The sequence below is a fragment of the Chryseobacterium sp. ZHDP1 genome, from assembly GCF_018603435.1.
Classification (GTDB): domain Bacteria; phylum Bacteroidota; class Bacteroidia; order Flavobacteriales; family Weeksellaceae; genus Chryseobacterium; species Chryseobacterium indicum.
Genome location: NZ_CP075682.1, coordinates 1 through 57,671, shown reverse-complemented (window position 1 = coordinate 57,671; position 57,671 = coordinate 1). Strand labels below are relative to the sequence as shown.

Sequence of the window (57,671 nt, the reverse complement as noted above, 5' to 3'; positions counted from 1 at the left end):
AGAATCTACCCGAAACCTTCCGATTTTTAAAAAAGCACAGGAAATCTACGAAACTCTAAAAGTGATAACAGATTTATTTCCTGAGGATAATGATTATCTCCAGACACTGAAATCGCATCTTCTTGAAGACAGCATGATTATTCAGGCAAAAATATCCGGTGCGGAAGCCGTAAAACTGTATGACATTAAGATGGAAAATGCAGCGATCATAAGAAAAGCAGCAAGAAGCATTATGGTAAGCGGAAATACACTGGAAATGATGGGATTTACAGATGCAAAATATTACACAATTATAAGAAATCTTACCGAAGAATTCAGGCTTTTATTCGTCGACTGGGTTTCAGGATTTAATCCTAAACATTTTATTGTGGACAATTGGGGATTGTTTAATCCTCCGGGAATTTCGCATGATTATGTTCAGCGGGATGATGAACTGAATTTTCTTGATGAGGATGAAGAATAAAAAATGAGCTGTTTTAGTATTGAAGCAGCTTTTTTGTTGATAAATTAATTTAAACTTATAGCTGGAATATGGGTTTATTTAAAGTATTCAAACGTCTGCAAAGAAAAAAAACTTTGATTTTTTTTAAACTTATGTGCTCTTTTTTTCCACTTAAGTATTAAGCTTAAATAACTAATGTGTTAAAATCTTTTGCATCTTTTTGCGGTTAAAAAGCTTAAACAAACTCGATGATTATTTTATTGAAAGATTTTTTTTGTGTGAAAAGTTTTTTTCCTTTTCTTTGCAGCCTTAAAAATTAGTTTAAACCATGAAAAAAATCTTATTTCTTGCTGTTTCGGCAGGTTTTCTTTTCACAGCCTGCAAAAGTGATGATGACGATGTATATGCATCTGTTGTAGGAGTCTGGAAGCCTTCCAGAGAAATGGCAGTTTCCGGAAAAAACGGAAGTACTATTTATAATGATCCTTCTTCAAGCTGCTACAAAAAAAGTACGTTTGATTTTAAATCGAACAACACAATGGTAAGCAACATTTTTGATGAAGGAATGAGCGGAAATTGTGAAAATCTGGGAACAGATACTTCTTCTTATTCTTATGACCCGCTAAACAAGCAGATCGTTATAGACGGTGAATCCAGTGAAGTTCTAAAGCTTACCAATTATGAAATGCATATTGTTTCAGATTACAGTGATGAAGACGGAGACGGAATTGACGACAAAATAGTTCTTGTCCTGATCCGATAAAAATGCAAACTCCCGAAAAATTTCGGGAGTTTTTTTATTTCTTCTTTTTAGATTTAGAGATTGATTTCTGCTGTGCTCTGTTGGCTCCAAATTTTTTGGGTGCTTTTCTTTTGGAAGGTCCGCCCCAGTTTTCTTTGGTATTTTTCGCTTTCTTTTCATGAAAAGCTCCTCCTCCTTCATTTAGTTTTACCTTCACAGGATTTTTCATGATTACCGTTTCTTCCTCTGAAGCAATCTTTTTAGGATTTATTTTTACTTCTTGCGGGAAATCGATGTATTTCAGTTCCTTATCCATTAATAATTCTATGTCAAGAGCTAAAGTTTCTTCTTTTTTGGTGACGAAAGTTATGGCTTTACCATCTTTGTCCGCTCTACCCGTTCTACCGATTCTGTGAATATACTGTTCAGGAATATCCGGCGTTTCAAAATTGATAACATGGGTAATATCCGAAATATCAAGACCTCTTGCCATGACATCTGTCGTAATCAACCCTTTGATCTCTTCATTTTCAAAGCTTTTCATTGCTTTCAGTCTGTAATTCTGCGATTTATTGGAGTGGATCACATCAAACTGCTCAGGAAAAAGTTCATCAATTTTTGTAAATAAAAGATCTGCATTTCTTTTATTATTGGTGAAAATCAATACTTTGGACATATCGGTATCGGTTTTCAGCAAATGCTCCAATAGATTGATCTTGGTGTTGAAATTCTCTACTTTGTAAGCAGTCTGCTCAATTTTTTCAAGCGGCGTTCCGGATTTTGCCAGTGAAATTTCGACAGGGCTTGCAAAATATTCATCCAGCATTTCATCAACAGCTTCCGTCATGGTTGCAGAAAAAAGAATATTCTGTTTTTTCTCTTTCATCATTTCGAAAATATGCGTCAGCTGTGGTCTGAAACCAAGGTTCAGCATTTCGTCAAACTCATCAATAATCAGTTTCTGAACTTCCTTTAAAGAAATGGCATTATCGATCGCCAAATCCATTACTCTTCCGGGAGTTCCTACCAGAATATCACATCCGTTATCAAATAACAATTTCTGGGTATTGATGTTTTTTCCTCCGTAAATCCCGATTACTCTTGCAGTGGTATTTTCCGTCAGTTTTTCTACAATCTCTGCAACCTGTACCACCAATTCTCTCGTAGGAACAAGCACCAAAACCGTAGGATTCCCCGATCTATTGTATTTCCATGTTTTAAGAACAGGTAAAAGATACGCCAGAGTTTTTCCTGTTCCCGTCTGTGCAATTCCCATTACATCACGTCCGGAAAGTATGGGTTTTAAGCTCTTTTCCTGAATAGGAGTAGGTTCAAATAAATTAAGATCTGCTAAAACATCAAGAATTTTAACCGGAAGGTCAAAATCTGCAAAAGTGAGTTTTTCCATTTTGCAAAGATAGACAATTAATTTTTGAAGCCCTTATTTTGCATTCCTGCTTTCATTAATAATTTTCTCGCGGTGTTTTTTGCCCCAATCCTGAATATGAACCAATACAGGTTTTAATGTAAGACCATACTCCGTCATTTCATATTCTACCGTCACAGGAACAGTTGCAATAGCCGTTCTGGTTATCAGCCCGTTTATTTCCAAATCTTTTAGTTCAAGACTAAGCATTTTGGGCGTAATCTTTCCGATATCTCCCAATAAGTCTTTAAATCTCTTTTTTCCGCTGCATAAACTATATAAAATGGGAAACTTCCATTTTCCGCCAATAACTTCCAGTGCATCCATTACCGGCTGAATTTCTATTTTCTCTTGCATTGCCTATTATTTAAATAACTATATTAAAGTATACTAATATACATTTTATACACTTATTGCAAAAGTATAGTAAGCATTTTAATTTTGCAATACATATTTAAAATAACAAAACAAATGAATACAACAAAATTCACATCAGACAACACCGCTTTATTGCTTATAGATCACCAAGTGGGAACAATGAAACTCATCAAAAATATTCCTCTGGAAGAAGTTGAAAAGAAAACACTGGCTTTGGCAAAAATGGCAAAAGTTCTTAATATTCCTGTTATATTTACAGGCAGTCAGGAATATGCCGCACAAGGACCTTTAATGCCCGCATTAGCAGAAATTCTTCCTGAGGCATTCGAAAAAAGAATAAAAAGAGAAGGAATTGTAAACTGTTGGGAGCATACAGATTTTCGGGATGCAGTCTTGGCAACGGGAAAGAAAAATTTAATTATGGCAGGAGTAACAACGGATGTCTGTCTTGTTTATCCGGCTATCAGTGCTGTTGAAGAAGGTTTTAATGTACAGGCTGTAATGGATGCATCCGGTTCTCCGTTTGATTTAAGTGAAAAACTAAGCCAGCAGAGAATGGCAAAAGCAGGAGTTGTTTTAACTGCCACTAATACGCTTATGGCAGAAATTGCTGAAGACTGGGCAAGACCGGAAGGCGGAGAATTATTAGGTATCTTGTTTTCTGATGTTTTACCATCTATGGCATAAATTAAGAATAAATGGGTTCTCAATTTAAGGATTCATTTATTTTTTTTTTAATAACTTTTTTATGTTCACAATAAATAAAGCTTCTGAAAGACAAAAAGCCGGACACGGAGATTTTCATATTAATATTGTAATTCCCGGAAGAAATACGGCTGATCATGATCTTGGATTTTATAATTTAGGCAGATTTGATGATGCTCATCTTAAACCGGGCGCATTTGTAGGGATGCATCCTCACAAAAATGACGAAATACTTACGCTGATGCGAAGCGGTACAATGCTCCACAAAGACAGCACGGGTAAGGAAATCGCAGTAACACCGGAGAATTTAATGCTGATGAATGCAGGAAGCGGTATTTATCACGAAGAAAGTATTCCTGCTGAGAGATTTACAGAAGATGTACGGCTTTTGCAGATTTTTATAAGACCTGAGAACGAAGACGATCTGCCACAGGTACAGTTTGCCAATGCCGGAAAATTAAGCAAGAATGAATGGCGGCTCGTAGCAGGTGTAAAAGGCAGTAATGCATCGCTTGAAATCAAAAGCAATATTTTGGTGTATGATATGGAAGCGGAAAAAAACAACATCAGATTACCCGATTCGTATTTTGAAAACTCTGTATATTTTATTTATATTTTCGACGGAAAAGTGAATGTAAATGAAACTTTCTTGCAGCAAGGTGACAGCGTCATTCTTGATAATAAGTCCCAAATTTTATCTGTAGATGAAACCTGCATACTTGTTTGTTTTGAAATTGATAAAAACTCAAAGTTTACAAGAAACGGAATGTATAGCGGAATGAAAAGATAAACAAAAAGGCTGAAATTTTAAACTTCAGCCTTTTTTATAATTTATCTTTTCAAAATCTTAAAAGCCATATCTCTTCCGTAACCTTGCATAATGGCGAGATTGATCCACGAAAGTGCAAATTTTTCCAGCAGTTCTACTTTATCCGCTTTTCCAAAGTCTGTACAGGAAGCAAAACCACAATCCAAAGCAAGCCTTTTAGCGACTTCTTTTGCTTTTTCGCTGTCTCCTGCCATAAACATATCGATTCCTTCACCATTGTATATCGGATCGAGCATATTTTCAAAACCTGTTGTGTTAAAACATTTTACGATTTCTGCGTTGGTTTTATCTGCCAAAGCGTGATACACTGTTTTGTAAGGTTCCGGAGACTTCATTACTGCATTGGTAGCATCAATAATTACTTTTCCCGAAACATCGCCTAACTGTTCAATCACTTCAAAAATCGCCGTTGGAGGTGTTGCGATAAGAATTACTTCACACTGCTTCACCGCATTTTCGATCACCGCAAAGCGATCTTCCCCGATTTTTGTTGCAAGGGAAATATTTTTTTCACTTAAAGGAAATTGCGCGCCTATTAAAACAGTATGACCCGCTTTTATCCATTGTTGAGCCAAAGCTCCGCCAACATTTCCGGAGCCGATGATTGCTATATTCATACTTTTAGTTTAACGTGAAATTTACGGTAATTTTTGCATTCAGCAGTTTAGAAACCGGACAATTGGCTTCAGCATCTTTTACAAGCTCCTCAAATTTCTCAGCTTCAATTCCGGAAACTTTTGCTGCCAAAGTAATGTTAGACTGAGTAATGCTTCCATCTTCCAGAACGATTTCACAATCAGTTTTCAATTCATCTGCCGAAAAACCTGCAGCCTGTAAATTAAACGCCAGTTTCATACTGAAGCAACCGGCGTGAGCTGCAGCAATCAGTTCTTCAGGATTCGTTCCTATTCCGTCAGCAAAACGAGAATTAAAACCATATTGGGTTTCGTTTAAAACTGTACTTTGTGTTGTAAGATTTCCTTTTCCGTCTTTCCCGGTTCCGCTCCACACTGCGGTTGATTTTCTTTTGATCTGCATATATTTTATTTAATCCATCTTAAACCGTAATACATTATTTACTTAAAAGCGCTACAACTAATTCTGCAGCAGCCGCTCCCGAATTCTGCTGTTGTCCGGTAATTAAATTCCCGTCCTGAATAGCGTATGAACTAAACGGAGCCGCAACTTTAAATGTTGTTTCCTGTAATTTTCTAGCTTCTTCTTCAATTCTGTAAGGCTGAATTTTCATTCCGACCGCCTGATCTGCAAACTCTTCTTCTGCGTCAGCAAAACCGGTCCAGGTTTTTCCTTTTACTAATAATTCACCATTTGATTTTTTAGCTTCCAATAATAATGTTGTTGAATGGCAAACCGCTGCGCTTGGCTTTCCGCTTTCATAGAAACTCACAAATAATTGTTCCAGATCTTTATTTCCTCTGAAAGTGTACATCGGTCCCTGTCCGCCAACCAGAAAAACCGCATCATAATCTTTTGCATTAACTTCAGTCAGTTTTCTTGTATTTTCAAGCATCTCGTTAAAGTCAGTTTTCTGTATGTACCCTAAAGAAATTACATCATGTGTAGAATAACCGCTTTCGTCCAAAGGATTGGAATAGCCGTCCATTTCCAGTTTTCCTCCTTCTGTTGAAACCAGTTCCACTTCGTAACCTGCTTCCTGAAAGACTCTTAAAGGATGAGTTAATTCTGCTGCCCAGAAACCGATTGGCCAATTGGTCTGTTTACTCACACTCGGCGAGCTTGCCACCATCAGAATTTTACCTTTTACGGGAGCTCCGTGAAAATGAACATAACTATTTACTTCTTTTACTTTTTCCATTTTTTGTTTTTTTGATTTTAAAATCTCTAATTTTGATGAAACAAAGATAATTCTGAGTAGGAAAGAAAATCAATAATGGCTATCTTTGTAAGAAACACACAAAAATGTAAGTATGCCTGATTTTGTTTCGGATAAGCACCTTTTTCACAATCCTGTTGAATTTGCCATGAGCAAAATAGGCGGAACCTATAAAATGCCTATTCTCTGGCGTCTGAAAGACAAAGCATGGCGTTACTCGGAATTGGCTAACAGCATTCCTCATATTTCAGACAGGATGCTTTCTAAGAGTTTAAAAGAATTGCTGGAAGACGGCTTTATTTCCAAAGAAATATTTCCGGAAGTTCCTCCAAGAACTGAATACAATATTACAGAACGCGGTAAAAAAGCTGTAGAAATTATTTCAACTTTAAGAAATTACGGATTTGAGCTGATGAAAGATTTCGGAATTGAAGAAAAATAATTTAAGTCTATTACTTCATTTAAAGCAGCGCTATAATTTTATCAGCTTCCCGAATTCCGCTTAAGTAAGCACCGTGAGCGGTTGAAAAATAATCTGCTTCCGTGTGTTCTCCGGCAAAGAAAAGTCTATCGTTTACCTCTTCTGCCAAATCATCGAAATGAGACATTTCTGTACCGACTGCCGTATAGGAATAGGAACCGAAAGAATTTTCATTATTCTGCCATTTGGTACGCAGCAAATTTACCGGATTCGGAATGCTGTTTCCATAAATATCTTTCAGATGACTCATGATTTCTGAGATAACCTGAGAATCTGACATCGTCTCTGTCTGTCTTGCATAATCTGCGTAGGCAAAAGTCATTAAAGCATTTGCATTTGGACTGAATTTCTTTACATTCACAAAATAATTAAACTTATCTCTAATTTCAGGTGTGTAAGAAATATACTGTACATCATCCCAAAAAGCAGTGTTCCATATTAAAAGAAATTTATTTACACAGTTCATTCCCACTTTTTGGATAGCGTTTTGCTTTGCAGCAGGAAGTGAGGGAAGAAATTCAATTTTATTGGCTTTTAAAACCCCCAACGGAACACTTACAATTACATAATCTGCCTCTGAAATACTTCCGTTATGAGTTATCTTTATTTTGGCATTGCTGTAATCTATTTTGCTAACTCTTTCATTGAGTCTGATATTTAATCCGGAAGATAAAAAACTGGCAATCGTATCATAACCATTGGTTGCTATTTTTTCTACTCCTCCAAATTCTTCTCCTTCATCATAAAGCACGGAAGAAACCTTATCCAGATCTCCCCTGTCGAAAGTGAAGTAGGTAGAAAGAAAAAATTTCCATAGCCTGTTGTTGAATTTATCCGGATATAAATTTTGAAAAACGGTCTGAAAGCTTTGCGCCGGATTTCCGCTGTTTTTTAAAGTGGAAAGAATATTGTAATATTCGGTTTCCGTATTATCAAATACGGTATTACTCCGCAGAATTCCTCCAATATCGTAAGATTTTCTGCTGTCATCAACCGTTTCAAAAGTCTGCATTCCTGCCTGCTGCGCAAGATTTGTTATCGGATTGCCATTAATTCCGTGAATCCAGCTTGCTCCTTCATCAAAAGGAATTCCCAGACTTCTGTTGGTCTTTAATCTTCCTCCAACTTTCTCCTGAGCTTCTAAAACTGTAACCTCAAAGCCTTTTTCTTTCAATTTTTTGGCTGCAGCAAGACCGGAAATTCCAGCTCCAATAACGATGACAGATTTTCCGTTAGGAGTTTCAGTTTCATCTTCCGAAGAACATGAGTTTGCCAGCAAAGAAGGTGCTAAAAATATAAGGGGAAGACCTGCTAAAGTATTCTTAATAAATTTTCTGCGTTGCATTTGTATTTTTTGAAAAACAAATATATTCAATTTTAAATCTGTTTTTCACGGCACGTCAAAAATTTAATAAGCTCTGAATAGTTTTTCAGTTTTAAATTACTTTCTCGTAACCCTCAGTAAAATAACAATTACTAAAAATACAGAAAATATAAATCCTAAAACAGCTACCAAAGACAACTCCCCGATTCTCGGACCCGATTCTGAAGTAAATACAATTGCCGTTGCAATGATATTTGCGCCTAAAATCATTGCCAGAATAAGATTGATAATGCTTGATTTTATCAGCTGGTTTGTTTTTTCAATATTCTTTATTTCGCTGGAAACGGTGAATTTATTTTCGTCTAATTTCTGTAAAACAGAACGCAGTTCTTTGGGAATTTCATCTACACTGTCTGTAAACATGAGCATTCTGTCCATTCCTGTTTTTACAATATTTTTCGGACTTATTTTTTTAGTAAATATTTTTTTGGTGTAAGGATGAAGACTTTTTACCACATCCAAGTCCGGATTTATAGTTCTTCCCACTCCTTCAATAAGACTGATCCCTTTGAATAAAAGATAAAAGTAATCCGGCATATGAAGACGGTTGTCTTTCAGAACATCTTTCATTTTATTGATGATGACCTGTGCATTAATTTCTTTTAAGGATGAGCTGTGAACGAAATTCAGAATATCTTCCACATCATTTTCAAATCTTCTTTCATCCGGAATCTCATAACTGATAGCCATTTTCTTCAGATAACGTACAATTTTATGCGGATTTTTGGCTACAAAACTTACAATAAGATTTTCAAGGACTTCCTTGTCATTCGGAGGGATTTTTCCAACTGCACCGAAATCAATAAAAACTACTTTTCCGTCTTTTTTTACTAAAATATTTCCTGCGTGAGGATCTGCATGGAAAAATCCATAGTCTAAAATCTGAGAGACAAAAAGTCTGAGACCTGTTTCGGAAATGTTTACAGGATCAATATCGTATTGTAAAAGAGATGCAGTATCCGTCACTTTAATCCCATCAATAAATTCCATACAGAGAACATTATTGTTGGAAAATTCTTCATAAACCTTTGGAACGTAGGTTTCTTTGCTGTTTTTAAAATTTCTTCTGAACTGCAGGATGTTTTCCTTTTCATTAATCAGAGAAACTTCTTCCAGTAAAGATTTTTCAAAGGTGGAAATCGCCTGTTTCAGATTGAGCTTCTCTCCTATTTCGGAATAAGAAGAGACCAGCTTTTCCAGATCTTTGATGAGCAGTAAATCGTCTTCAATCACAGACTGAACATCTGATTTTCTAATTTTCAGAATAACCTCTGTTGCATCAATTAATGTTGCTTTATAAACCTGCGCAATCGATGCTGTTGCCAAAGGCTGTTTCTGAATATCCGCAAAATGATCTTTCACCGACATACTGAATTCGTTTTCCAGTATTTCTTCCACATTCATTTCAACCGTTTCCACTTTATCCTGAAGTTTCTGCAGTTCCTGAAGAAGTTCCGGCGGAAGAAGATCTTCTCTGTTGCTGAAAGACTGTCCGAGCTTTACAAAAGTTGGTCCCAGTTCTTCCAAAACGAGCCGGATTCTTTCGTAAACAGTTCCTTTTGATACGACTTCATCGGAATTGGCGGGAATTTCCTCTTTATTTCCCCCGTTCATTCTTGCCAACAGATCTTTGAAGCCGTATTTGCTTAACACGGAAATTAACCGGGCAGATCTTTTTAATTTTCTTTGCTGTTTATCGAACATAGTCTGAAATGTAGTTGCAATTTAATTCAAAAATTGTTCCTATTGATAATAATTAATTTTCTATTTTAAATCGCTTTTTTATAATTTCCCTTTCAGTTTGTTCTGATCGAGGCGCAACGCAGTGAATAATCTATTTCCTAAAACAAAGATCGCAAAGATTTTATTTAAAAAGGTTGAAAATATTTTTCGTTCGCAATGGCGTTCTGCTCAGCAAATGATAGCAGTGTAATGCAAGTTTTTATTATAGCAAATTTTTGAAGTAAATTTAATTAAATACGATATGTCATCCTGAAAGAAGCGCAGCAGATTGAAGAATCTATTTTCTAAAACAAAGATCACGAGGATTTTATTTAAAATGATTGAAAATATTTTTCGTTCGCAATGGCGTTTTACTCAGCAAATGATAGCAGTGTAATGCAAGTTTTTCTTATCGCAAATTTTTGAAGTAAATTTAATTAAATACGATATATCATCCTGAAAGAGGCGTAGCAGATTGAAGAATCTATTTTCTAAAACAAAGATCACGAGGATTTTATTTAAAAGGATTGAAAATATTTTTCGTTTGCAACGGCGTTTTACTACTTCGGATCTTCGATTTCACTCAGCAAATGATAATAAAGCTGTTCAATCTTTTCAATTTAGTTTGTCTTTTCACAGGAATCTAAACTTAGTATTAGAGAAATATAAGACTGAAAGATTTGCGCTTAGATTTCTAAGGATTGACAAACTCTGTGGTTATTTCCTAATGTTAATAAAGCAACTTCCAACCATAGCCCCGATAGAAACGACATCCTTTTTTGTTGCGGGCTAAGCGAAGCGGAGCCAGTAACAAAAAAGATACAGTGGATAGCGGGAAAAAGCTCTAAATGAATATTCTATCATTTTTTTCTTTAACTTTACCATGACAAAATATTTAAAACCAACGCTAAAAAATTATTAAAATGAAAAATTTAAAGAAAGTTTCAAGAGAACAAATGAAAAGTATCGCAGGAAGCGGATTTATCAGAAACTGCTCTAATAAGTGCTGTCCTGATGATGGAAGACCAAGATGTCCCGGATTAATCTGTCCGGCTGTTTTGTGCCCGAATTAGGATCTTTTTTGAAAGAATAAAAACGGAATGCAGAAATGCATTCCGTTTTTCTATTTTAGGTATGTTTCGTACAAATCTTTTCTTCTGTCTTTCATGACCTGAACTGAACCGTGATGATGCAGATCTTTCAGTAAATTTAAATCAACATCTACAATTAATGTCATTTCTGTGTTCGGGGTTGCCTCTCCTTTCACTGCATTGGACGGAAACGCAAAATCCGAAGGGGTAAAAACCGCCGCCTGACCAAACTGAATATCCATATTATTAACTCCGGGAAGGTTTCCTACGCAACCTGCAATTGCCACATAACATTCGTTCTCAATCGCTCTTGCCGCTGCGCAATGGCGAACACGCATATACGCATTCTGGGTATCTGTAAGGTAAGGCACAAAAAGAATTTTCATTCCCTGATCGGCTAAAATTCTTGGAAGCTCCGGAAATTCAACATCGTAACAGATCACTAAACCTATTTTTCCGCAGTCGGTATCGAAAACACGGATTTCGTTTCCACCTTTCATTCCGTAATATTTTTTCTCATTGGGCGTGATGTGGATCTTCCTGTATTCATCCACTCTGCCATCTCTGTGAAGAAGGTAACTTACATTATACAAATCATTATTTTCGAAAACCGGCATGCTTCCGGAAATGATATTGACATTATAACTGATCGCCAAATCTGAGATTTTCATCTTGATCTCTTCGGTTAATTTCGCCAGCTCAATCATACTGTCTCTTTCCGAAAGTTTATTGAAAGGAGCCAGCAAAGGGGTATTGAATAATTCCGGAAACAGAACGAAATCTGCTTTGTAATCTCCCATCACATCTACGAAAAATTCCACCTGTTCATAAAAAGCATCAATATCCTTAAAATGTCTCATCTGCCACTGAACCAATCCCAAACGAATGATACTGTCCTGCATCGTATTTGGTTTTTTGCTGTAGTAAATGTTGTTCCATTGGAGCAAAACCGCATTTTCTTTGGATGATTCGTCCTCCGGCAAATATTTCTTTAAAACTCTGATGGGTAAAAAGTTATTGGAAAGCTGAAAAGACAAAACCGGATCATAAATTTCTTTATCGCGAACTCTGCGGATGTATTCTCTGGGCGATAAATCACTATGCTTGTGATAATTAGGTATTCTTCCGCCTAAAACAATTGATCTTAGATTCAGTAATTCGCAGAGTTCTTTTCTCGCATCATACAGTCTTCTTCCGAGGCGCAGTTCACGAAATTCCGGATCCACAAAGACTTCGATTCCGTACAGTACATTTCCGGTTGAAAGATGGGTGTTAAAAGTATAATTTCCTGTAATATCACTGTAGGTATGATCGTCACCAAATTCGTCATAGTTCACAATAATGGAAAGGGCAACTGCTGCGAGTTTTCCGTCTACCGTAATACAAATCTGTCCTTTAGGAAATATCCGGGTAAGTTTTTCAATACTTTTTTTAGACCATACGTATTCCGACATTTGGGGATAAGCCCTCTTCATGGTAACGACCAATTCATCATAATCCTGAACCGTTAATGGTCTTGTTTCTATTTGCATTTGATGTAATTTTATTTAAATTTAGGGAAAATTTTTATTTTTAATAATTTGCAGAAATAAAAAACATTTGTTATAAAAATTATGCTTGAAAATCTTTCTGATCAAAAGAAAATTAACCTATTCTTAATATTTTCTGCTTTATTTCTTATTTTTTTCATTTATCAACTTGCCAAACCAGACAATGGAAACGATAAATTTATAATTGCCGAAATTAAGACATCAATTGATGGAACGGTTATTAAAAAAGTTGCTGTAAGAAAAAATCTTTTTAGCCATGTTAAAATTTTCCGAAAAAATAAATTTGACACGTTAATTTTTCTCGGCGAGCATACTGATAGCGTAAATATTGGCGATAGAATTTTAAAACAAAAAAACTCACCTTTCTTTTATGTTTTAAATAAGGGAAAAGTTCCTAAGAAATATATTTTTACATTAATTTCTGAAAATACTTTAAATAACGATGAATTTCCAAAAGCATGGAAAGACAGTTGTAAAAGAAATTGGAGGAAAGTTTTAGTCAGAGACGAAAACAACTAGTATTGACCAATTAAATAAAAAATCCCACCAAAAAAGGGCAGTATTTATATTTTATCTTGAATAATCAGGCAAAGACAGCTCAGAAATATTACTCAATTCAATAGAATCTTTTGCCTCATTATATCTTACATACATTGTTCTCCACTTTTTTTTCATCGCTTCCTCTTTTGTAAAAGAATGTTCTTTTACAGTAAAGTGTTCTTTCATATGGTCAAAATCTTCATATTTAAGTTTAAAAATACTTTCAAGCTTCTGACTTACAAGAAACTCGTAATCTTTATATTTAAAATAACCATATTTCTGGCTTTTAATTTCATCATTTACTCTGGGTGAATTATCATTAATGATGGTAGGCTTTTGATTCGTGAACAGTAAATCCAATTGCTTTTTTTCCGAATTTTCAAATCCTGACACAATTATAAATTTCACTTTTTTCTTTGCATTAGAATCTTCGATAAATTTATCAATCTCAGCAATTATTTTCTTCTGACCAATAACTTCGCTGATTTCAGGATTCTTATTACAGGCAGACAATATCAATAGAACAGCTATAACTAAAATATTTTTCATGGTAAAACTTTAAAAATTTAAATGACAAAAATACTAAAACAAAAAATCCCGCCAAAAGGCAGGATTTATATGTAAAATTTCATTCAAAATTATTCCCACTCAATCGTTGCAGGCGGTTTGCTTGAAATATCGTAGGCTACTCTGTTGATTCCTCTTACTTCGTTGATGATTCTGCTGGAAACGGTATCCAAGAACTCGTAAGGAAGTCTGCTCCACGTTGCCGTCATGAAATCAATCGTATTTGCGGAACGAACGACTGCTGTGTATTCGTATGTTCTTTCATCGCCCATTACGCCTACAGATTTTACCGGAAGAAGCACCACGAAAGCCTGAGAAACTTTTTCATACAAATCATTTTTGTATAATTCTTCGATGAATATATCATCTGCTTCCTGCAAAATTATTACTTTTTCTGCATCAACTGCTCCTAAAACCCTGATTCCCAATCCAGGCCCAGGAAAAGGATGTCTGTGAACCAGATGATGAGGAATTCCCAATTCTTCGCCTACTTTTCTTACTTCATCTTTGAATAATTCTCTCAAAGGCTCAAGCAATTCGAATTCCATATCTTCAGGAAGTCCGCCAACATTATGGTGAGATTTAATTACCGCAGAAGGACCGTTTACCGACTGACTTTCGATTACATCCGGATAAATCGTTCCCTGTGCTAAGAATTTAGCGCCTTCAATTTTATGAGATTCTTCATCAAAAACGTGAATGAACTCGTTTCCAATGATTTTTCTTTTGGCTTCAGGATCATCTACTCCGGCTAATTTTGATAAAAATCTTTCAGAAGCATCCACTAATTTAATGTTCATATGGAAATGCTCTCCATAATTGTCCATTACTTTTTTGCCTTCGTCTTTTCTCAGTAAACCTGTGTCTACGAAGATGCAAGTCAACTGATCGCCGATGGCACGGTGAATTAACACTGCCGCTACAGAAGAATCTACCCCCCCTGAAAGTCCAAGAATTACTTTCTGATCTCCGACTTTCTCACGGATTTCGGCAACTGTTTTATCGATGTAATTGGTCAGTTTCCAGTTTTTCTCTGCATTACAGATTCCGAAAACGAAATTTTCCAGCATTTTCCCTCCTTCTTCGGTGTGGGAAACTTCCGGGTGGAACTGTACACAGTAGATTTTTTTGTCTTCATTGGAAATCGAAGCAATTACACCGGATTTTGCGTTTAACTCAAATCCTTCAGGCAATTCTCCCACTTCGTCGAAATGGCTCATCCAAACCACAGAATTATTGGTAACACCTTTTAATAAAGAAGATTCTTTTACGATTTCAAGGTGTGCTTTTCCGTACTCTCCTTTTACGCCTTTATGAACTTTTCCGCCTAAGAGGTGTGCTGTTAACTGCATTCCGTAGCAAATTCCCAGAACAGGAATTCCCTGCTCGTATAATTCTTTTTCAACCAAATGGGCATTTTCTGCATTTACAGAACTTGGTCCGCCGGAAAGAATAATTCCTCTCGGCTGTTTCTCTAACAGTGTTTCTAATGGTGTATTGAATGGTAAAATTTCAGAATATACTCCCATCTCGCGGATTCTTCTTCCGATAAGCTGGTTGTACTGTGATCCGAAATCTAATATGATAATACCGTTGTTCATTTTTTATAATTGATGAATAATGATTGATAAATGATTTTGTAAAATTGTCTGAAATTATAGCCCCGATTGCAGCGGCATCCTTTTTTGTTATTGCGATTGCTGAGAAGTTCCATTGAGTGCTTCACTTTGTTCGCAATGACAAAAAAGATACAGCGGAAAGCGGGAAATAGCTTCTAACAAAAAAAGCCCCGAAAAATCAGGGCATTATTTTAAAACTTTCCGATGTCTTCTCTGTAGAAGCCGTAATCGAAATGTACATGACTTGCATCTTCGTACACTTTTTTGCGGGCATCTTCATACGTTGCTCCTGTAGCTACGATGTTCAGTACTCTTCCACCGTTAGAAACTACTTTATCTCCTTTTCTGATGGCTCCTGCGTATAAAAGTTTGCTGTATTTCAGTTTATCTTCCCCTACAATTTCGAAACCTGTTTCGATGTTTCTCGGGTAACCTCCTGAACACATCACAAGGCAAACTGCTTTTTCGTCTTTAAATTTAAGCTCGATGTCTTTTCCGTCCATACAATCCTGAATAACATCCAGAAGATTGTTTTCCATTAAAGCCATTAAAACCTGAGTTTCAGGATCTCCGAATCTCATGTTATATTCTAAAAGATAGGTTCCGTTTTTCGTTACCATTAATCCGAAGAAAATGATTCCTTTGAAGCTGAATCCTTCTCCTTTAAGACCTTTAATGGTAGGTTCTAAGATATTTTTTTCGAAATCCGCGTAGTGTTCCTGAGTAAATTCCGGGCTTGGCGCAACGGTTCCCATTCCTCCTGTATTGGGTCCTGTATCTCCATTTCCAGCTTTTTTGTAGTCTTTTGCAGCGATACAAGGGAATAGTTTTTCACCGTTTGAAAAAGCGATGATAGAGGCTTCAAATCCTTCTAAATATTCTTCGATTACCAAACGGATTCCGGCATCTCCGTAAATTCTTCTAATCATAAAATCGTGAATCGTTGCTTCAGCTTCTTCCAGAGTATCGCAGATTACCACTCCTTTTCCGCCAGCTAAACCGCTTGCTTTAACAACCAAAGGGAACTGGTGTGTCTGAACATATTCTTTAGCTTCGTTATAAGAATCAAATACTACTGCTTTTGCGGTTTTGATATCATAGGTCTGCATAAATTTCTTAGAGAAAGCCTTACTTCCTTCCAAGCTTGCAACTTTCTGATTCGGACCAAAAACTTTAAGGTCGTGCTTTTTGAATTCGTCCTTTAAACCTGCTACAAGCGGTGCTTCGGGACCAACGATCGTTAAGTCTACCTTTTCTTTGATGGCAAAATCTCTAAGTTCTTTAATCTCTGATAAATGAACATTTTTTCCAATAACATCAGTGGTAGCGTTTCCGTTCGCGAAAAACATTTTAGAAATTCTTGGGTCATTCTGAAGTTTTGCTGCCAAAGCAGATTCTCTTCCACCTTCACCTATGATTAATATTCTCATACTTTATTTAATTAACTAGTCTATAATTTACAAATATATAATTTTGGATGCTATAAAAACAATCTCAAAATATAATTTTAGCCAATCGCTAATAGCCAATGGCGAATTGCTTTACTATTAATGTAAAAAATGTCTGATTCCGGTAAACATCATCGGGATTTTGTGTTCGTTGGCAGCATCTATGCTGTCCTGATCTTTTACACTTCCTCCCGGCTGGATGATTGCCGTAATTCCTTCCTGAGCGCAGAAATCTACTACATCACGGAACGGGAAAAACGCATCTGAAGCCAATACTAAATCGCCGGAGAATTTTTCTTTGGCTCTTTCTATCGCCTGCTGAGTTGCCCAGATTCTGTTTACCTGTCCTCCTCCGATTCCGAAAGCCTGAATTCCGTTGGAAACGACAATCGCATTAGATTTTACATATTTTACCACTCTCTGAGAGAATAATAATGCTTTTTTCTGCTCTTCCGTAGGCTGTGTTTCTGTGACAACTTTGATGTCATCTGAAAAGATGCTGTCATTGTCCTGGACCAGAATTCCTCCGTCGATTTTCACCCAGGTCTGTTTGTCTGAAACCGGATTGACAATTTTTATAATTCTTAAGTTCTTTTTCTTTCTTAAAATTTCAAGAGCTTCTTCATCAAATTCCGGAGCCATTACAATTTCAAGGAAGGTTTTGTTTAATTCTTCTGCGGTTGCCGCGTCGATTTTGTAGTTCATAGCAACAATTCCGCCAAAGATGGAAACAGGATCGCACTCGAAAGTTTTCTGATAGGTTTCCAAAGCTGAAGTTCCGATCGCTACTCCGCAAGGTGTAGAGTGTTTTACTGCACAACAAGCCATTTCTTCTTTGAATTCTGTCACCACTTTCCAGCAAAGATCCATATCCCGAAGATTGTTGAAAGACAATTCTTTACCTCCCAACTGTTCGAAATCTTTCATCGCTCCGTTTTCGAAAGTAGAAACATAGTAAGCTGCTGTCTGATGCGGGTTTTCTCCGTATCTTAAGTCAGAAACTTTTTTGTAAGAAGCATTAAGATAGGTTGGATATTCTTCTTCTAAAAGCATTCTTGAAATCGCTGCATCATAAGCCGAAGTAAGGTTGAATACTTTTCCTGCCAGTTTTTTACGAGTTTCGATGTACGTATCACCGTTTTGTTCCATTTCGATTTTTACGGTTGCATAATCTTCAACATCCGTGATTACCGTAACCGAATCGAAGTTTTTTGCTGCAGAACGTAGCATTGAAGGTCCTCCGATATCGATGAATTCTACCTTTTCGTGAAGAGAAATGTTTTTGTTTACATTTTCGAAGAAAGGATAAAGATTCACAATTACCATGTCAATCAGTCCAATTCCGTGTTCCTGAACGGTATTCATGTGTTCTTCGTTGGAACGAACCGCCAACAGTCCACCGTGAACTTTAGGGTGTAATGTTTTCACTCTTCCGTCCAACATTTCCGGGAAATTGGTAACCTCATCAATCTGAATCGGATTTAAACCAGCGTCTTTCAAATGTTTGAACGTCCCTCCTGTAGAAATCAGTTCATAATTCTGGGCTTCCAAAAACTGTGCGAATTCGGTTAACCCGCTTTTGTCAGAAACACTGATTAAAACTCTCTTTTTGCTCATTTTACTTTCGATTTTTTACTTTTTACAGCTATTTCAAACTGTAGACCGGTTCTTTCACCTCCGGTCTGTTTTATTTTTACTTAGATTTTTCTTGTTTTCGAAATAATAAAATCTAAATGTGTTTTTCTTTAAAGAGATGATTTCCTTCGACAAGCTCAGAATAAATTCTTGACTCAGCGCTACATCTCTAATACTAACTATTTTTCTGTTCTGTTTGTCATGCTGAAAGCATCTCAACTAAGCTTAGATTCCTACGGAATGACAAACTAAGTGGCTAGATTTTGCGTTGTCAGGCTGAGCTTGTCGAAGCCTTTCGTTGTTGTTAGTTTTTTAACCACCCCGTCAAAAATTCTTTGAATTTTTGCCACCCCTCCAAAGGAGAGGAATTTTTTGTATCACTAATAATTAATGTCTAATTATTATTTAATACTTTGTTTATCGCAATTGGGTAAATTTCATATTCTATTAAATGAACTTTTTCTGCGACGGTTTCGGGAGTATCGTCTTCTGTAATTTCGAATGATTTCTGAAGGATGGCTTCTCCTTCATCGATTCCTGAAGTTACAAAGTGTACGGTTGCTCCGCTTTCTTTTTCTTTTGCTTCGATCACGGCATTGTGAACATGATGTCCCCACATTCCTTTTCCTCCGAATTTCGGAAGCAGAGCCGGATGAATATTGATTATTTTTCCGTTCCATTTTTCACAGAACTCAGGTTTCAGGATGGATAAAAATCCTGCTAAAACGATTAAGTCTGTATTTTGAGGAATTTTTTCAGCCAATTCTTTACTGAAGTTTTTCCCTCTCGGAATCAGAATATTTTCTATGTTATGGTTTTTTGCTCTTTCCAGTCCGTAACATTCTCTGTCGGCAATCACTAACGATACTTTTGCATTGCGGATTTCTCCATTATCAATGGTATCGATGATTCTCTGAAGATTGGTTCCTGAACCTGAAACGAGTATGACAAGATTCTTCATGATTAGTCAATTTGAAAATTAGTTAATTTGAAAATGGAATACATTATCTAATTGGTAATTTTCAAGTTGATTTTTTCGCTTCCTTCTGTAATTTCTCCGATTTCGTAAGCATCGTCTAAAAGGTGCAATACTTTTTCAGCGTGTTGTGCATCTACAACAACGATCATTCCTACTCCCATGTTGAATGTTCCGAACATTTCTTCGCGGGCAACTCCTCCTCTTTTTTCCAGTTCTAACATAACTGTTGGAATCTGGATTTTTGAAGCATCAATCGATGCGCAAAGTCCGTCACCGATAATTCTCGGAATGTTTTCGTATAAACCACCGCCTGTGATATGCGCAATCCCTGAAACTTCTACTTCTTCAAGAATTTTATGAATATCTTTATAATATAGTCTTGTTGGAACCAAAAGCGTTTCGTACAAAGGTTTTCCTTCGAATTCTTCGTTAAAATCAGGGAATACTTTTCTCACCAGAGAGAATCCGTTGGAATGGAATCCTGAACTTGGCAACGCAATAATTTTGTCTCCTGTTTTGATCTTTGAACCATCAATAATCTGGTCTTTTTCAACGATTCCTACGCAGAATCCCGCAACATCGTAATCTCCCGGCTGGTACATTCCCGGCATTTCAGCAGTTTCTCCGCCAATTAATGCACAGTTATTGTCTTTACAGGCTTCTACCATTCCTAAAACGATTTCAGCGGCAATTTCGGAGTCTAATTTTCCACAAGCCAGATAATCAAGGAAAAATAATGGTTTTGCCCCGTGACAAAGAATATCGTTGGCACACATTGCGAAGCAGTCTACCCCGATAGAATCGTATTTTTTTGAGTCTAAAGCGACTTTCAGCTTTGTTCCTACTCCGTCTGTTCCGGAAACCAATACAGGATTTTTGTATCCTCTGATCTCATAGAATGCCCCAAAACTTCCCAAATGGTTCAACACATTGGAATTATGTGTTTCGCCGACCGCTTTCTTGATCTTGTCAACGGTTTTGTATCCTTCTTCTTTGTCTACTCCTGCTGATTTGTACGTGTTGCTCATAGTATTTTAATAATCTAACAATGTATCAGTTTAGCAATGTAACAATGTTTTGAATTGGTAAATTTCTGCATTACTGAATTGGTACATTTTATTTTTACTTTTTATTCAAATTCAGAAAACAAAAAAGCCGACAATCTTGGTAGATTATCGGCCGTTGTTTTATCTCAGAATTTCAGAGTCCACAATATTCCCTTTCTTGGAGAAACATTCTTTAAAAGTGGTCTGAATTTTCATCTTTTTTCCTTTTTGCAAAGATATTAATTTTATATTAATTTTCAAATCTATTTTTCAAGAATAGATTCTAAGGCAGAAATTTTCTGAATTTTCTCTTTTAATTCGCTGTCTTTCTCTTCGTTAGAAATTTTCTGAGCTGCTTTATCAAAATTGTCATTAAAGAAAGGCAGTGTGAAGGTGTCTACAATATTTCCGCCGTGAAGAGGAAAACGTTTTCCTGAAGCTTCCAAAACGCCTAAACCGCCTCTTGCTCCCGGAGCTGTTGCCATTAACAGCATTGGTTTCTCGTTCCAGACTGCTCTGTCTTTGATTCTTGATGTCCAGTCGAATACATTTTTGAATGCTGAAGAGTAAGTTCCGTTATGTTCTGCCAAAGAAACCAGTAAAACATCTGCTCCATCGATTTTTGAGGCAAAGTCTTTTGCTTCCTGCGGAACTCCGCTTTCTACTTCACGCTGGTGTTTGTAGATCGGCATTTCAAAAGCGTTCATGTCTACGATTTCTACTTCTGCGTTTGGAATTAATGATGCTGCGTAAGTAACCAGCATTTTATTGATCGATGTATCGGAATTGCTTCCTGCTATTGCTAAAACTTTCATTTATTTTTAATTGTTTGTTTAAAATAATTTTTGTTGAACCATTTCGTGGTACGTTGATTACGAATACTTTTTCCATGGGTTTCACCCACGGCTACTCATATTGAACCACTTCGTGGTTCCCTGACCGAAATCATTTCTTTACTGTTTAACTTTTAATGATATTGATTGGGTGGTGCAAAATTAAGGGTTTATTTGAGATATGAAGGTAATTCCATCGGAACTTCCATTAATAATATTTCTGTGTCTTCCACGGCTTCAATGTTGAAACTTTGAGTATCCCAGATTCCTAAACCGTCTCTTTCATTTAAAATACGGTCTCCAATTTTTGCGCTTCCTTTTAATACAAAAGCATAGACTCCGTTTCCTTTTTTATTCAGCGTGTAGTTTTTGCCATTTCCTTTGGTAAAATTAGCAAGATTGAACCATGCATCCTGATGAATCCAAACGCCGTCGTCATTTTTATCTGGAGATAAAATCTGTTGGAATCCGTTTATTTTTTCGCCTTCTTTAATGCTTTGCTGATCGTATCTTGGTTCTACTCCGACTTCTCTCGGGAATACCCAGATCTGTAAGAATTTCACCGCCTGATCTTTATTTTTGTTGTATTCGCTGTGCATTACTCCGGTTCCGGCACTCATTACCTGAATTTCTCCTTTTTTAATGACTGCTGTAGTTCCCATAGAGTCTTTATGCTCCAGATCTCCTTCCAACGGAATGGAAATAATTTCCATGTCTCTGTGAGGATGTGTTCCGAAACCCATTCCCTGCGTAACGGTATCGTCGTTCAATACTCTTAGTACTCCGAAGTGTGTTCTTTCAGGATTCTGGTAATTGGCAAAACTGAAGGTGTGGTAAGAGTTTAACCATCCATGATTGGCGTGGCCTCTTGTGTCTGCTTTATGATATACTGTTTTCATAATGTTTTTATTTTATGATACAAATGTACAGGAGATAAATGGCTAAACTGTTGATGTAAGATAAGAACGACAAAATCCGCCTTTTAAGCGGATTTATTGTTTGTTTTTGATATTACACAAGCATATTGAGAACATCAGGGTTTTCGTTGAGATACGATTCAAAATAATCCAGATTCTGCATTCTCTGTCTGAGTCCTTCGAAGTCTGATGGATCGGAAAGCTCGATTCCGACGATTGCCAAAGCTGTTTCTCTGGAGTTTTTCTTGGTGTATTCAAAATGGGTGATATCATCGTTTGTTCCCAATACATTGAGGACAAAATCTTTAAGAGCACCTGGACGCTGCGGAAATTTTACCATAAAGTAGTGCTTAAGACCATTGTAGAGCAAAGCGCGTTCTTTAATTTCCTCCATTCTGGTAATATCGTTATTGCTTCCGCTGACAATGCACACCACATTTTTTCCTCTGATCTGCGTTTTATACTGCTCGAGTGCAGAAATTGATAATGCTCCCGCCGGTTCAAGTACAATAGCATCTTTATTATATAGCTGAAGAATGGTTTCACAAATTTTTCCCTCATCTACGGAAATGCATCCGGAAAGTGTATTCCTGCAAATTTCAAATGTTAAATCTCCTACTTTTTTCACGGCTGCTCCGTCTACAAAGCTGTCAATTTCAGTAAGCTCGGTATTGATTTTGTTTTCTATGGATGTTTTCATGGAGGGCGCTCCTTTCGGTTCTACGCCTATGAGTTGGGTTTCTGCGGAAAGTTGTTTAAATACGGTGGAAATTCCCGAAGCGAGTCCTCCTCCGCCAATGGGAATAAAAACAAAGTCTGTTGCTTCTTTTTTCTGTTCTAAAATTTCAAGTGCTACTGTTGCCTGTCCTTCAATGATCTGAACGTCATCAAAAGGATGGATAAAGGCAGCGCCGGAAGTTTCTGCATAATCCAAAGCGGCTTTTTTGGATGCATCAAAGGTGTCTCCGAAGAGTTTAATGTCTACAAAATGACCGCCAAACATTTCTACCTGTTCCAGCTTTTGTTTCGGTGTGGTTACGGGCATGAAAATGGTTCCCTTAATCTGAAGCTGCCTGCATGAAAAAGCAACTCCCTGAGCATGATTTCCTGCACTTGCACAAACTATTCCTTCTGAAGTTCTGCCTTCGTTGAAAAGGGTTTTTATTTTGTGATAAGCGCCTCTTAATTTGTAGGATCTTACCGGCTGTAAGTCTTCTCTTTTAAGGTAAATATGCGCATTAAATTTTTCCGACAAACGGGTGCTGTATTGCAAAGGGGTGTAATTTACCACGTTTTCGATGCTTTTTCTTGCCTGTATGACGGATCCGAGTGTGGGAAGTGTGAGTGTTTTATTCATCTTCATTTATTTTACCGATTTTTTATGGTCTTTATTTCCTGATGCGGGAATGTCTCGCAGCCCGACCTGAGTGGAGCTCTTTTTCTTTTTCGAGAAAAGAAAAAAGCGGGAACGGAGGGCGGAAATAGCTGCCCAAAAAATTTTTATACGGTTTTTATGGATTTCATTGCCGTCATTGCCTGACGAAGTTTTCTGCCGACCATTTCTACCGGATGGTTTCTGAGGGTGTCGTTAACGTGAACCAATTGCGCATTGTCTACGGACGCGTCTTTTCCTTCGTTGAAGTTTTTTCCTGCGAGGTCTGTATCTACTTTTTTCATGAAGTCTGCCAAAAGGGGTTTACAAGCCTGATCGAAGAGATAGCAGCCATATTCTGCGGTATCGGAAATCACGCGGTTCATCTCGAATAGTTTTTTTCTGGCGATGGTATTGGCAATGAGGGGAGCTTCGTGCAGGGATTCGTAATAGGCGGATTCCGGTTTTATTCCTGCTTCCACCATGGTTTCGAAGGCGAGTTCTACGCCTGCTCTTATGAATGCGGACATGAGGAGATAGTGATCGAAGTATTCCTGTTCGGAGATTTTTACGTCTCCCGCCGGAGTTTTTTCAAAGGCTGTTTCGCCGGTTTCCGCACGCCATTTCAAAAGGTTGGCATCTCCGTTTTCCCAGTCCTGCATCATGGTTTTGGAGAATTCTCCGGAGATGATATCATCCTGATGTTTCTGGAAAAGCGGCCGCATGATGTGTTTCAATTCTTCGGAAAGTTCAAATGCTTTGATTTTTGCAGGATTGGAAAGCCGGTCTAACATTCCGCTCACACCGCCGTGTTTCAATGCTTCTGTGATTACCTCAACGCCGTACTGAACGAGCTTGGAAGCATATCCTGCATCGATTCCTTTTTCTACCATTTTGTCAAAGGAAAGAATGGAGCCAGTCTGCAAAAGTCCGCATAAAATGGTTTGTTCTCCCATTAAATCTGATTTTACTTCTGCGACAAAGGATGATTTTAATACGCCTGCTTTATGTCCGCCAGTTGCCACACAATAGGCTTTTGCTTCTGCCCATCCTTTTCCCTGAGGATCATTTTCGGGATGTACGGCAATAAGTGTGGGTACTCCAAAACCTCGAAGGTATTCTGCACGGACTTCGGAACCGGGACATTTCGGGGCAACCATGATTACGGTGAGGTCTTTACGGATCTGCATCCCTTCTTCCACGATGTTGAATCCGTGGGAATAGGACAATGTAGCGCCTTCTTTCATGAGTGGCTGTACGGTGTTGATTACGGAAGTATGCTGTTTATCCGGGGTTAAATTGATGACTAAATCTGCCGTAGGAATGAGTTCCTGATATGTTCCTACATGAAATCCGTTTTCTGTGGCATTTTTCCATGAGTCTCTTTTTTCGTCGATGGCTTCTTTTCTGAGGGCGTAGGAAACATCGAGTCCGCTGTCTCTTAAGTTAAGCCCCTGATTAAGTCCCTGAGCGCCACATCCGACGATTACTATTTTTTTTCCTTTTAAAGCTCCTACACCATCGGAAAATTCTGTACTGTCCATAAATTCTGCCTGTCCAAGCTGATGCAGTTGTTCTCTTAGTGATAAGGTATTGAAGTAATTTGCCATATTTTTGGGTAAAATGTAAAAAGTATTAGGTAAAATGTTTACTGTAACTACTTTTCAGGATTAATATTTTTATTTTAGGTTTTGTTCTGAATGTTTTTTGAAACAATAAAACATTGTATTCAAATTCAGGATTTAAATGTTTTTGACTGATCTGTTACATGGTAAAAACATTATCCCGCTTATCGAGATATTCGTTCTCTACAATATACGGAGAGGGTTCACGGTTTTCAAACTGAAGTACTTTTTGGTGGATTCCCGCACTGTTTTTAATAATGGCGATTCTGGCACCGCGAACAAATTCTATGAGACCGTATTTATTAAGTTCTTCGGTTAATCTGTCTATTTCTTCACGATGTCCGGCTGTTTCAAACACGATATAATCCTGACGGATGACTACGGTTGATGCACCATACTGCCGAAGCAGCCGCTCTACATATACTTTTTCGGTAACCACATCTGCGGGTACTTTGTAAAGTGCCTGTTCCTGCCATACAATTTCATCGTCTGTATTGTAATAGGCTTTCATTACATCAATCTGCTTTTCCAATTGTCGGCAAAGTTTTCTCACTACTTCTTCGTTCTCCTGGATAACAATGGTGAATCTGTGAATGCCTTCTACTTCTGAAGGTGAGGTATTAAGACTCTCGATATTGATTTTTCTCCGTGAGAAGATTCCCGATATTCTGCCGATTAATCCCACTGAATTTTCGGTGTATAATGTGATGGTAAATTCCTGTTTTTCCATTTTCTTTTTATTTTAGTCTGATTTCCGAAACTGAGGTTCCCTGCGCTACCATCGGAAATACATTGTTTTCTTTTCCTACCATCACTTCAAGAAGGTATGCCCCATCATGACTGAGCATTTTTTCGAGGGCGGCTTTTAAATCTTTCCTTTCGGATATTTTTTCACCTTCAATGTAATATCCTTTGGCAACTGCCACAAAATCAGGGCTTGTAATATTTACGAATGAGTAACGTCTGTCGTGGAATAATTGCTGCCATTGTCTCACCATTCCCAAAAATTCGTTATTGAGGATGAGAATTTTCACTTTTGCCCCAAACTGCATAATGGTTCCCAACTCCTGAAGTGTCATCTGAAATCCGCCATCTCCGATGATTGCCACGACTGTTTTTTCGGGGGCTCCGTACCATGCTCCGATAGCAGCCGGCAAGCCAAATCCCATTGTTCCCAGTCCTCCGGAAGTGACACTGGATTTTGAATGGTTATACCGGGCGTATCGACAAGCAACCATCTGATGCTGACCAACATCTGTTGTGATAATGGCTTCTCCGTTAGTAAGCTCGTTTAATACTCTGATAACTTCTCCCATCGTCATGGCATCTGTATTGGGATTCAGTTCATTATGTATGACTTCTTTTATTTCTTCTTTTTCCAGTTCACGGAATTTCTCTCCCCATTCTGAATGGTCGTTTTCTTCGAGAAATGCCGTCAATAAAGGGAGTGTTTTTTTACAGTCGCCCCAAACAGGAACTGTTGTTTTTACATTTTTATCAATTTCTGCGGGATCAATATCAAGATGAATTACTTTTGCCTGTTTTGCATATTTATCAAGACGTCCGGTAACGCGGTCATCAAAACGCATTCCTACAGCGATTAACACATCGCATTCATTCGTCATTACATTGGGTGCATAATTTCCATGCATTCCCAACATTCCTACGTGTAATCTGTGATGAGTAGGTAGTGCGCTCAGTCCCATTACGGTAGCTGCTGCCGGAAGACTGGCTTTCTCAATAAATGACTTAAATTCGTCTTCCGCTTTCCCCAGAATTACTCCCTGTCCGAAAAGAACGAATGGTTTTTTGGCCTGATTAATGAGCTGTGCTGCTTTTTCAATATATTCTTTTCTGATCTCGGGTTCGGGACGATAACTTCGGATGTGAGTACATTTTTTATAGCCTAAATAATCGAATAACTGAAGTTGTGCATTTTTGGTAATATCAATTAAAACAGGACCGGGACGACCTGTATTTGCAATGTAAAATGCTTTGGCAATGGCTTCAGGAATTTCTGTGGCATCGGTAACCTGATAGTTCCATTTGGTAACCGGCGTGGTAATATTGATAACATCGGTTTCCTGAAATGCATCTGTTCCCAACAAGGAAGCATAAACCTGCCCCGTAATGCAAACCAGCGGATTACTGTCGATCATGGCATCTGCAAGTCCTGTCACCAGATTGGTGGCTCCGGGACCACTTGTTGCAAAGACAACGCCCGTTTTTCCTGATACTCTTGCAAATCCCTGTGCTGCATGAACTGCGCCCTGTTCGTGACGAACGAGAATGTGTTTCAGTTTTTCGGAATAATCGTATAAAGCATCATAAATAGGCATAATTGCTCCTCCGGGATATCCGAAAACGGTGTCTACATTTTCCTGCAATAAAGCTTCTAAAACTGCTTTGGAACCGGATATCTCGATGGCCTCCGCACTTCGGGTATCTTTCTGTTCATTTATTTCAAGTGTATTCATAATGTTTCAATTTTAATTGTGATTACAGGTCGGTTACGCAGCCCTGCGATGCATCTGCCACAGATTTGGCATATTTATAAAGAACTCCGCTTTTCACTTTGTATTCAGGCTGATAAAAACCGGCTTTTCTTTTTGCAATTTCTTCATCCGACAGCAATGCATTGATGGTATTTTTTTCTGCATCGAGCTCGATGAGGTCTCCGTCCTGTATAAGACCGATCAGTCCTCCTTCAAATGCTTCCGGTGTGATGTGTCCTACAACAAAACCGTGGGTTCCTCCGGAGAATCTTCCGTCTGTTATCAGTGCTACATTTTTTCCTAAGCCAGAACCCATTAAAGCGGAAGTTGGTTTCAGCATTTCGGGCATTCCGGGAGCGCCTTTCGGACCTTCGTTTTTGATAACGACAACGTTTCCTTCTTTAATTTTTTTGTCTTCAATTCCTTTGATGAATTCTTTTTCGCCATCAAATACAATGGCTGTTCCCCTGAAATAGTTTCCTTCTTTACCTGTGATTTTGGCTACTGATCCTTTTTCGGCAAGATTTCCATATAATATTCTGATATGTCCTGTTTCTTTGATGGGATTTCTGATATCGTGAATAATATCCTGCTCTCTCTCAATAATGGAAGTTACATGTTCGAGATTTTCTGCAATGGTTTTTCCTGTTACTGTAAGGCAGTCGCCGTGCAGCAGTCCCAGATCCAAAAGGTATTTCATTACCGCCGGAACTCCTCCTACTTTATGAAGATCCTCCATCAGATATTTTCCGCTGGGTTTGAGGTCTGCCAGAAACGGTGTTTCATCACTGATCCGCTGAAAATCATCCAAAGTTAAATTGTATCCTATTGATTTTGCAATGGCAATAAAATGCAGTACAGCATTGGTGCTTCCGCCTAAAATCATAATCAGTCTCAAAGCATTTTCAAAGGCTTTTGGGGTCATGATATCGGAAGGCTTGATGTCTTTTTCCAAAAGAATCCTGATGTAATGTCCCGCAAATTGGCATTCTTCTTTTTTCTCGCGACTGAGCGCCGGATAGGAAGAGGAATACGGAAGACTCATTCCCAGAGCTTCAATAGCAGAAGCCATGGTATTTGCGGTGTACATTCCGCCACAGGCTCCTGCACTCGGACAGGAATTTTGAATGACTCCCTGAAAGTCTTCTTCTGAAATTTTTCCGGCAATTTTATTTCCCAGAGCTTCAAAAGCAGAAACGATGTTCAGATCCTGACCTTTGTAATGTCCGGGAGCAATACTTCCGCCATATACCATAATGGAAGGTCGGTTCAGTCTTGCCATAGCAATGAGGGAACCGGGCATATTTTTGTCGCATCCGGGAACGGTGATGAGCCCGTCATAATATTGTCCTGCGCATACAGCTTCTATGGAATCTGCAATAATGTCCCGGCTTACAAGGGAATAGCGCATTCCATCTGTACCGTTGGTCATCCCATCACTTATTCCTATGGTATGAAACATTAAACCCACCAAATTCTGTTCTTTTACTCCTTTTTTCACGATTTCAGCGAGGCTGTTGAGATGCATATTGCAGGTATTGCCATCATAACCCATGCTTGCAATTCCGATCTGTGCTTTGTCGAAGTCTTCTTTCTGGAAACCAATACCGTAAAACATTGCCTGAGTTGCGGGCTGAGTCGGGTCTTTTGTAAGGGTTTTGGAGTATTTGTTCAGTTCTGTATTACACATTTTGCAGGTTTGATTTCAGGTATGAATAATTTTCTTCTACGACCAAATGACGGTAAGCCTGCTGAATTTTAGCTGATAAACTGTCTTCCCAATTCATTCTGAAAGGAATATCATTCAAAGATTCCACAGCGACAATTTCTGCTGCTGTTCCACAGAAAAATGCCGCATCTGCGCCCTGCATTTCCTGCGGTGTAAATAATTTTTCTTCGTATGAAATCCCTAACTGATTACATATTTCAAAAACTGTAGCTCTGGTAATACCGGGCAAGATGTTTCCTTTTTGAGGAGTATATAGTTTTCCGTCTTTTTCATAGAATACATTTGCGCCGGAGCTCTCTGCTACATTTCCATTTTCGTCCAGAACAAGTGCTTCATCAAATCCTTTATCTTTCGCTTCCTGACTTGCCAGAATAGAATTTACGTAATGTCCACTCACTTTGGCCTCTATTTTAAAAGCTTTCGGATTAGGACGCTGAAAAGAAGAGGTCATAATTCTCAGTTTGTTTGCCAGATAACCATTATCCCAGTTCCATACTTCAATAACAAGATAGCTTTTCTGTCCTTTTGAAAGGGACATATTAGGAGAACAGATAACTAAAGGGCGGATGTAAGCGTTACTCAGATTATTAATTTCCAACAATTTATAAGTAGTCTCTATCATTTCCTCAGTAGAATAATGGAAAGGCATATGCATCGCTTCTGCTGATTTTCTCAGTCTGTCGTAATGTTCTTCTGCTTTAAAAATTTTGGTTCCATTGGCTGTTTTGTAGGATTTAATGCCTTCAAAAACCGCATATCCGTAGTGTAATGATTGACCGTACAAATCGGTCTTTGCTTCTTTTACTTTCACATATTCTCCATCAAAGAAGAGAACACTGTCGTCATTGTAATACATTCTATATTGTTTTAATTTTAATTTTTGGTGTTGTCTTTAAACAAAAAAACCATTCTCGTGATGAGAATGGTCTGTAGTATTTCAATTTCAAAAATTATCACAAGCCATTGCCCATCACCGAAAATCCGATAATGACAAAAATGACAAGAATAATAATTGAGTTACTCATTTGCTTGTATTTAACGATACAAATGTATAAACTAATTTTGATACGCAATTACTATTTCATAAAAATTCCTCCCAAAAATTATCAAAAATCTATAAAAAGCAGTGTTTTTTACGATATTCATTAAAGTAAAAATATTCCATAACCTGTTGAATTTCAAATTTTAACGTGAGATAAAAATACGATGTCTAAAATTTGTCTAGAGACTCTATATCTGGATCATATTTTTTAAAGTTTTTCTGATTTTTTACCGTCATCAATAAAAAAATCTACCGGATCCGGTAGATTTAGAGTTATATTTTAACCTGAATTCGGGATAAGAGGTGTCTAAATTTTGACTATCCTTAATTTAATGTGAATGAGCTAAAATAATATTTTTATATTTTATAATCTTTAATCCGAACTTGGGTAATTTTAGAAAATCAACCGCAGTTTTTTTTTATCAGAAATGTACCTGCTGAATTTCTTTTTCAATTTCTTTTGGAGTATCATGTTCAGATTTAACGAAAATAAGAGTGAGAACAGCTCCTAAAACCATACAGATTCCGCCCACAACGATATAATCAATTGCCATTCTGCCAAAAAATCTGCTAACAATAGGTCCCCCGAAAACTCCATTGATGATTTGAGGAATTACAATGAAGAAATTAAAAATCCCCATATAAACGCCCATTTTCTTTTGTGGAATTGAGTCAATAAGCATCGCATAAGGCATTGCCAGAATACTTGCCCATGCAAAACCTAATCCTACCATGGAAATCCATAGGTAATTTATGTCTTTTATAAAGTACATGGAAATCAGCCCAAAACCGCCACTTGCCAAAGCCAGCGCATGAGTCTGTTTTTTACCTATAAATTTAGCAATCGGTGTTAATGCAAACGCAAAGAAAATGGCGTAGAAATTATAACTTCCGAAAAGACTTCCAGTTAAATCTCCGGCTTTATTAAATTCTGCTGAATGGGTATCTTCCGGAGAAAGTCCGAAATGATGGGTTGCCAAAGCACTGGTTGTAAAAACCCACATCGTAAATAAGGCAAACCATGAGAAAAACTGAACAATTCCCAGTTTCTTCATCTGGGAGGGTGCATTGGCAAAATCTCTGAAAATATCCGACATTTTGGATTTTTCTTCTGCGATTTCCTTTCCGCCTTCAAATGAAGCAAATTCCTCCGGAGAATATTCTTTTGTAGTAATAATTGTATATAAAATTGATATTATAAGTACGGCTGCTCCGATGTAAAAAGAATAGATGACATTATCTGCAACAAACCCTTTCGGAGCTTCATTAGAAATTCCCATTTTGGTAAGCCAGTTGGGTAAATCTGAACCAATAACGGCTCCAATTCCTATCAAAATCGTCTGAACCGAAAAGCCAATCGTCGCCTGATGTTTAGGCAGCATATCTCCCACCAAAGCACGGAAGGGCTCCATTGCCACATTAATGGAAGCATCCATCATGGCCAGAAAAATAACCGCCATCAGTAAAACGTTTGCAGCCATCATTTGTGTTGCAGAAGCGGCATTGGGAAGCATTACCAATCCGATGGCGCATAAAACGGCTCCTATTAAAAAGTAAGGTTTTCTTCTTCCCAGCGGACTCCATGTATTATCTCCCATATGACCGATGATCGGCTGAACGATTAATCCTGTTATCGGCGCAACGAGCCAGAACCATGATAATTCATGAACATCAGCTCCGAAATTGGCCAAAATTCTACTGGCATTTCCGTTTTGCAGACCAAAAGCCATCTGGATTCCTAAAAATCCCATGCTCATATTGATGATCTGAGCCATGGATAAATTTGGCTTTTTTACTTTTCCAAATTTTCCTGCATCTGCTTTTCTTATCATTTCTGCCATTATTTCTTCAGTTTTTGGATTAACATCTCTTCGATTGGTGCTTTTTCAGCGACAACTTTGTCTACCACTTCATTTGGAACGGTTACAGAAAGTACATACTGTTTTACTTTCCACTGCCCGTTGATTTTTTCTACCACTCCTGAACCGCGGCAGATTTTCATCTGTGTATCCAAGAGTTCATCAAACCAAGCCAGTTTTCCATCTTTGCTGAAGTAAATATTTCTTTTCAGGGAAGTAAAATTCCATGTTTTCTTTTTATCGAAATAAGGTTTTGCCCAAACCATAAAAGCTTTTTTGTCCCAGACTTCTGTAGCATCTGTCCCGATAAAAACAGATTCATCGGCAAAATAATTAAAGTAAGTGTTGAAATCTGCTTTTGCTGCCGCAACATTAAATCCATCGAGCATGGTTTCTATTTCTGTTTTTTCTTTATCAAATTTTGACTGAGCAGAAATGGATGTAAAACTCAATACAAATAGGATGAATGTAAAGAATATTGTTGTTTTTTTCATATTTAACTTTATTTTAAACACAAGCGACACTAATTTTTTCACGAATGACACTAATGATTTTAGTGTGAATTTGTGAAAACATTTGTGCTATTCGTGTTTTAATTCAATTCAATAATCATTGATGATTTTGCAGGGATTTTAAAATTGTCCTTTACCGAAAATTCTTTGCCGGAAATAATGTCTTTCCCTTTTGAAAAACCGTTCAGGGATTCTGCGAAATGCTTCACATCGATCGTCTGTTCCGCATCATTATTATTTAAAATGACCATTACGCTTTCTTTTTCGTTGTATCTAAAATACACAAAAACATTGTTCTGTGGAACGAAATTTTTGGTTTTTCCTGTATGAATAACTCCTTTTCCTTTTCTCCAGTTCAGCAACTTCTGGGTAAAATCGTAAAATTCTTTTTGTTCAGGAGTCTGAGACGAAGGATTGAAAGCATTGATTTTATCTGATTTCCAGCCGCCCGGAAAATCTCTCCTGATGTCTGCATCGCCGCCTTTGTTTTTGTCGCCGCGCATTCCTATTTCAGAGCCGTAATACAACTGTGGAATTCCCCGAATTGTCGAGATCAAGGTCATGGCAAGTTTATAATCTGCTGGATTTCCGTTGAAAACTTCGTTGAATCTTTCGGTATCGTGATTTTCAAAAAAAACAAGAATATTATTGATGTTAGAATATAAAAAATCACTTGTAAAAACATCGTATACTTTTACCATTCCGGAATTCCAGCTGCCTTTTTCTTTTAATGCTTTCGGAAGGTTAGAATAAAGCATGAAATCCATTACAGAAGGAAGGTTTGAATTATAGCCTGCTAATTCTGCAATTTTAGAATCTTTTTGCCATACTGCGATATGTGCACTGGAATACAGCCATGCTTCTCCTACAATATTGAAGTTCGGATATTCATCTGTAATGGCTTTTGCCCATTTTGCCATTGCTTCCTTGTCGTTGTAAGGATAAGTATCTACACGAAGGCCTCCCAGTTCGGCATATTCGATCCACCAGATCGCATTCTGGGTTAAATATTTTAGAACCAAAGGATTTTTCTGATTAATGTCGGGCATCGTCGTATCAAACCATCCATCCAAAGCCAACCTTTTATCTATCTCTGAAGCATTTGTATCAAACTGAGTGGTTGTTTTATAGTTAGAACGTTTAAAACCATTTTCACCATCGCTGAACCAGTGAATCCAGTCTTTTGTGGGTAAATCTTTGATCATCCAGTGCGAAACTCCCCAATGATTGGTTACATAATCCATCACGAGCTTCATTTTTCTTTGATTTAATTTCTGAGAAAGTTCTTTATATTCTTCGTTGGTTCCGTAACGCTGATCGATTTTGTATAAATCTGTCTGTGCATATCCGTGGTAAGAATATACTTTTTCGTTGTCCTCATTAACCGGAGTGAGCCAGACTGCTGTTGCTCCAAGGTTCTGAATATAATCTAAATTGTTGATGACTCCACGCAGATCTCCTCCGTGCCTGCCGTTAGGAAGATTTCGGTTTGCTTTTTCGGTTAAATTGGGGCTGGAGTCGTTTTTTTCATCCCCGTTGGCAAAACGGTCCGGCATGATGAGATACATCACGTCTTTGGAAGAATAGGATTCTCTGTCTGCTGAATTTGGATTTCTCTGCCTCAGTTCATACGTGTAAGAACCTAAATTTTTCTTTCCGCTTTTTACATTGATGTTAAATTTCGGAACGTTAATTTCATTGGTATTAACGGTTACGAAAATATAGTTCGGATTTTCAACTTTCTGAATATCTTTGATCTGAACTCCGTCTGAAAGCTCTATTTCGTTTTTAGCAATATCTTTTCCGTATACCAGAATCTGAAGTTCGGGGTTTTTCATTCCTTTCCACCAGAATGCAGGTTCTACTTTCTGAATCTGCGAAAAAAATAAAGACGATGCGCAAAGCGTTGTTATATAAAAAAGTTTATGACGCATATTTTTTAATGTAATATGAATGATTTCAGTATTTATTTATGTTGATTAAAAACTGCTTTGTACTGTGTAATTCCCGAATTATTAAACTCAATTCTACGGTTGGGCATATTCTGAAGCTCATATTCTCCGTTGCGGGTAAATTTTACCTCTGTAAATTTATATCCTGTAAGATAAGTGACTTTTACCTGATAAACCCCTTTATCATTGATTTTTTTAAGCTCAGTATCCTGATCCCAATTCAACGGTTTGTCTTTTCCTCTGATTCCTACAGACGTAATCCCTTCAGAATCGGGAATTTCGACTGTATAAATTACAGTCTGCTTATACGCTTTCTGAACACAGCTGAACATCAAGAAACAAGAGATTATAAGAAATACTATCTTTTTCATCGGGTCAATTTTTTAGCAATTATGTAATCTAAACCAAATCTTCCGGAGCCTAAAATGATATAAAATAAGCTCACCCACATAATTCCCATTGCAGGCAGCATATTCCATACTCCCTGATTCATCTGCTGAAAAAATACAGCGACAAACATGGTAATGAAAACAAGTACTGCAAAAGGTCTTGTAAACAATCCTAACAATAAAAAAACTCCTCCTACCGCTTCACTAAAAGCTCCCATCCAAGCAAAAAATGCAGGAAACATGGCAAAAACACCACCATATTCTGCGACATCATTCGGAAACCAGAAAGCCACTTCAAAAAATTTCAAATTATTGTCTGCGGGAGACCAAGGCAAGCCGAATTTTGCAGCACCGAAGTCGCTCGTCAGTAAATATCCGCAAACTATTCGCGGAATGGCAAAAAGCAGATCCTGCCACCAAAATGGCATCTGAATGGGGGTAAAAATTCTTTTTATCATAGGAATATGTATTAAAAAACCCTACAGAAAATCTGTAAGGTTTTTGGTTAATTCACAATTATTTTACAGGCTTGATAGAGATAGCAAAACCTCCGCTTCGTACCATTTTAAAATTGATCTTAGATTTGCTTGTGATTTCTTTTTTGTAGATGTTATAGCTTTGAGGATTGTTAATATAATCCGCATCTTTTCCATCTTCATAAATCACAGCTTCATATTTTTTGCCTTTATCTAAGAAAGAAAAATCTACAGTGTAATCACGTTTGTTTTCATCGGTAATTCCGCCCACAAACCAGTTTTCAGTTCCTTTTGCTTTTCTTGCCGTAATGATGTAATCTCCCGGCTCTGCCGATAAGATTTTCGTATCGTCCCAGTCTGCTGCTACATCTTTTATAAACTGGAAGGCATCCATGTGCTTTTTGTAGTTTTCCGGTAAGTCTGCCGCCATCTGAAGAGGCATATACATTACCACATAAAGCGCTAACTGTTTTACCAAAGTTGTTTTTACAAAACGTTTGTCTCCGGGGAAATAGTAATCCAGTTTTGTCTGGAAAATTCCCGGCGTGTAATCCATCGAACCTCCCATCCATCTTGTAAACGGAAGAATGGTCTGATGATCAGGATTATTCCCTCCGAAAGCTTCATATTCTGTTCCACGAGCAGCTTCCGCAGAGATATAGTTTGGATACGTTCTGCTTTCTCCTGTAGGGCGGACAGATTCATGGGAATTCACCATAATTTTATATTCGTTGGCTTTTTCAGCAATTCTGTAGAAATGGTTGATTGTCCATTGAGAATAATGATGTTCCCCTCTTGGGATCATATCTCCTACGTACCCTGTTTTCACGGCATCATAACCGTATTTATTCATTAACTGATATGCTTTATCCGCCCATCTTTCATAGTTCGTTGCTGAACCTGAAGTTTCATGGTGCATGATTAATTTGATTCCTTTGGAATGCGCATAATCGTTTAACATTTTGATGTCGAAATCAGGATAAGGAGTGATGAAATCGAAAACAAATTCTTTTGAGTGGCCAAACCAGTCTTCCCAACCAACATTCCAGCCTTCAATCAAAAGTCCCTGAAAACCGTTTTCTGCCGCGAAATCGATATATTCTTTCACTTTTGTATTGTTGGCTCCGTGTTTTCCGTTAGGCGTAAGTTTAGAGAAATCTGTTACTCCAAGACGCACATTAGATTCCGGCTGTCCGTAAGCCCACTGAGATTTACCAATGATCATCTCCCACCATACTCCCATATATTTTGTCGGGTGAATGTAAGAAGTATCGGTATATTTTGTAGGTTCATTAAGATTGAAAAGCATTTTAGAATCCATCACCTCTTCTGCTTTCGGAGCCACAATAATTGTTCTCCAAGGGGTAACGGAAGGAGTCTGAATATATCCTTTTGCACCCTGTCTGTCTGCTGTAAGATGTGTTTTGAATTTGAAATTCTGAGCATCTACTTCAAGATGAGAAGCAGGATAGTCTAAAACAGCAGCTTCCGCAACGTTGATGTATAATGGTTCTTTTCCTTCCTGCTTTAGCATTACCGGAGACTGAACCGCGTTTCTGATCAAAGTTTGTGAAGCGTTTGCATCTGCAGCTTTCGGCCATCTTGCAGGGATTTCAGAAAGTTTTGTTTCCTGATATTGGTATTCCTGAGAGTCGTAATCTGCAACGATCCACCAAGCTTTCATGTCAGTTGGAAAATCAATTTCAGAATCTTCCTCCCTGATGACGAAGTAATTAAGGTTTTTCTGCTGCGGAAATTCATATCTGAAACCTAACCCATCATTAAACAGTCTGAATTTCACCACAATATTTCTGTCTGTTGAGGTCTGGTTAAGCGTTACCGCCAATTCATTGTAATGATTGATATAATTTTTCTTTTCCCCTAAAACCGGCTGCCAAGTTTCGTTTTTAGCGTCACGCTTTTCATCTATTTTAGTAAAACCGTTATTAAGATCAAATTTTACATCTTCCGGTTTTGCAATTTCTGAGGCAAATTTTATTGAAGTATCTTTAAATAATCTGAGTCCCAATTTGGAATCTTCGACGATCGTTTTTCCGTTATATTTAAGATTGTAATAAGGTACGCCCTGTTTCAACTGAAAGTCCATTTCGAACTTTCCATCCGGCGATTTTAAAGATTGTGCATTAACACCCGCAAACATCATAGAGAGCATCATTGCTCCTGTTGTAATTTTCTTCATATTAGATTATATAAGCTTTAAAAATAAAAAAACTGCTGCCAAAACACAACAGTTTTATATAAATGTCAGAGAATAGATTATAACTTCACAGCGGTATAAACCAGATTCACTTCATCAAACGTAATTTTATACGTTCCTGGTAAGCTAATAGGAATGTTGGCTCCACCAGCGTCTAAGGTTCCGTTATTTCCATCATCTCCAAAGTTTGTTCCCCAATCATTATTAAGTCTAAACTTAATTTCACCGACTGTTAAAACAACAGTAACTTCCCACTTTTCAGTTGTGCTATTCCAAACCAAATCAGTATCTGGGTCGTTCCAGCCATTTGGCGTAGCAGAACCAATAACAGCCCAAGAATATGGACTTAAAGTAAATTTATTTGTATTTGTATTAACAGTTAATTTTTGACTTCCCGCATTTGCTGCCTTCAGGTTACCACCTCCATCATATATTAAATCTACATTATTATTGGTACCATAACTATGATCCCAGTTTTTCATTGGTGTAATTTTAAATTCAGAGTTTGGTGATGTGAAATTAATATACCCAATATAGATTCCGTTACTCGTTGCAGATTTCAACGCTTGCGCTGTTGGCGGATTCCATCCCTGATAAGCTCCAGGAGCGTACATATAAGAAACAAGAGCATAAGGAGTTACTGAAATCTTTTGTATCTGTGAATATACGGGTGATCCTTTGCCCACTGTAGTTTTTAATCTCACATCTATACTTGAAGCGACACCCGTTGGCAATCCAAGATTTAACATTAAAGCATTAAATTCTATTACTGTATAAGATTTGGATAATACTCCACTGCTTAAACCTGCCTCTTTCACCGAAGCAAAATTAGTCCCAGTTACTGCGAACTGTAACACATTTGTAACTTCCACTGCTGGAGTATATTCTGCAGGGGTTATTGTGAAAGTAACCGCATTATTATTCGCATTTGCGCTAGTTAAAGATAGAGTATTTGTACTAGCCTTCAGATTAGGCTCAGATTTTAATGATAAAACAGCCTGATCTTCATCTTTCTCGCAAGACCAAACCATCATAATAGCAATAGTCGCGAAAAGAAATTTTATTATATTTTTCATTATTATAACTTTTAAAAATTAGTACCCAGGATTTTGAGATAAGTTGGAATTCAAATTCAAATACTTATTAGGAATTGGAAATAGAGTTTTAGTAGAAGCTATCGAAGATCCATTTTGAATACCTCCTTTCCATTGCCAAGTGTAGCCCGAAACATAATGATTTAATCTTATTAAATCCTGCCTTCTTGTGCCTTCCCAGTATAATTCTTTAGCTCTCTCGTTCAAAATAAATACTTCTTTGGCATCTGTAGTAGTAAGAGCATTAATATCAGACATTGTAATATTTGCAACACCGGCTCTTGTTCTTAAGGCGTTAATATAATTTAAAGCAGTAGCGGTGCTTCCTTTTCCGTTAACAATTGCTAGTTCTGCGTACATTAAATATGCATCACCCATTCTGAATAAAGCAAAATCCGCATCTGCAAAAGTACCGTCACTTCCATTCGTACCTCCTACTTTTTTATTAGAAAACTTAATTAATTTTACTCCTTCTTCAAATTTAGAGTAATCCGAAATCGAAGCAGGATCTGTATTTCCAGGTACTTTCATAACTCTAGCATCTGTACCAATAGACTGAATAAATTCCTGCCTAGCTCTAAAACCTGCCCAACCGGCATCAACTCCTAATGTAGCTCCTACTGCATTATTACAGCTAGCGTGTATTAAAAATGTTGTGCCTCCATAAGTTTTTGTTTTAATTCCGTCAAAAGTAATAGGAAAAATAGCTTCATCCTGTGCTCCGTTAATATTATTATCCGCTTTGAATAAATTTGCATAAGGTATAGTTGCTATTTTATAAGGTGAACCAATAACTTTTGTAATTTCTGTTAAAGCTTCAGTACTTTTATCAACTCCTGTATAAACTTTAGCATTTTGATATAATTTGGCTTTTAACATCCATGCAGCTGCTTTATCTGCTCTACCATATTCGTTTGTTTTTGGAGCTACTAAATCTGCATCTATACTATTTAATTCTTCAATAATATAATTGAATACATACTCTCTTGATTGCATTGGTGGTTTCACTCCAGAACCAATGATATTGTCTTCGGTAGCAAAAGGTACTTTTCCATAAATATCTATTGCATGATAGTAAGATAATGCTCTTAAGAATCTTGCCTCAGCACGAAAAATTTTTATTTGGGCCTTTAAATCTGCTGAAACACCTCTAGAAGATAACTTTTCATCTGTCGTTTCTCTTAAAAATTCATTTACCAAACCTACTTGAAAAAATATTCTTGCAAAAAAAGCCTCGTTAAATTTGTTATCTGCATTCCAAGTATTGAAGTTCAGATCTCTAATCCCCGGATTATCAGACTCTCCCCATGCAATAATTGCCTCATCAGTCGTTAGCTCCTGCAGTTGCCAATATCCTCTGATGTATTGTGAAAACCCCTCGTTAGGTCCTCCATCTGCTTCTGCTCCTAAATCTGAATTCCCGTTAGGAGAAGTTTGTCCTGTTACCGCTAAACCAGCATAAATTTTTGCTAAAAATTGTTTATATGACTCCGGATTCGCATAAAATTGCTCAGAAGTATATAATTCATCATCATTTACTTTAACATCCAAATCATTGAGACAAGAAGTCATTGATAAAATAAATGCACTGGCAATGGCTAAGTTTCTTAATTTTAATATATTTAATTTCATTTTTCCTACATTTAAAAGTTAGCATTAATTCCAAAAGTAAACATTCTGGCTCTAGGATATATTGAATTATCAATTCCGTTATTAAATACCTCTGGATCTAAATTTTTGTACTTTGTTATGATCAGCACATTATTTATACCTGTGTATAATCTAATCGATCCGTTATTCTTTAATAGCTTATTAAATGTGTAACCTAACGTTACATTATCCAATTTTACAAAGCTTCCATTTTTTACGTAATAGTCAGACTCTTTACGTGTTTGTGAAAAACCTGTATCACTAAAGTCGACAGGAGCATTATTAATTGTACCATCTACTGTATTATTAATATTACCCAACTGAGCCCGGTCTGCTGAAATTCTATCATAAACATAGTTTCCTATACTTGCTCTCCAAGCCATTGAGAAGTCAATATGTTTTCCAAAAGTAGCATTGGTCATAAAGCCCATTGTTACATCGGCCTGTGGCTTTTTATAAATATATTTATCTGCAGAAGTTATTACTCCATCATTATTTCTGTCCACATAAGCTCCTTCTATTGGCTTACCATTACTGTCATAAACCTGTTGATAAACATTAAATGCATAAGGAGAATATCCTGTAGCGAATGTTTGAATAAAAGCCCCTAAACCAACACCTCCTTTATCTATATTATCAAGTTCTAGTTCTTTTATCTTTATAGTATTATAGGTTAAGTTATAATTGAAGTTTAAGGTAAAATTTTCCTTTTTTACAGCTTTAATGTCCAAGCCTAAGTCAATACCTTTTGACTGTAATCTCCCAATATTTTTTGGGCCTATAATTCTTAAGTTTTCTAAAGGTCCCTCAGGAACAATAGATAATAAATCTTTAGTGTCTGCTAAATAAAAGTCTAACGTTCCTGTTATTCTATTATTTGCGAATCCAAAATCTAATCCTACATTATATTTGAAGCTCTCTTCCCATTTTAGATTTTCATTATATCCATTTGCTTTAGCAATCTGATAAAATGTATTTCCAAACTGATAAAATAAAGTTGAAGAAATATTATACGTCTTAAAATAGTCAAATCTATAATCTCCAATATCTTGTTGACCTGTTTTTCCTATACTTGCTCTTAACTTTAGATCAGATATTGCAGAATTGCCTTTTAAAAAATTTTCTTCCGAAATTTTCCAAGCTGCAGCTACACCTCCGAAATTACCCCATCTATTGTCTTTACTAAAACGGGAAGACCCATCCCTTCTATAGTTTAAAGTAATCAAATACTTACCTGCATATCCTAAATTTAATCTACCAAAAAAAGCCTGCAAATTAACATCAGGTTTAGAATCAGGATTATAGAAATTATTGGCTGGATCTAATGAATATAAGAAAACATTACCTGTTGCAAAACTTGTTTTATGATAATTTTGGTATTCATACCCCCCCATAATATCAAAATTAAATTTGCCAAAAGTCTTCGCATAATCTAACTGTACATTAGCATTTTTATTCAATAGGCTTTCTCCAGAAAACGATTCAGATCCATAATAAGCAAATGTATTTTTTACAGAATAATAGCCATTTCTGGAATATTTATTTGTGGTAACGTGACCATCGAGCTCTTTGCTATCTAAACCTGCATTTGCAATTAACCTCAATTCCGGCAAAAAATGGAATTTATATTCCATATTCACATTTCCAAAAAATCTTTTAAAATTTTGAATATCATGTTTGTTTTTTAACTGAGCCACAGGATTAGCTACTCCATTAGGATTGTATGTTCCTGTCGTAGCATTAAAATTTCCACCTTTATTCTCATAATAACCATCTCCGTAGATAGAACTACTATCATAAACAGATTGTGTCGGGTTCATAGAAAGTGCATTTCCGATAGCACCTTCATCAGCATTATTCTTAAAAGTATAAGAATAAGTACCTGTAATATTAAATTTTAAATGATCATCAAAAAAGCTTGGACTTATGGCAATATTACCTGTCGTTCTTTTAAAACCAGAAGTAATTAATAACCCTGTATTGTCTAAATGATCTACTGAAAAACGAGTTGGAACTTTACCAAATAAACTTCCTGAAACTGAAGCATTAATATCATTAGTCACAGAAGTTTTAAAAATTTCATCTTGCCAATCCGTATTAGCTGCACCTAATTGAGCAACTTTTCCAGGTACATACTGGTTAATTAAAGATCTAAATTCATCACCATTGTATACTTTAATTTTTTTAGCTAAAGTATTAACCGTTGTAAAAGCATTTAATGATACTCTTAATTTTTTACCTCCTTTTTTAGTCGTGATTAATAAAACCCCATTAGATCCTCTGGATCCATAAATAGCTGTAGATGCAGCATCTTTCAATATAGAAAAAGATTCTATATCATTTGGATTAATTGTTGATAAAGAAACACCGTCCAAAGGCAGTCCATCAACAACAAGTAAAGGCTCGTTACTGGCATTTAAGGAAGAGCCTCCCCTAACTCTAATTACAGGCTCACTCCCCGGTGTTCCGGACTGGGTAATCACAACTCCGGAAGCACGTCCGTTAATAAGTCCTTCTGCAGTTGCTACAGCACCTTTATTAAAATCAGCTGATGATAGTGCTGTAATAGATCCTGTGAGATCTGTTTTCTTTTTAGCTCCATACCCAATCAAAACAACCTCTTCTATCTTTTTTTCTTTCGTAGCAGAGTCTTTTGTTTGAGCATGAATCATTGTACTTGCTAATAAAAATGCAGGCGCAATTTTTAATACCGTTGTAAAGTTTTTCACAATAATTTCTTTTATATAGTTTCGTTCTTGTTAAATAAGCATCACTGCTTGTGTTGCAATTTATAAAAAAATTATAATTATCATAATTTTATTTAAAATTAACATAAATTTATGTATATTAAACGATCTTTTTAACTTAAATCACTTTATATCAAAATATTATACTAAAATATGCAGCGCATAATATAGTTCCTAAATTCACAAAAAGTTAAACATTAGTTTAACTAAATGTAATATTTCAACCCTCGAAAACACTCACTAGTCTTCAAAATTCGTAGAATATTCGATTTTCACGGATAATCATTATCTTTGTAGCTTAAAACTTTACTATAAATGTCAAACAGAAAGATGATTACGGCAGCTTTGCCTTATGCAAACGGACCGGTTCATATAGGACATTTAGCAGGTGTCTATATTCCTGCTGATGTATATGCGAGATTTCAGAGAAGATTAGGGAAAGATGTAGCGTTTATCTGCGGAAGCGATGAGCATGGAATTCCTATTACCATAAGAGCAAAAAAAGAAGGGGTAACGCCACAGGATATTGTAGACAAATACCACGAAATCATTAAAAAATCTTTTTCGGATTTGGGGATTTCTTTTGACGAATACTCCAGAACAACCTCTCCAAAACACTACGAGACTAGTCAGGATTTCTTTAAGGTTCTTTACGAAAAAGGAAAGTTTACGGAAGAAATGTCTGAGCAGTATTTCGACAAACAGGCAGGAGAATTTTTAGCAGACCGATACATCGTCGGAACCTGTCCTAACTGTGGTAATGAAAACGCTTACGGAGACCAGTGTGAAAAATGCGGTACTACCCTTTCACCCTCGGAACTGATTAATCCGAAATCCATGTTAAGCGGAAACGTTCCTATTCTGAAAGACACAAAAAACTGGTACTTACCATTAAATGAATATGAGGATTTCCTGAATGAATGGATTATTGAAGGTCATAAAGACGACTGGAAACCGAATGTTTACGGACAGGTGAAATCATGGTTAAATGATGGGTTAAAACCTCGTGCAATGACCAGAGACCTGAACTGGGGTGTTCCGGTTCCTCTTCCGAATGCGGAAGGAAAGGTATTGTACGTTTGGTTCGATGCGCCAATCGGATATATCTCTTTCACAAAAGAATGGGCGGAGAAAAACGGAAAAAACTGGAAAGATTACTGGCAAAGCGAGGAAAGTGATTTGGTTCACTTTATTGGAAAGGATAATATTGTATTCCACTGTATTATTTTCCCTGCGATGATGAAGGCTCACGGAGATTATATCATGCCTAAAAATGTTCCTGCTTTTGAGTTTTTAAATCTTGAGAACGATAAAATTTCCACCTCGAGAAACTGGGCGGTTTGGGCGCACGAATATGTGGAAGATTTCCCGGGACAACAGGATGTTTTAAGATATGCCTTACTTTCATCCGCTCCTGAAACAAAAGATAACAATTTTACGTGGAAGGATTTCCAGACGAAAAATAATTCTGAACTGGTTGGAATTTTCGGAAATTTCATCAACAGAGTTGCTGTGTTAATTCATAAATATTATGATGGGGTTGTTCCTCAAGGTGATGTAAACACTCCTGAGCTAAAAGAAATTAACAAATCAGCAAAAGAAATTTCAGGATTTTTAGAAAACTATGAATTCAGAAATTCTTTAACAGCTTTAATGAATTTGGCACGTTTCGGAAACCAGTATCTTCAGACAGAAGAGCCATGGAAAACAATAAAAGATAACCCTGAAAAAGCGGCACATTCTTTATTTGTAGGAGCTCAGATTGCAGTTGCTTTAGCACAGTTGTGTGAACCGTTTATGCCTTTCAGCTCTGAGAAATTGTTGAATATGTTTAATGTTCAAAAATCTGATTGGAATACTATTGAAACTAAATCTGTTTTAATTGAAACAGGTCATAAAATCAACGAAGCATCTCTTCTTTTCTCAAAAATTGAAGATAATGTTATCGAAGCTCAAATCCAGAAATTGGAAGACACCAAGCAAAACAATAAAAAAACAAATCCTAACGCAAAACCTATGAAAGAAGAAATCACTTTTGATGATTTTATGAAAATCGACTTAAGAACAGCCACTATTTTAGAAGCTGAAAAAGTTGAGAAAGCAGATAAACTACTGAAACTAACTGTTGATACAGGAGTGGACGTAAGAACCGTTGTTTCAGGGATTGCAGAAAGCTTTACCCCGGAAGAAGTTGTTGGAAAGCAGGTTATGATTTTATTGAATCTTGCCCCAAGAAAAATCAGAGGAATTGAATCTCAGGGAATGTTGCTTTTAACTACAAAACCGGACGGAAAATTATCTTTCGTAACGCCGGATGACAGCAATGTTGAAAACGGTATTGAGATCGGATAATCCGATATTGAGATAAAAAATAAATCCACGTGAACTAAAAATCATGTGGATTTTTTATTTGTCATTGCGAGGAGCAAAGCGACGAAGCAATCTTTTATTAATCTTAACAATATAAATAAATCTTAATGTTTCAAATTTTAACCATTAAGATTCTGTTAAGGATTTAAGAAAAGTTAAGTCTGAATGTTATTTTTTAAGTTTGAGATTGCTTCGTCGCTTTGCTTCTCGAAATGACAAAAACTAATTATTTCTTAGTCAGCCTCGCCAGATAAGAATCCTCTTCCTGCAACACTTTTTCTATTTTAAAACCATTATTCTCTGCTGCATTTTTTAAGGTATTAAAATCCAGATACAGCCATTTTATCGGATCTTCAGATTCTCCTTTATAATGAACAATATAATCGAGTTCGCCGTAATATCCTTCCGCAGGAATATAAACTCCGCCATCCTCATCTTCATCAAACATATACAGAATATCTGTGCTGTCGATTAAAATCTGACCGTTCGGATTCAAAAGCGAATAAAGTTTTTTCAGATAAATATCAATCACATGAAGACTTTGGAAAATGCCTGTTCCGTTCATCAGCAAAAGAATCGTATCAAATGTTTCTCCGGAAAAATGAAGCATATTTTCAGCAACTGCTTTCTTTATTCCTCTTAACTGGCAGACTTCAATGGATTTCGGAGAAATATCCAATGCGGTAACATCAAGATATTTTTCATTCTGAAGATACAAAGCATGAGAACCCGCTCCTGCTCCAATGTCTAACGTTTTTCCTTTTGCAAGTTGCAGAGCTTTTTGCTCAATTGTATTCATTCCGTCAAAATCGCGGAACAGATATTTTACAGGAAGTTCATCCAGTTCGGAAATAGAAGTTTCGGTCTGCAGATCTTCAGGATTTTCGTTGTGATAAAAATCCCAAATGGCTTTCCCCATTAAATCTTTCATAGTTTGATATATGGTACAAAGATAAGTTTTTGAAATTTTTAAATGAACATCTGTTGTGAAAAACGCACTTAACCATAAGTCTGTTTAAACTTTATTTAACCACAAAAGGTGCAAAAGATCTACTAAATTTTTTATTTAAAGTTGATCATTATAAATGAAAAGGGTCACAATAGTTTTTAAAAATCTTTGATTTTTATTTTTTTGAGCACTTTGATTATTCTGGAAATTCGCTTTAACATTATCTTTTGTCCCTTTTGTGGTTAATTCTGAAATTAGTTTATCACAAGTTTTAATTCTAAAATTAACATTCGAAATTTTTGACTTTAAATTTTTAAACCATAAGTCTGTTTAAACTTTATTTAACCGCAAAAGGTGCAAAAGATCTACTAAATTTTTTATTTCAAGTTGATGAAAAAGGTCACAATAGTTTTTAAAAATCTTTGATTTTTATTCTTTTGAGCACTTTGATTATTCTGGAAATTCTCTTTAACATTATCTTTTGTCCCTTTTGCGGTTAATTCTGAAATTAGTTTAAACAAGTTTCATTCTCAAAACGCAAAGCCCCACTTTACAATTAAAATGGAGCTTTGACTCAGTAAATGAAAAACAAGGTTCTTTACATCGCAGGACCTGCTGCGTCTTTTATTTCTTCGGATAATCTTTTTCTTTCCAAAAGTCTTCTTCTGGCAATTACAGATTTTCCGCTTAACACTTTTATAAATCTTGTCGATACAAAACGCTCTCTTCCAAAATGATGCGTAAGAATATATCCTAAAATTCCGAAACCGGCAATAACGATATACCCGAAAATCTTTTTATTGGCAGCAATAATCGCATTGAGCTGAATACCTTTCAGATTGGCAGCCACACTTTGTGAACTCACCGTTAATCCATCCATATAAACCGCCAGATTCCCTAAACTTTCCACCTGAAAACGGTACTGAAACCATGAAAATACCGCCGAAAAGAAACCGATCGTAAGAAAAGTTCTCCAGACCAAAGCCAGTCCGATGGCAGCCATCATATCATCAAGTTCAAGCTTATCCAGCGTGTAATACCAAACGGAAATAAAAAGCACCGTCATCCCAAAACCTTTCAGGAATAAAGGAAGATACCAGTTGTCATAATTAAACTCCAAAACCATAGAGAAATACATAATAACCGAATATCCCAACATCGCTGCAAATCCGGAAAAAATATACATTTTCACAGGTTTGTCCCTTTTAAACCAGATAATCGCCACAATTCCGGCAGCTACAATTCCGGGAATCATCAGAAGATTAAGTTTCGCATTCGTTATTTGGTCGTATCCCAAAACTCCGACGGCAAAAATATTCTGTAATGTTGCCGTTGCCATAAACATTCCCAGACAAAGAAGCATAAACAATCCGTGAAGAACATTGCTTTTTGAAAAAGCCTTGAATGATAAATAAGGTCTTTTCAGATGCGTCTGTCTGGTCACCAGAAGCGCAAAACTTACAAAAGCACCAATCCCTGCATTGATGATATTTTTAGAATTCAGCCAATCCTGCTGTTTTCCGAAAGCAAAAACATACGCCGAAAACATAAACGTTGCCACAAAAAGCACAATACTCAGCCAGTCAATATAATGAAGCGGAACTTTCAGCGCAAAATACTGATCGTGCATAAAAATCCACTGCAAAACAGCCAGTCCGAAACACAAAATCGAAATAAGGACGAAAAATTGCTGCCAGTTATACAAAACCGAAACTTCTACGGCATAATATCCCACAATCTGGTTCATAATCAGGATAAATGAATAAAAAACACCGTAAAAAACACCACGGTTCCCGATCATTGCCATAACAGGTAAAAATAATTCGATCGCAACAATCATTTTAAAGAAACCGATCAGAAGAGAACTTCCGATGATTACAGAAGGCTGAAGTGTGGTTGCATTAATGTAATTTAAAATTCCCAAAAGAACCAGAACAACCGTAATTTTATCCCTGATCTTAAACCGCATTTTTAGTCTCAGAACAATCGGCATTGCCGCTCCCATTCCGATCGTGGAAGCATAATTCGCAAAAATATAATTTTCCGAAAGCGCACCGGTTCCGCCCACCATATAACTGATGTTTCCTGTGTAAACGCCGCCCAAAGGCATTACGATCGCCAGTAAAAGCACGATCAGTAAAAGCTGAACAGGTTTCGGTACCCAATCTCGGTATAATCCTTTGTTGTACATATTTTAAAATTTGATTTGAAGGCTGAAAGTCTGAAGATGTATGATTTAAAATACATTAACCTCGGTTTTCCTCATCCTTCTTTCTACCCTCCTTATTTTTTAATCACAATATTCATATTCATTCCTGCACTCAGCTTTTCGATGTCTTCTTTTTTATTGGAAGGCGTAAACTCAATTCTTACAGGAATTCTCTGCTGAACTTTAATGAAATTTCCGGTAGAATTATCCGTTGGAATATTAGAATATCTTGAACCTGTAGCCGCAGAAATTGCTGTAACTACTCCTTCAAATTGTTGTCCGCCCAATGCATCGGCTGTCATCATCATTTTTTCTCCTGTCTTTACATTCGGCATCTGACTTTCCAGAAAATTGGCAGTCACCCATTTCTGACCGTTCAAAACAATCGTTGCCACCTGTTGTCCCGGCTGAATCAACTGTCCTTCAGAAATCGTTCTTCTCCCCATCACTCCGTCATAAGGTGCAGTAATTACCGTGTACGAAAGATTAATTTTCGCCATATCTAATGCGGATTTTGCTCGTTTAATTTCTGCATCAATGATCCCGAATTTGCTTTTCACTTCTACAGTTGAAAGATTTGCCGACTGTTTCTGGTTGATTAAAGTCTGATACGCCGCTTTTTGTGCATCGTACTCCGTTTTTACCTGATCGTACTGCTGTCTCGTCACCGCCTCGGAAGCCAGAAGGTTTTTGTAACGGTTTAAATTCTGCTCCGCATTCCAGAGTCTTGCTTTTGCTCCCGCAATATTAGATTCCATCACATTCACGTTATTGGAAACCGTATTCACCGATGAACTTGTTGCCGCTCTTTGCGCCAAAGCATTCTGATACGCTGCTTCCGCCTGTCCGATCTGGGTTAAAATTTCGCGGTCATCCAATACAACAAGTGTATCTCCTTTTTTAACCTTTTGATGCTCAATGAATTTTATTTCTTTGATATAAGCTGAAACTCTTGTGTTGATAGGATTGATAAATTCCTCAACCTGAGCCGCTTCCGTGTATGTTTTATCACCGATGTGAAAATATTGCGCAATCAGCCAGTACAATCCGAAACCAATCACGGCAAAAACCAAGATATTGGAAATGATAGCTTTGATTCTGTTTTTCTTTCGTTCTTTCTTATTGGCTGCAGCTCCTGAATTGGCAGGAGCCTGAGTTGTATTTTGTGTATTTTGTTCCTTGTTTTCCATTTTGATTTTCAAATTTTAAATATTAAAGTGTTCCGGTAGATTTTAAAAGATTGTAATACTGATACAGCACATTGATTTCTCCATTTGCATAATCAAGCTCCGACTGTAATTTTTGATTCTGCGCGTCGATCATTTCTGCCTGTACCGCCAACTGATTCAGATATTTAGCTTCCGTAATTTTATAGTTTTCTTCCGCTAATTTTTTAGCATCATTTAAAATTTCCGCCTGCTGAATAGATTCCTGATATTTGGTATATGCCGCATTTACAGCCATATCAATATTCTGCTGCGTTAAAGTCATCGCATCATTTGCCTGCGTTTTCTGCAGTTCTCCCAGCTTCGCTTTTTCTTTGGTTTTAAAAAGATTATCAATATTGTAACTTAATGAAATCCCCGTTTGCCAACCACCGGAATACATATCCAGAACAGGATTTCTTGTAGTAATCGGTCTTTGCAGAGAATATCCTCCGAAACCTGAAATCGTAGGCATTCTGTCGGTTTTAATAATTTCAATATTTTTATCGGCAACATCAATGTTTGTTTTCGCAGATTTCAGCAAAGGATTGCTGTCATGAGCAAGATTTACATAATATTCGATACCAATTCCCGATTCTTTGTTCTGCAAACTTTCTACAGGAACAATTTCCGTATCAGTGGGTAATCCTAAAGCAATACTTAAATTGTAATTCAGAATTTTTTTATTGTTTTTTAACGTTAAAACACCCTGATCTAAATTTTTGATTGCCAGTTCACCTCGAATGACCTCGTTTCTCGTCACCATTCCCTGCTGATAAAATTTCTGAATGTTTTTCAGTCTTTCCTGAGCCAGTTTTTTATTGTTCTGAAAAACAGCTTCCTGATTTAAAATTTTATAAATATCCAGATAATTTGAAATGACCAGAAGTTTTACGTCCTGTTTGTTCTTTTCCAGATCCAGTTTAGAAAGTTGCTCACGAAGTCCCGCCATTTCAATAGACTTGTTCACCAATCCACCTTTAAAAATAAGCTGGGTTGCCTGAACCGCATACGAACTTCCATAGTGTGGCATCGGAACATTTGTGGAATTTGAGAAATCTTTATCGATAGCAACGGCATCGCCTAAGTAGAACTGACTGGTAGAAGCCGTAATGTTCGGCAGTTTCTGTAGTTTTACCACTTCCGTATTCTGTCTGGCAATGTTGATATTCTGTACCGAAACTTTCAGTTGCTGATGATTCTGCACCGCGAGTTCGGCAACTTCGTCTGCGGTGAGCTGTTTTATTTCCTGCGAAAAAAAAAGCGCAGGAAATAAGGCTATCACGAGTGATAGCGCTGTTTTTATGTTCTTAACCATTTTACCTTGTTTTACGGATACAAAGGTACGGCAGCAACAAACTCAAACAAATGTTTAAGAATTGGAAAAAGATGTTCAGATGTAAGATTTTAGTTTTCGAACTGATTTCTGTACTGGGAAGGACTTTCGCCCAAATGCTTTTTAAAAAAGTGCGAAAAAGAATAAGGATCGCTAAATCCGAGAATACCGGAAATCTCCGAAACAGGCTTATTTGATGAGTTCAGCAGCACTTTTGCTTCGTTCATCACAATCAGTGAAATAATCTGGCTTGCCGACTTTCCCGTGATGTCTTTCACCACCGCCGAAAGATGTCTGGTTGTAATCGACTGGCGCTGCGCATAGAACTCTACGCTTCGCTCATGGGTGTGGTGTTGCGCAAGATCGTTCAGGAAAATAAAAACAATTTCTTCCTGTCTGGACATCTGACTCATGGAATTGCTGTCTTCCTTGGAAATAATTCCCGCCATCTGATAACAGAAAACGGAAAAAAGATGTTCAACAATTTCTTTCTTGTAGGTCATTTCTGTCTCAGAATCGAGAATGTATTTGAGGAAATTAACACTTTTCCAGACCACTTCCAATTCATCCGGTTCGAAAGGAACACCGATGTTCATCTGCTGCCTGAAATAACGGTACGTAATTAATCTGTTGAATTTCAAAGATAAAGCCGAAATAAATTCACGTTTGTACGAAACCATTCTCGATTGAAAATCATCGCTGATGGAGATCATTTCGTACACCGTCTGAGGATCCGTCACCATAAACATATTGGCAGAAAGCTCAAGATCGCGGAAGTGCTGTTTCAGCTTAATGCTTCCTGTTTTCACAAAGATAAACGCAGGATTATCAGGACGGAATGGTTTATCGACAGAAATTCTCTCGAAAATATTATGTTGCGTAAAAATTTCAACTCCGAATTTTTCTAAGACAGACATAGTACAAATATAAAGCAATCTCTTGAGCGGTCACAAAAATTTATTATTTTAGTGTTTTCCAAATTAGAGATATGAGAAAAATCGATTTGCTATTTGCAGAATACGCCGAAAGCCACAGAAACTCGACCAATAAGCTGATCCACTGGATCTGTGTTCCTTTAATTTTCTGGACGATTTTAGGATTTATTTCTTTCATTCCTTCAAAATCAATTGGCTTCAGATATATTGGCGAAATCAGCTATGTAAGTTTTGCAGCCATTGCTCTGGTAACTGTTTTTTATACCAGACTTTCTTTTTTAATCGGTCTGATTATGTTTTTCGTGATGATTTTAATGGAAAGTTTCGCTTACGGAATCAATATCCGTTTTGAAGAAAAATCATGGATGGTTTATCTCGCTGTTTTTATAATAACATGGATTTTTCAGTTTGTAGGACACAAGATTGAAGGCAAAAAACCTTCTTTCCTGAAAGATTTACAGTTTCTTTTGGTAGGACCGATTTGGCTGTTGAGTTTTATTCTTAAAAAACTGGGAATCAGATATTAATCTTAATGATTGGTAAATGATGATTGATGATTGATGATTGAAGATGGAAGTTGATTTTCAGGCTATACAACTTCCCTCTTCCGGCATCAAACTTCTAACCTGATTAATCTTCAAGAGCATAAACGGCAAAACTTGCGAGCCAATGATCTCCCCCATAATTTCCCTGAAAAAGCAATGGCAATCCGTTGTTTAAAAATACATTGGCTGTTTTCTCAAATTTCTGTTTCAAAGAATGATTTACAGGAAGCGATTTAGCGATTCCTTTCATGCACCACGCCTTCGAAAAAGATAAACCGACCAAATGAACAGTCTGATAATCTGAAAGATCACTCACCACCGGAATTTTTTCAATATTTTCCAGACTTCGTTTTTCATAGAAATTATTTAACCACACGACAAATTCTTTTTGGGGTAAAACGCGTCGCATCAGATCTGCAATTTCGAGACTTGGCGAAAAGAAATCCGATCCGTCCGGTTCAAGATAAGCGGGTGTTTTCGTATTGTTCAGATAAAAATATTTTGCCTTTTCAATGAGCTGATTTTCAAAATCTTTATCTCCGGTCGCTCTTGCCCAATCGAGTGCAAAAACCATTGCAAAAGCCGTATTGGGATGAACTCCCGTTCTGTTAGGATAAGTTTGTTTAGGTAAAAAAGTCTTCCACGAAGCTAAAATTTTATCGGTAAGAGGTTTCAGATTCTCATGCCATATTTTTGCTTTGGGATGATTCCATGTTGCCAGTTCTTCGTCTAATTTCAATAACCAAGCCCATCCGTACGTTCTTTCGAATGTTCCGGTTAGCTGATATTTGGTGAAATAATCGGCTTCTGTCTGTAGATTTTCTTTTTTAAATGAATTGTCGAGAATGTTTTCAATGTCTTTTGCCACCGAAAGACCGGGTTTTGTTTTCAGCAGCCGAAGCAGCATCCAATGTCCGTGAACAGAGCTGTGCCAATCGAAACAGCCATAAAAACTGGGATGAAGATCTTTAGGACTTAAAGTAACTTCTTTTTCGTTATTGATAATATGGGCTGTTTTATTCGGATATTCCTGATTGACACAATGAAGCGGCTTTTCAGATAATCTCACTGCCATTTCATCGGTAAGTTTCGGAATTTCCTGACCAAACATCAGAAATGGTAAAAAAATGATGGCTAAAAGACTCTTTTTCATTCATTAAAAATATAAAATAAATTCAATCTTTCATTTGTGATCAGGCTAAAAATATAAATTCATAAATTATCTTCATCTGTTTTGAATATTTATTAAAAGCTTTTTACTTATCCTTAATAATTCTAGTGCTAAATTTTAACGCAAAGTTTACAAATACTTACCGCTTTTAAACTTAAAATCTGTAAAAAATCTTGAAGAAATTCATTACAAGCAATTGCAGACTTATTTGAAAATTTCAGATAAAAGACTCGGATTATTGATTAATTTTAATACTACGAATATTTTAGATGGAATTAAAAGAGTCGTCAATAAGTTATAATTATCACTCCCGCAGATTTTGCAAATTAAGCAGATTAAGTTTATACTAAAAAATCTGCATGATCAGTAAAATCTGCGCGAGATTATAAATCTTCTCTATTTTCCCAAAACAAACACCGCCGGAATTTTATGGAGTTCCGGTTTTTGCTTCTGCCATTCTTTAATGGTTTTTGTTCTGATGAATTCATGCTCCGGATCGTTGATATTGGCGGCGATGCACAATTTTGTGTTTGGCGATAAAAATTTCGTCAGATCTTCAAAAAGTGCGTTATTTCTGTAAGGCGTTTCCATAAAAATCTGCGAATATCCTGTCTTCTGAACCAGGCTTTCGAGCTGAAGAATCTGCTTTTTCTTTTCACTTTTATCAATCGGAAGATAGCCGTTGAAGGTGAATTCCTGTCCGTTAAAGCCACTGGAAATCAATGCCAGAATAATGGATGAAGGTCCTGAAATCGGGATAACACGGATGTTTTTCTCATGACACCATTTCACCATAAGGTTTCCAGGATCTGCAATGCATGGAAGTCCCGCTTCAGAAAGTAATCCGAAATCCTGACCTTTTAACATCAGTTGCTGCGCTTCTTTAATATCTGCGTTTTCTGTGTATTTATCCAGCAAAAAAAGTTTCAGCTCCGACTGTTTTTTTTCGGGAGCGAAAAACTTAACCACTTTTCTGGCTGTTTTTTCATTTTCTACGAAGAAGTAATCGGTCTGCATAATATACTCTTTAATCACCGGCGAAAAATGGGTGATAGAGGTATTTTCTGAAAGATAAGCAGGAAGTAAAAAAAGCATGATTTTATTTTTTTGTTCTTTCTTTTAAAGAAGGTTGTGGGTAATATTTTGTAAGATCCATGGAAAAAGACACGGAAGTAATTTTCCATTTTCCGTCGGTTTTCATTAAAGTCCAGATTTCTTTACCCCAGTTCAGCATTTTACCGTCATGCCAAAAACTGTAATCGAAATTAGCGGAAGCAATCGATCCGTCCTGAATAATTTTTACGTTGTAGAATTTTTCTTCCGATTTATCGTCTTTAAAACTTTTAATGAAGGCTTTGTAATTATCTGTAAAATAGATTTTTTCGTCGGGATATTCTGTCACAACTTTTTTGTAAGTACGATCTGTATACACTCCAGTCCAGAGAACCGGATCCTGAAAAAGCGAGACAAATTTTGCCTCATCTCTGGTTTTAATGCAGTTCATAAAATCATCCATTATGGTACGGATGGCGATTTCATCTTTTGTCTGAGCGAAAGCAAAGCTGCCGCAAATAAGAAAAAGAATTAAAAATTTTTTCATCTTTATTTTAAATTTTATTTAGCATAGCATCACAACCACGATCTAAAAGCTGATAGACCTCTTCAAATTCATTCAGATCTCCCCAATACGGATCGGGAACTTCAGCATTTTCATGATCGCCTAAAACTTCAAGAAATAAAGACACTTTCTTTCGCTGTTCTTCATTTTTAGCTTTGGAAATAACATCAGCCAAAACGTCAACATCCATGCAGTAGATTTTATCAAATGTTTCAAAATCCGAGTGTGTTATAGGTCTGGATTTCTGTTTCGAGATATCAATTCCGTGGTTTGAAGCGGTTTTAATGGCTCTTTTGTCGGGATGATTTCCTTCGTGCATGGAAATGGTTCCGGCAGAATCTATTACAAAATTTTCAGGAGCTTTTGCTTTCATGATCCCTTCTGCTAAAGGACTTCTGCAAATGTTTCCCAGACAGACCATTAATATTTTCATCTCAGTTTCAGGTTTTAATGTTTCAGGTAACAAAACTAAATAAAAAATGAAGAATAAAATTATTCTCCATTTTCTTTATTTAAATTGAATTATTTCTTACTGTTTAATTCTTTCTCCCAATTCCTTCACATACTTTTTAACCTCTTTGTCGATCTTGGAAACATCTTTAATGGTATCACAAGCGTACATTACTGTAGAGTGGTCTTTTCCGCCCATTTCTTCCCCGATTTTGGTAAAGGTAGCATTGGTCAACTCTTTAGAAAAATACATCGCCAATTGTCTTGGAAGCGCAATTTCTCTTTTTCTAGTTTTGGATAAAAGCTGCTCTTTTTTGATTCCGAAATAATCGCAAACCACTTCCTGAATATAAGGAATATTGATGACTTTTTTCTGGTTGGATGCAATTTTATTAATGGTATCCTTCAGTAAAGTTAAGCTAAGATCCTGCTTATAAATGGTAGAGTATGCAATAACCGAATTGATGATTCCGATAAGCTCTCTTACGTTTGTTTTTGCTTCCGCAGCAAGGAAATCAAGCATATCATCCGGAAGAACGATGCCGTCTCTGCTTAATTTATCAATGATGATCTGTTTTCTTGTTGAAATATCCGGAGATTTGATCTCTGCAGAAAGTCCCCATTTGAATCGGGAAACAATCCTGTCCTGAATATCCAGAATATCTGCAGGAGCTTTATCTGAAGTAAGGATGATCTGCTTTCCGTTCTGATGCAAATGATCGAAAATATGGAAGAAGCTGTCCTGTGTTGCAGATTTTCCGGAAAGGAACTGAATATCATCGATGATTAAAACATCAACCATCTGGTAGAAATTCGCAAACTCGGTCTGTTTATGTGCTTTTGCCGCCGAAATAAACTGCTGAATGAATTTTTCGGAAGACAGATATAAAACGACTTTATCAGGAAACTGATTTTTAACTTCCAGTCCTACAGCCTGTCCTAAGTGTGTTTTACCAACACCGTATCCTCCGTATAAAAATAATGGGTTAAAAGCTGTTGCTCCCGGTCTTTTAGCGATAGATCTTGCAACTGTTGCTGCAAATTTGTTGCTCTCTCCTTCTACATAATTATCGAAAGAGAAGTCTGATTTTAAGTTGGAATCAATATTTACCTTCCTGATTCCCGGAACCACAAACGGATTCACGATATTGGCAGAAAAGCCCTGAGGCATCGTTTCCTGCACTTTCGGAGTCGGTACAGATTTACCTTTTATATTCATGGTAACCGGTCTTTCCAAACCGGCAGGTTTGTTTTCCATTACAGAATACCATAATTTCACTCCTTTTCCTATATTTTTTTTCAGGGCAGCAGAAAGCAGGGACAGGTAATTGTCCTCAATATATTCCTTGTAAAAATCACTCGGAACCATAAGCGTAAGATTATTCTCAACCAATGAAATTGGCTGAACCTTATCGAATAGCAAATCGAAAGATTTTTCAAGTTTTTTAAGATCAGAATTATCTTCAGCTGCGTTGAGATTATCGCGCATGAACTGAAGGCACTTCTGCCATATCATCATTAAATTTTCATCCAT

The 57,671-nt window shown here is 36.9% G+C and carries 51 protein-coding genes (1 of these 51 running past the window's edge); 10 read left to right on the top strand and 41 right to left on the bottom strand.

What is annotated here, in order from left to right; all coding sequences use genetic code 11:
• Positions 1-463, top strand: the 3' portion of a protein-coding gene (locus tag KKI44_RS00255) for a hypothetical protein (RefSeq protein WP_076393506.1). 5 nt of this gene lie to the left of the window's left edge; 463 of the gene's 468 nt are visible here — the last part of the coding sequence; the start codon falls outside the window, past its left edge; its stop codon occupies positions 461-463.
• Between the two features lie 307 nt (positions 464-770).
• Positions 771-1,205: a lipocalin family protein gene (locus KKI44_RS00250; RefSeq protein ID WP_214589306.1), complete on the top strand. Its 435-nt coding sequence runs from the start codon at positions 771-773 to the stop codon at positions 1,203-1,205.
• Between the two features lie 34 nt (positions 1,206-1,239).
• Here the strand turns inward: KKI44_RS00250 and KKI44_RS00245 are convergent, their stop codons facing one another.
• Both KKI44_RS00245 and KKI44_RS00240 read right to left on the bottom strand, forming a co-directional pair.
• Positions 1,240-2,592 (bottom strand): DEAD/DEAH box helicase, encoded by a 1,353-nt coding sequence (locus KKI44_RS00245; protein WP_214589305.1) that lies wholly within the window; start codon positions 2,590-2,592, stop codon positions 1,240-1,242.
• A 33-nt stretch (positions 2,593-2,625) separates the two neighbouring features.
• Positions 2,626-2,967 (bottom strand): winged helix-turn-helix transcriptional regulator, encoded by a 342-nt coding sequence (locus KKI44_RS00240; protein WP_214589304.1) that lies wholly within the window; start codon positions 2,965-2,967, stop codon positions 2,626-2,628.
• A 114-nt stretch (positions 2,968-3,081) separates the two neighbouring features.
• Here KKI44_RS00240 and KKI44_RS00235 point away from each other — a divergent pair, with 114 nt between their 5' ends.
• The gene (locus tag KKI44_RS00235; protein ID WP_214589303.1) at positions 3,082-3,675 is read left to right on the top strand and encodes an isochorismatase family protein; all 594 of its coding nucleotides are present in this window, start codon (positions 3,082-3,084) and stop codon (positions 3,673-3,675) included.
• 61 nt (positions 3,676-3,736) lie between these two features.
• A complete protein-coding gene (locus tag KKI44_RS00230; protein ID WP_214589302.1) occupies positions 3,737-4,483 on the top strand; it encodes a pirin family protein in 747 nt (248 codons plus the stop codon).
• A gap of 41 nt (positions 4,484-4,524) precedes the next feature.
• Here the strand turns inward: KKI44_RS00230 and KKI44_RS00225 are convergent, their stop codons facing one another.
• The 3 genes from KKI44_RS00225 to KKI44_RS00215 are packed head-to-tail and all read right to left on the bottom strand — an operon-like array spanning position 4,525 to position 6,359.
• Positions 4,525-5,139 carry an NADPH-dependent F420 reductase gene (locus KKI44_RS00225; protein ID WP_214589301.1) on the bottom strand — a complete coding sequence of 205 codons (615 nt, stop codon included), beginning with the start codon at positions 5,137-5,139 and terminating at the stop codon, positions 4,525-4,527.
• A gap of 4 nt (positions 5,140-5,143) precedes the next feature.
• Positions 5,144-5,554: an OsmC family protein gene (locus KKI44_RS00220; protein WP_214591061.1), complete on the bottom strand. Its 411-nt coding sequence runs from the start codon at positions 5,552-5,554 to the stop codon at positions 5,144-5,146.
• 40 nt (positions 5,555-5,594) lie between these two features.
• Entirely contained in the window at positions 5,595-6,359 is a 765-nt protein-coding gene (locus tag KKI44_RS00215; RefSeq protein WP_214589300.1) for a type 1 glutamine amidotransferase domain-containing protein, read from the bottom strand.
• Between the two features lie 112 nt (positions 6,360-6,471).
• Between KKI44_RS00215 and KKI44_RS00210 the strand changes: the two genes are divergently transcribed.
• Positions 6,472-6,819, top strand: a complete 348-nt coding sequence (locus KKI44_RS00210; protein WP_214589299.1) for a winged helix-turn-helix transcriptional regulator — start codon at positions 6,472-6,474, stop codon at positions 6,817-6,819.
• 19 nt (positions 6,820-6,838) lie between these two features.
• Here the strand turns inward: KKI44_RS00210 and KKI44_RS00205 are convergent, their stop codons facing one another.
• Both KKI44_RS00205 and KKI44_RS00200 read right to left on the bottom strand, forming a co-directional pair.
• Positions 6,839-8,203, bottom strand: coding sequence for a flavin monoamine oxidase family protein (locus KKI44_RS00205; protein WP_214589298.1), 1,365 nt, complete (start codon positions 8,201-8,203; stop codon positions 6,839-6,841).
• A gap of 96 nt (positions 8,204-8,299) precedes the next feature.
• On the bottom strand, positions 8,300-9,946 hold the full coding sequence (locus KKI44_RS00200; RefSeq protein ID WP_214589297.1) for an ABC1 kinase family protein: 1,647 nt from the start codon (positions 9,944-9,946) through the stop codon (positions 8,300-8,302).
• A gap of 941 nt (positions 9,947-10,887) precedes the next feature.
• Here KKI44_RS00200 and KKI44_RS00195 point away from each other — a divergent pair.
• Positions 10,888-11,037, top strand: a complete 150-nt coding sequence (locus KKI44_RS00195) for a bacteriocin-like protein (protein WP_214589296.1) — start codon at positions 10,888-10,890, stop codon at positions 11,035-11,037.
• Positions 11,038-11,087: 50 nt separating this feature from the next.
• On the opposite strand, the gene KKI44_RS00190 is transcribed toward KKI44_RS00195, so the two are convergent.
• The gene (locus KKI44_RS00190) at positions 11,088-12,587 is read right to left on the bottom strand and encodes a carbon-nitrogen hydrolase family protein (RefSeq protein ID WP_214589295.1); all 1,500 of its coding nucleotides are present in this window, start codon (positions 12,585-12,587) and stop codon (positions 11,088-11,090) included.
• A gap of 81 nt (positions 12,588-12,668) precedes the next feature.
• Between KKI44_RS00190 and KKI44_RS00185 the strand changes: the two genes are divergently transcribed.
• A complete protein-coding gene (locus KKI44_RS00185) occupies positions 12,669-13,124 on the top strand; it encodes a hypothetical protein (RefSeq protein WP_214589294.1) in 456 nt (151 codons plus the stop codon).
• A 51-nt stretch (positions 13,125-13,175) separates the two neighbouring features.
• Here KKI44_RS00185 and KKI44_RS00180 read toward each other — a convergent pair whose 3' ends face one another.
• From KKI44_RS00180 to KKI44_RS00070, 23 genes are all read right to left on the bottom strand, one after another.
• On the bottom strand, positions 13,176-13,694 hold the full coding sequence (locus KKI44_RS00180) for a hypothetical protein (protein ID WP_214589293.1): 519 nt from the start codon (positions 13,692-13,694) through the stop codon (positions 13,176-13,178).
• An 89-nt stretch (positions 13,695-13,783) separates the two neighbouring features.
• Positions 13,784-15,313 carry a glutamine-hydrolyzing GMP synthase gene (gene guaA, locus KKI44_RS00175; protein WP_214589292.1) on the bottom strand — a complete coding sequence of 510 codons (1,530 nt, stop codon included), beginning with the start codon at positions 15,311-15,313 and terminating at the stop codon, positions 13,784-13,786.
• A 209-nt stretch (positions 15,314-15,522) separates the two neighbouring features.
• Positions 15,523-16,761 (bottom strand): phosphoribosylamine--glycine ligase, encoded by a 1,239-nt coding sequence (purD, locus tag KKI44_RS00170; RefSeq protein WP_214589291.1) that lies wholly within the window; start codon positions 16,759-16,761, stop codon positions 15,523-15,525.
• A gap of 117 nt (positions 16,762-16,878) precedes the next feature.
• The gene (purH, locus tag KKI44_RS00165; RefSeq protein ID WP_076393472.1) at positions 16,879-18,396 is read right to left on the bottom strand and encodes a bifunctional phosphoribosylaminoimidazolecarboxamide formyltransferase/IMP cyclohydrolase; all 1,518 of its coding nucleotides are present in this window, start codon (positions 18,394-18,396) and stop codon (positions 16,879-16,881) included.
• A gap of 412 nt (positions 18,397-18,808) precedes the next feature.
• Positions 18,809-19,375, bottom strand: a complete 567-nt coding sequence (purN, locus tag KKI44_RS00160) for a phosphoribosylglycinamide formyltransferase (protein ID WP_214589290.1) — start codon at positions 19,373-19,375, stop codon at positions 18,809-18,811.
• 47 nt (positions 19,376-19,422) lie between these two features.
• Entirely contained in the window at positions 19,423-20,421 is a 999-nt protein-coding gene (gene purM / locus KKI44_RS00155) for a phosphoribosylformylglycinamidine cyclo-ligase (RefSeq protein ID WP_214589289.1), read from the bottom strand.
• 281 nt (positions 20,422-20,702) lie between these two features.
• Complete coding sequence (locus tag KKI44_RS00150) at positions 20,703-21,254, bottom strand: NADPH-dependent FMN reductase (protein ID WP_185205880.1); 552 nt, start codon at positions 21,252-21,254, stop codon at positions 20,703-20,705.
• A gap of 188 nt (positions 21,255-21,442) precedes the next feature.
• Positions 21,443-22,171 carry a pirin family protein gene (locus tag KKI44_RS00145; RefSeq protein WP_214589288.1) on the bottom strand — a complete coding sequence of 243 codons (729 nt, stop codon included), beginning with the start codon at positions 22,169-22,171 and terminating at the stop codon, positions 21,443-21,445.
• 112 nt (positions 22,172-22,283) lie between these two features.
• Positions 22,284-23,552, bottom strand: coding sequence for a threonine ammonia-lyase IlvA (ilvA, locus tag KKI44_RS00140; protein WP_410492758.1), 1,269 nt, complete (start codon positions 23,550-23,552; stop codon positions 22,284-22,286).
• A 137-nt stretch (positions 23,553-23,689) separates the two neighbouring features.
• Entirely contained in the window at positions 23,690-25,171 is a 1,482-nt protein-coding gene (gene ilvC, locus KKI44_RS00135; protein ID WP_214589286.1) for a ketol-acid reductoisomerase, read from the bottom strand.
• 154 nt (positions 25,172-25,325) lie between these two features.
• A complete protein-coding gene (gene ilvN, locus KKI44_RS00130) occupies positions 25,326-25,916 on the bottom strand; it encodes an acetolactate synthase small subunit (RefSeq protein WP_214589285.1) in 591 nt (196 codons plus the stop codon).
• A gap of 7 nt (positions 25,917-25,923) precedes the next feature.
• Positions 25,924-27,663 (bottom strand): biosynthetic-type acetolactate synthase large subunit, encoded by a 1,740-nt coding sequence (gene ilvB, locus KKI44_RS00125; RefSeq protein WP_214589284.1) that lies wholly within the window; start codon positions 27,661-27,663, stop codon positions 25,924-25,926.
• Positions 27,664-27,685: 22 nt separating this feature from the next.
• Complete coding sequence (ilvD, locus tag KKI44_RS00120) at positions 27,686-29,371, bottom strand: dihydroxy-acid dehydratase (protein WP_214589283.1); 1,686 nt, start codon at positions 29,369-29,371, stop codon at positions 27,686-27,688.
• Positions 29,364-30,266 carry a branched-chain amino acid transaminase gene (locus KKI44_RS00115; protein ID WP_214589282.1) on the bottom strand — a complete coding sequence of 301 codons (903 nt, stop codon included), beginning with the start codon at positions 30,264-30,266 and terminating at the stop codon, positions 29,364-29,366. The genes ilvD and KKI44_RS00115 overlap by 8 nt, the downstream gene beginning before the upstream one ends.
• Before the next feature lie 608 nt (positions 30,267-30,874).
• A complete protein-coding gene (locus KKI44_RS00110) occupies positions 30,875-32,293 on the bottom strand; it encodes an MFS transporter (protein WP_214589281.1) in 1,419 nt (472 codons plus the stop codon).
• A complete protein-coding gene (locus KKI44_RS00105; protein ID WP_214589280.1) occupies positions 32,293-32,805 on the bottom strand; it encodes a nuclear transport factor 2 family protein in 513 nt (170 codons plus the stop codon). Before KKI44_RS00105 ends, KKI44_RS00110 begins: the two co-directional genes overlap by 1 nt.
• A 98-nt stretch (positions 32,806-32,903) precedes the next feature.
• Positions 32,904-34,757: a glycoside hydrolase family 13 protein gene (locus KKI44_RS00100; RefSeq protein ID WP_214589279.1), complete on the bottom strand. Its 1,854-nt coding sequence runs from the start codon at positions 34,755-34,757 to the stop codon at positions 32,904-32,906.
• Between the two features lie 32 nt (positions 34,758-34,789).
• Positions 34,790-35,146: a hypothetical protein gene (locus KKI44_RS00095; RefSeq protein WP_214589278.1), complete on the bottom strand. Its 357-nt coding sequence runs from the start codon at positions 35,144-35,146 to the stop codon at positions 34,790-34,792.
• Positions 35,143-35,622: a DoxX family protein gene (locus KKI44_RS00090; RefSeq protein ID WP_214589277.1), complete on the bottom strand. Its 480-nt coding sequence runs from the start codon at positions 35,620-35,622 to the stop codon at positions 35,143-35,145. The genes KKI44_RS00095 and KKI44_RS00090 overlap by 4 nt, the downstream gene beginning before the upstream one ends.
• 58 nt (positions 35,623-35,680) lie before the next feature.
• Entirely contained in the window at positions 35,681-37,840 is a 2,160-nt protein-coding gene (locus KKI44_RS00085) for a glycoside hydrolase family 97 protein (protein ID WP_214589276.1), read from the bottom strand.
• 77 nt (positions 37,841-37,917) lie between these two features.
• Entirely contained in the window at positions 37,918-38,934 is a 1,017-nt protein-coding gene (locus KKI44_RS00080; RefSeq protein ID WP_214589275.1) for a SusE domain-containing protein, read from the bottom strand.
• Between the two features lie 18 nt (positions 38,935-38,952).
• Complete coding sequence (locus KKI44_RS00075) at positions 38,953-40,584, bottom strand: RagB/SusD family nutrient uptake outer membrane protein (RefSeq protein WP_214589274.1); 1,632 nt, start codon at positions 40,582-40,584, stop codon at positions 38,953-38,955.
• Positions 40,585-40,595: 11 nt separating this feature from the next.
• Complete coding sequence (locus tag KKI44_RS00070; protein WP_214589273.1) at positions 40,596-43,331, bottom strand: SusC/RagA family TonB-linked outer membrane protein; 2,736 nt, start codon at positions 43,329-43,331, stop codon at positions 40,596-40,598.
• 333 nt (positions 43,332-43,664) lie between these two features.
• Between KKI44_RS00070 and metG the strand changes: the two genes are divergently transcribed.
• Positions 43,665-45,701 carry a methionine--tRNA ligase gene (gene metG, locus KKI44_RS00065; protein WP_214589272.1) on the top strand — a complete coding sequence of 679 codons (2,037 nt, stop codon included), beginning with the start codon at positions 43,665-43,667 and terminating at the stop codon, positions 45,699-45,701.
• 244 nt (positions 45,702-45,945) lie between these two features.
• Here the strand turns inward: metG and KKI44_RS00060 are convergent, their stop codons facing one another.
• The 5 genes from KKI44_RS00060 to KKI44_RS00040 form a co-directional block, all read right to left on the bottom strand.
• Positions 45,946-46,650, bottom strand: coding sequence for a class I SAM-dependent methyltransferase (locus KKI44_RS00060; RefSeq protein ID WP_214589271.1), 705 nt, complete (start codon positions 46,648-46,650; stop codon positions 45,946-45,948).
• A gap of 616 nt (positions 46,651-47,266) precedes the next feature.
• Positions 47,267-48,859 (bottom strand): MFS transporter, encoded by a 1,593-nt coding sequence (locus tag KKI44_RS00055; protein WP_214589270.1) that lies wholly within the window; start codon positions 48,857-48,859, stop codon positions 47,267-47,269.
• Positions 48,860-48,951: 92 nt separating this feature from the next.
• Complete coding sequence (locus tag KKI44_RS00050; protein ID WP_214589269.1) at positions 48,952-50,067, bottom strand: HlyD family secretion protein; 1,116 nt, start codon at positions 50,065-50,067, stop codon at positions 48,952-48,954.
• Between the two features lie 22 nt (positions 50,068-50,089).
• Entirely contained in the window at positions 50,090-51,400 is a 1,311-nt protein-coding gene (locus tag KKI44_RS00045; RefSeq protein WP_214589268.1) for a TolC family protein, read from the bottom strand.
• A gap of 89 nt (positions 51,401-51,489) precedes the next feature.
• Complete coding sequence (locus tag KKI44_RS00040; RefSeq protein ID WP_076393421.1) at positions 51,490-52,335, bottom strand: helix-turn-helix domain-containing protein; 846 nt, start codon at positions 52,333-52,335, stop codon at positions 51,490-51,492.
• 71 nt (positions 52,336-52,406) lie between these two features.
• Here KKI44_RS00040 and KKI44_RS00035 point away from each other — a divergent pair, with 71 nt between their 5' ends.
• Positions 52,407-52,880, top strand: a complete 474-nt coding sequence (locus tag KKI44_RS00035) for a DUF962 domain-containing protein (RefSeq protein WP_214589267.1) — start codon at positions 52,407-52,409, stop codon at positions 52,878-52,880.
• Between the two features lie 103 nt (positions 52,881-52,983).
• Here the strand turns inward: KKI44_RS00035 and KKI44_RS00030 are convergent, their stop codons facing one another.
• Entirely contained in the window at positions 52,984-54,051 is a 1,068-nt protein-coding gene (locus tag KKI44_RS00030) for a DUF2891 domain-containing protein (RefSeq protein WP_214589266.1), read from the bottom strand.
• A gap of 214 nt (positions 54,052-54,265) precedes the next feature.
• Here KKI44_RS00030 and KKI44_RS00025 point away from each other — a divergent pair, with 214 nt between their 5' ends.
• Complete coding sequence (locus KKI44_RS00025; protein ID WP_317195184.1) at positions 54,266-54,370, top strand: GxxExxY protein; 105 nt, start codon at positions 54,266-54,268, stop codon at positions 54,368-54,370.
• Between the two features lie 95 nt (positions 54,371-54,465).
• Here KKI44_RS00025 and KKI44_RS00020 read toward each other — a convergent pair whose 3' ends face one another.
• The 4 genes from KKI44_RS00020 to dnaA all read right to left on the bottom strand — a co-directional run bounded on the left by KKI44_RS00020 (position 54,466) and on the right by dnaA (position 57,671).
• Entirely contained in the window at positions 54,466-55,164 is a 699-nt protein-coding gene (locus KKI44_RS00020; protein ID WP_214589265.1) for an SAM-dependent methyltransferase, read from the bottom strand.
• A 4-nt stretch (positions 55,165-55,168) separates the two neighbouring features.
• Entirely contained in the window at positions 55,169-55,669 is a 501-nt protein-coding gene (locus KKI44_RS00015; RefSeq protein ID WP_214589264.1) for a nuclear transport factor 2 family protein, read from the bottom strand.
• A gap of 7 nt (positions 55,670-55,676) precedes the next feature.
• Entirely contained in the window at positions 55,677-56,120 is a 444-nt protein-coding gene (locus KKI44_RS00010; protein WP_214589263.1) for a low molecular weight protein-tyrosine-phosphatase, read from the bottom strand.
• Positions 56,121-56,216: 96 nt separating this feature from the next.
• Positions 56,217-57,671 (bottom strand): chromosomal replication initiator protein DnaA, encoded by a 1,455-nt coding sequence (gene dnaA, locus KKI44_RS00005; RefSeq protein WP_214589262.1) that lies wholly within the window; start codon positions 57,669-57,671, stop codon positions 56,217-56,219.

Coding starts and splice junctions, on each gene's coding strand:
- KKI44_RS00250 (WP_214589306.1), top strand. CDS start 771: ATGAAAAAAATCTTATTTCTTGCTGTTTCGGCAGGTTTTCTTTTCACA.
- KKI44_RS00245 (WP_214589305.1), bottom strand. CDS start 2,592: ATGGAAAAACTCACTTTTGCAGATTTTGACCTTCCGGTTAAAATTCTT.
- KKI44_RS00240 (WP_214589304.1), bottom strand. CDS start 2,967: ATGCAAGAGAAAATAGAAATTCAGCCGGTAATGGATGCACTGGAAGTT.
- KKI44_RS00235 (WP_214589303.1), top strand. CDS start 3,082: ATGAATACAACAAAATTCACATCAGACAACACCGCTTTATTGCTTATA.
- KKI44_RS00230 (WP_214589302.1), top strand. CDS start 3,737: ATGTTCACAATAAATAAAGCTTCTGAAAGACAAAAAGCCGGACACGGA.
- KKI44_RS00225 (WP_214589301.1), bottom strand. CDS start 5,139: ATGAATATAGCAATCATCGGCTCCGGAAATGTTGGCGGAGCTTTGGCT.
- KKI44_RS00215 (WP_214589300.1), bottom strand. CDS start 6,359: ATGGAAAAAGTAAAAGAAGTAAATAGTTATGTTCATTTTCACGGAGCT.
- KKI44_RS00210 (WP_214589299.1), top strand. CDS start 6,472: ATGCCTGATTTTGTTTCGGATAAGCACCTTTTTCACAATCCTGTTGAA.
- KKI44_RS00205 (WP_214589298.1), bottom strand. CDS start 8,203: ATGCAACGCAGAAAATTTATTAAGAATACTTTAGCAGGTCTTCCCCTT.
- KKI44_RS00200 (WP_214589297.1), bottom strand. CDS start 9,946: ATGTTCGATAAACAGCAAAGAAAATTAAAAAGATCTGCCCGGTTAATT.
- KKI44_RS00195 (WP_214589296.1), top strand. CDS start 10,888: ATGAAAAATTTAAAGAAAGTTTCAAGAGAACAAATGAAAAGTATCGCA.
- KKI44_RS00190 (WP_214589295.1), bottom strand. CDS start 12,587: ATGCAAATAGAAACAAGACCATTAACGGTTCAGGATTATGATGAATTG.
- KKI44_RS00185 (WP_214589294.1), top strand. CDS start 12,669: ATGCTTGAAAATCTTTCTGATCAAAAGAAAATTAACCTATTCTTAATA.
- KKI44_RS00180 (WP_214589293.1), bottom strand. CDS start 13,694: ATGAAAAATATTTTAGTTATAGCTGTTCTATTGATATTGTCTGCCTGT.
- guaA (WP_214589292.1), bottom strand. CDS start 15,313: ATGAACAACGGTATTATCATATTAGATTTCGGATCACAGTACAACCAG.
- purD (WP_214589291.1), bottom strand. CDS start 16,761: ATGAGAATATTAATCATAGGTGAAGGTGGAAGAGAATCTGCTTTGGCA.
- purH (WP_076393472.1), bottom strand. CDS start 18,396: ATGAGCAAAAAGAGAGTTTTAATCAGTGTTTCTGACAAAAGCGGGTTA.
- purN (WP_214589290.1), bottom strand. CDS start 19,375: ATGAAGAATCTTGTCATACTCGTTTCAGGTTCAGGAACCAATCTTCAG.
- purM (WP_214589289.1), bottom strand. CDS start 20,421: ATGAGCAACACGTACAAATCAGCAGGAGTAGACAAAGAAGAAGGATAC.
- KKI44_RS00150 (WP_185205880.1), bottom strand. CDS start 21,254: ATGAAAGTTTTAGCAATAGCAGGAAGCAATTCCGATACATCGATCAAT.
- KKI44_RS00145 (WP_214589288.1), bottom strand. CDS start 22,171: ATGAAAACAGTATATCATAAAGCAGACACAAGAGGCCACGCCAATCAT.
- ilvA (WP_410492758.1), bottom strand. CDS start 23,552: ATGAAGATGAATAAAACACTCACACTTCCCACACTCGGATCCGTCATA.
- ilvC (WP_214589286.1), bottom strand. CDS start 25,171: ATGGCAAATTACTTCAATACCTTATCACTAAGAGAACAACTGCATCAG.
- ilvN (WP_214589285.1), bottom strand. CDS start 25,916: ATGGAAAAACAGGAATTTACCATCACATTATACACCGAAAATTCAGTG.
- ilvB (WP_214589284.1), bottom strand. CDS start 27,663: ATGAATACACTTGAAATAAATGAACAGAAAGATACCCGAAGTGCGGAG.
- ilvD (WP_214589283.1), bottom strand. CDS start 29,371: ATGTGTAATACAGAACTGAACAAATACTCCAAAACCCTTACAAAAGAC.
- KKI44_RS00115 (WP_214589282.1), bottom strand. CDS start 30,266: ATGTATTACAATGACGACAGTGTTCTCTTCTTTGATGGAGAATATGTG.
- KKI44_RS00110 (WP_214589281.1), bottom strand. CDS start 32,293: ATGGCAGAAATGATAAGAAAAGCAGATGCAGGAAAATTTGGAAAAGTA.
- KKI44_RS00105 (WP_214589280.1), bottom strand. CDS start 32,805: ATGAAAAAAACAACAATATTCTTTACATTCATCCTATTTGTATTGAGT.
- KKI44_RS00100 (WP_214589279.1), bottom strand. CDS start 34,757: ATGCGTCATAAACTTTTTTATATAACAACGCTTTGCGCATCGTCTTTA.
- KKI44_RS00095 (WP_214589278.1), bottom strand. CDS start 35,146: ATGAAAAAGATAGTATTTCTTATAATCTCTTGTTTCTTGATGTTCAGC.
- KKI44_RS00090 (WP_214589277.1), bottom strand. CDS start 35,622: ATGATAAAAAGAATTTTTACCCCCATTCAGATGCCATTTTGGTGGCAG.
- KKI44_RS00085 (WP_214589276.1), bottom strand. CDS start 37,840: ATGAAGAAAATTACAACAGGAGCAATGATGCTCTCTATGATGTTTGCG.
- KKI44_RS00080 (WP_214589275.1), bottom strand. CDS start 38,934: ATGAAAAATATAATAAAATTTCTTTTCGCGACTATTGCTATTATGATG.
- KKI44_RS00075 (WP_214589274.1), bottom strand. CDS start 40,584: ATGAAATTAAATATATTAAAATTAAGAAACTTAGCCATTGCCAGTGCA.
- metG (WP_214589272.1), top strand. CDS start 43,665: ATGTCAAACAGAAAGATGATTACGGCAGCTTTGCCTTATGCAAACGGA.
- KKI44_RS00060 (WP_214589271.1), bottom strand. CDS start 46,650: ATGAAAGATTTAATGGGGAAAGCCATTTGGGATTTTTATCACAACGAA.
- KKI44_RS00055 (WP_214589270.1), bottom strand. CDS start 48,859: ATGTACAACAAAGGATTATACCGAGATTGGGTACCGAAACCTGTTCAG.
- KKI44_RS00050 (WP_214589269.1), bottom strand. CDS start 50,067: ATGGAAAACAAGGAACAAAATACACAAAATACAACTCAGGCTCCTGCC.
- KKI44_RS00045 (WP_214589268.1), bottom strand. CDS start 51,400: ATGGTTAAGAACATAAAAACAGCGCTATCACTCGTGATAGCCTTATTT.
- KKI44_RS00040 (WP_076393421.1), bottom strand. CDS start 52,335: ATGTCTGTCTTAGAAAAATTCGGAGTTGAAATTTTTACGCAACATAAT.
- KKI44_RS00035 (WP_214589267.1), top strand. CDS start 52,407: ATGAGAAAAATCGATTTGCTATTTGCAGAATACGCCGAAAGCCACAGA.
- KKI44_RS00030 (WP_214589266.1), bottom strand. CDS start 54,051: ATGAAAAAGAGTCTTTTAGCCATCATTTTTTTACCATTTCTGATGTTT.
- KKI44_RS00020 (WP_214589265.1), bottom strand. CDS start 55,164: ATGCTTTTTTTACTTCCTGCTTATCTTTCAGAAAATACCTCTATCACC.
- KKI44_RS00015 (WP_214589264.1), bottom strand. CDS start 55,669: ATGAAAAAATTTTTAATTCTTTTTCTTATTTGCGGCAGCTTTGCTTTC.
- KKI44_RS00010 (WP_214589263.1), bottom strand. CDS start 56,120: ATGAAAATATTAATGGTCTGTCTGGGAAACATTTGCAGAAGTCCTTTA.
- dnaA (WP_214589262.1), bottom strand. CDS start 57,671: ATGGATGAAAATTTAATGATGATATGGCAGAAGTGCCTTCAGTTCATG.